This is a genomic window from Paenibacillus sp. J2L1-98 (genome assembly GCF_056269405.1).
Genome location: NZ_JBWDNW010000023.1, coordinates 1 through 57,671, shown reverse-complemented (window position 1 = coordinate 57,671; position 57,671 = coordinate 1). Strand labels below are relative to the sequence as shown.

Sequence of the window (57,671 nt, the reverse complement as noted above, 5' to 3'; positions counted from 1 at the left end):
GCCCGTCTGCTTATGATTGACGCGGACGACCGTTTTATCGCTGGCAGGCAGCAGATGAATATGGTCATGCGCTTCCAGCTCGGATGGCGTGTAAGGCAGTACATTCAGTTCAAAATGCGGCGCGCCCTTCAGCACGAGTCCTTCACCCTGCGCATTCGTAACCGCTGCATGACGAACGCCCATTTTGTTGCCGCATTCCTGAGGTCTGATGTACGACACCAGCTGATCCCGAACCTTGCCGGCGTAACGCCCCAGCTTGCCGCCGGTTTGACGGTCCCAATACGTCTCGTCCGGGCCTTTGCCGTACCAGCTTACTTGATCGAAATGCGCAGGCATTTGGAATAGAATGCCTACCTCCGGAATTTCCGGTAAGCCCTCTCCCGGCTGCAGCTCTTCATAAACGTTAATCTCTCCATCTCCGGTTACGGTATAAATAATGGAAAGCAGCGATACGGCCGTTGTCGGCAGGCTGTACTGTACGCGAACGCTGACGCTGCTTGCCTCTATCTCCCAGGTCATTGCGCGCAGCACACGTTCAGCACCTGCTTGCCGCCAAGTCGCACAGCGCACATGCTGCTGATTTCCGCGGTCATTATCCGTATACGCGCGCCAGAAGTTTGGCGTCAGCCCTTGCAACAGCCGTTCCGAGCCATTCCAGGTGTAGGATACAAGGCTTCCGCTCGACAAGTCGAACTGTGCCGTGAAGCTCACGCCGCTTACAAACAACGCTTGTGGAGTTTCCTCAACTTTAATGGCCGGCTTAGCCGCTGCGCGGCCGATGACAGGAAGAATCTGCGCAGGCAGCACAAATTGCTCGAATGCGATTTCATGCCCTGCTTCTGCCCATAGCGTCTGCTCCTTCAATAGCAGCTGCACCGTTAACACGGCCTCCTCCAACGCGCCCGACAGCTGCGGCAGCGTATATGGAATCGTCAGCGTTTCCTCTTCTTCCGGCGCTGCAGCCGCCTCTACCGTGCCCGCTTCCACCGTAATGCCGTCGACCGCCACTTGCCAGGCAAGCGTAAAGGAGTTCAGTGCGCTGAACAAATGCCGGTTTGTCACCTTCACTGTTCCGCTCTTCAAATCAACCGCTTCGAACTTGGCATTCTGATAAACCTTCTTCACCTCTTGCAGCTTAGGCGACACCGTGCGATCCGCAAAAATAATGCCGTTCCCGCAGAAATTGCCGTCATGCGGCGACTCGCCGAAGTCTCCGCCGTACAGCATCTTCGCTGCGCCGTCCTCGCCCGTTACCCGAATCGCCTGATCGATCCAATCCCAAATAAAGCCACCCTGCAAAATCGGATACTTCTCGAATAAGTCCCAATAAACATGCAAGCCACCGCAGGAATTGCCCATAGCATGGCTGTATTCGCATAGGATGAACGGCTTTTGCGGATTATTGCGGGCATATTGCTCCACCCCTTGCGGACTTGTGTACATATGGCTTTCAATATCGGAAGCCGCATCCGACTCGCGACAGTGAAAAACGCCTTCATAATGTACGACGCGCGATGGATCGGCTTCGCGCAGAAAATCATGCATTCGAATGAAGTTGTCTCCGCCAAACGATTCATTGCCCAGCGACCAAATGACGATAGACGCATGGTTTTTGTCGCGCTGGAACATCGAATTGCAGCGGTCCAGCACCGCACCCGTCCATTCCGGCCGGCTTCCCGGCACCGTCTCGCCAAGCTCCTTCTGTCCATAAGACCAGGAGCCATGCGTTTCCAGGTTCGTTTCATCGATAACGTATAGACCGTATTCGTCACAAAGCTTGTACCAAAGCGGGTTATTCGGATAATGCGAAGTCCGGACGGCATTAATGTTATACAGCTTCATCAGCTCTACATCCTTGCGCATATCCGCTTCGCTAATAGCTCTGCCTGTGTCGCAGGAGAACTCATGGCGGTTTACCCCTTTAAACATGATGCGCCGGCCGTTAATTTGCATTAAGCCATCCTTGATCACGAATTTGCGGAAGCCGACCTTGCAGCTGATTGCTTCGAGCAGCGTGCCATCCTCCGACTTCAAGCTAAGAATCAGCGTATACAAATTCGGCTGCTCCGCGCTCCATTTGAGCGGGTTCCGGACAACTCCGCCCAGCTGAACGTCTGTCAGTTCCTCGCCTAACACCTGCGTCCGGACGGATAATGGCGCCCCGAATACGTCAGCCCGGTCCGCATCGTATAGGGCAGCCTCCACCGTAATACCGCCCAGCGGCTTAACAAAATAATTAAGAAGCTTCGCTTCAATGATCAGCTCCGCGTCGCAGTACTGCTCATCAAGCTCCGTTTTAACAAAAAAGTCGTAAATATGCGCCTCCGGGGTTGTATACAAATAAACATCCCGGAATATTCCGCTCATCCGCCAAAAATCCTGATCCTCCAGCCAGCTCGCATCGCTCCAGCGGTACACCTCCACGGCCAGCTTGTTCTCGCCTGGTACGAGGTAAGGGGTCAGGTCAAACTCGGAAGGCGTAAACGTATCCTGGCTAAAGCCGACAAGCTCGCCATTCAGCCATACGTAGAACGCTGATTCCACGCCTTGAAAGCTGATGAAAACCGGCTTGCCCTCCCAACCTTCAGGAATTATAAAGGTACGGGCATACGAACCGACAGGGTTATAAGCAGTTGGCGCAAAGGGCGGCTTTATATCCTCGTTGCCGTCCCAAGGGTACCGCACATTCGTATATTGCGGATAATCATAGCCCTGCAGCTGCCAATGTGCCGGTACTGTAATGCTATCCCACTGGCTGTGGTCAAAATCTGTCTCATAAAAGTTGGCGATACGGGATTCGGCATTTTTGGCGAACGCAAACTTCCACTCGCCGTTCAGCGTCAAATAGTTGGAAGATTTGCTGTGGCTGCCCTCCCATGCCTCTTCGACCGTGTCGAAGGGCATTAACGATGCATGCGCTTCCATACGGTTCAACCGATAAATTTCCGGGTTGTTGTTCCACTCCGGATAGCCGTTAGCCGGCGGTGAATAAATTAGTTTTTTGCGCATACGCTCAAGCACCTCATCACTATTGAATTCATTATATTCACATTATAATGCATTCCGTTTTCTTGTTTAATGAAACAATATTCATATTATATATAAAAATATGAATATTCCTTTCAAGCGACTAGCCCTATAAAACGACACTTTACGGCGGGGGTACTTTCTGCAATAGGTCTAATTTCTAGACTTTTTTCTATGCATAGAGCTAAATTCGGGAAAATAGATCTAGTTTCTAGATCTATTTTTGAAGAAACGGCACTTTGACCGTCATTGGTGGGGGTATTTTCTGCAATAGGTCTAATTTCTAGACTTTTTTCTATGCATGGAGCTAAATTCGGGAAAATAGATCTAGTTTCTAGATCTATGGTCAATTTTCGAAGGAACGGCACATATACCGTCATTTGGTTGGGGAATCACAAGTTATATGTAAAGAAGGGGCATCCCTTAAAGGCCTATAGCCTTTTTGAGACACCCTTTCTCCCATTATTATAGCTGCAGCTGCTTCAGGTTATAGAATTCTCCCTTGCTCGCCATTAGCTCATCGAAGGTACCCACTTCCGCAATACGTCCGTGCTTCATCACGACGATGCGGTCGGCATCGCGGATTGTAGACAAGCGGTGAGCGACGATAAAGGTCGTACGGTTCTTAATAAGCTCCTGCATCGCCTTCTGGACATGAAATTCCGATTCATTATCTAGTGCCGAGGTCGCCTCGTCCAAAATAATAATTTTGGGCTCGCGCACAAGCGCACGCGCAATGGCGATACGCTGGCGTTGTCCGCCGGATAGCTTGCCGCCATGCTCCCCGACCATCGTCTCCAGGCCGTCCGGCAGCTGCTCGATAAATTCGGACAGATTTGCCATCTCCACGACGCGTTTTACCTGCTCATCGCTAATGTCGCGCAGACCATACGTAATGTTGTCACGAATCGTACCCGAGAACAAAATATTCGTTTGCGGCACGACCGCCAAATGCTTGCGGTAGCTGCGCAGATCGACATCCGCCAAATCGATGCCGTCCATCAGCACCTTGCCGCCGGTTGGCTGCAGAAAGCCGATAACCAGGTTGAGCACCGTTGATTTGCCTGCTCCGGAAGCGCCGACAAACGCGATGCATTCGCCCGCCTCTACATCGAGCGTAACATCCTCGAGCACATGGTGCTCGCTCCCCGGATACGACAGCTCAACGCTCTTGAAAGCAAACTCGCCGCGAACGTCTGCCAGCTTTCTTTTGCCGCTATTGTTTTCAATATCGGTCGATCCCAAAATTTCTTTGATCGAATGAATCGATTCGAAGCCCTTCGCAATTTGCGGATAAATGTTAATGAGACCGGTAACGGAAGCCAGAATCATAGAGAAGAAGCCTTGATACATGACCACGTCTCCGACTTGAATTTCCCCCTGATAGGCGAGATAAGCAGTGAAAATTAAGCACAGCACCTGAAAAATTTGAAACGTCACCCAGTTTGTCGAGCCAAAATACGCCTCCACCAAATCAAGCCGGTACCCTTTGCCTTGAATGTTGCGAAGCGTCGAATCGATCCGGGCTATCTCGACCTTCTCCAGCCCGTGCGCACGCGTAATCGGAATCATCTCGACCATCTCCGAAACGCGCGAGGACATTTGTTCAATCTCCTTGCGGAACTCCTTGTTCGACTTCCGAATTTTGCGGCGGAATATGGTGACAATCGTAATCGACATCGGAATCGTCAGCACAAAAAACAACGAGACGACCCAGCTGTTATTAAGCGTGATAATAAACGATACGATAATGTTCACGATTGCCGGCGCCAACGCGATCATAAACTGCTTGGACATCATCTCGACCGCTTCCACGTCGCGCAGCACCTTTGACTGCAGCTTGCCCGCCGGCAGCTCGCGGTGCTGGTTGATGGACAGCTGCTGCAGCTTGCGCACGAGCGCACTCCGCAGTCCCGCTTCTACGTATCTTACCGCACGGCTTAGAAAGGAAATATAAGCGGCATGCGTCGGTATATTTTGCAAAATGACGATCAAAATAACGATGAAATTAATCCAAATCCCGCTAATCGGATATTTGGCCGGGTTCGTCGCAATGTTTATAATATTTGCAGTAACGATCGGCAGCACATAGACCGGCGCGCTCTTGATCAGCAAAAACATTAAGGAAACGAACAGGTTTGCGAAATTGCCCTTATAGAGCGATAACAAAAACTTAAGCGGGCTGGCGTTTTCTTCAAGTATTGCATTTTCAAATGTGCCGGCCAGCCCCTTCGCAGCGCCAAGCTGTGATTTGATGACCCTCTCTGACATTGCCCTCTCCATCCTTCTGTAGCTCATCATGCCTGCAAGCCGCTTTCTACGCGGTCAACTACCGCACCAATCTTACGCTCAATTCAACCGCCTGTAAATGTGCATTTTTGCATTTCTTCTATCCGATTTGGCTGACGGACTAGCGGTGCTTGCCTTTGTAATCCTTCGGCGTCTCCCCCACCATCTTCTTGAACAGCTTGTTAAAATATACCGGATCGCTGTAGCCGACCAGCTGTGAAATTTCGTAGTTTTTCAGATTCGGATGATCGGTCAAAAACTGCTTGGCCTTCTCAATCCGAATGTCGATCAGATAGTCTGTCAGCGTTATGCCCGTCTCCTGCTTAAATAGACGGCTCAAATAATTGGCGCTCATGCCGACGGTTTCGGCCATACGTTCCATTTCGAAGTTTTTGTCGTACTCCTGCTCCAGAATCGCCTTCATTTGCTCTATCACATGATGCTCTTTTTCCTTCGTAATCGTCTCCTGCGGCTGATTAGGCATGCCCGCTTCGGGAACAGGCTCAGTCTCGCTGCGCTCCTGCTTAATCTTGACCAGCAGATCATACAAATTCGCTTTGTCGACCGGCTTTAACAAATAATCCCGCACGCCATGCCGCAGCGCCTTCCGCGCATATTCAAATTCACTAAAGCCGCTCAGCACGATAGTCGCAACCGGCCTGCCGCGCAGCTGCTCGATGAGCTTCAGCCCGTCCATCATCGGCATTTTGATATCGGTAATAAGCACATCAAGCTCGCCTTCGCCCAGCTTCGAAATATGCGCCCACGCATCCATTCCGTTGCTGTACGAGCCGATAACCGCAATGTCCAAATCCATTTTTGTCAATATTTTTTCGAGACCCAGTCTTATAAATTCCTCGTCATCCGCGATGATGATGTTCATTACCGCTTTACTCCTTTCGCATATGCCTCCTTTAGTTTGCGCTAAAATCGGAACCTCCGCAACGGAAGAAAGCGGGCGGCTTATTTCACCGCACCGCTTGTAACACCCGCGAATATATATTTTTGCAAAAAAACATAAAGAATAGCCGTCGGAATCATAATGATGAGAATCGCTGAGGATATCATTTGCCAATCGCCGCTATTGACCCCGAAGAAGCGCATGAGCGACGTGGATACGACGACATGCTCGGCCCTCGGCAAATAGAGGAGCGGGATGAACATATCGTTATAGATGCTGATCGTTTTCAAAATGACGATGGTCGCCGTAGCCGGCGCAAGCAGCGGGAATATGATGGAGCGGAAAATCCGGATCAGCGAAGCCCCCTCCAGCATCGCGCTTTCATCCAATTCATTAGGAATGTTCCGGATGAACTGCAGGTAAATGTAGATTTGCAAAATATCCGCGCCGACATAGATGAGCACAGGCCCCATAAGATGATTCGTCAAGCCGAGCGCTTGAATCGTTTTGTAGTTGACCACCTGGGTCGTAATAGCCGGAATGATCGTCGCGAACAGAAACAAGCCTAAAATCGGTCCCTTAAATTTGAAATCGAAACGCCCAACCGCATAACAAAATGCCGATCCGATCAAAATATTCAAAATAAGCGTTACTGCAATAATGAAAAATGTATTGCCGAAGGCGTTGATCATATCGGCCTGCTTGAACGCCTGACCGAAGTTTTTCACATACAGGAAGCTATCGGGCATCGAGATCGTCGATTTGGCATGAAATTCATCTTTCGTTTTAAAGGCATTGACGACAATTATATATGGCGGGAACAATATTGCAAATGCGGCCAATACGAGGCTGCAATATTTGATCGTATCCCAAAGCTTGCTCGATTTATTCATCCGCTATTCCCCCTTTCCTTTCAGCAAAAAGCGCTGAACCGACAATACGATCACGACGAAGACCAGCAGCACGACGCTCATCGCCGAAGCAAGGCCGTAATTGTTAAACTGGAAAGCCGTCTCGACGATTTTCATCACAAACGTTTCGCTCGAACCGGCCGGTCCGCCCTTCGTTAAAATATACGGCAGATCAAACACCTCTAAAGCGCCGGTAACGGTTAAAAATAAATTGAGCTCGATAATTTTGTACATGTTCGGCAGTGTGATGCTTATAAATTTTTGCCAGCCGTTCGCGCCGTCAATCGATGCCGCTTCATAGATGTCGGCCGGAATAGACTGAAGGGCGGCTAAATAAATAACCATATTGAAGCCCATAAACCGCCAAAAACCGATTGACGCCAGCGTGTAGTTTACAAATGACTCATTTCCGAGCCAGCTTGTTTGAGACAGCGTGTCAAAGCCGAATTGTCCAAGCAAATAATTCAATGATCCGTTTGTCGTATCGAATACATAACCGAACAAATATGCGACAGCAACGCCATTTAGAATGTACGGTAAAAACAGCAGCAGCCTGAAAAAGTTTTTCCCTTTAAGCTTGCTGTTCAGCACGACAGCGAAATAAATCGCAGCGATATTTTGTACAATTCCGACGGCGAAATAGGCAAAGTTATGTTTGAATACACCGAATATGGCCGGATTGGCAAATACCTCTTTGTAATTCGACCAGCCGATCCAAGGTTTTTCGGGACTTAATCCATCCCAGCTGGTAAAGCTTAAGTGAATGAGCTCAAGCGCCGGATAATAGGCGAAGGTAAGCAGCAGCATCAACGGCAGCGCGACAAATCCAACGATTACGAAATTTCTCTGAGTCTTAAACGGCAATCTGCTAAACATGTGACAATCCCATCCTCCCTGCATCTTTCTAAACGGAAGGCGCAGGATGGAGAACCGGCATGCGGTCATCCATCTCCATCCTGCACACGCCCCTTACTGACCTAGATCTTTTTTCGCTTTCGCCCAAGCGGTGTTCACTTTGTCTAACACCTTTTGCGGCTCCTTGGATAATACGAACTCTTGAACGACTGCAGCTTGGTCAAGCTGTGCTTTGTTTTGAATTTGCGTAGCAGCGTCTAGCGGCGAGACAGGCTCGAAAAATTTAGGGCTGAAGCTGTTGAACTCAGCGAGCTGCGGAAGCTTGGACTCTTTGGCCTTCAAGGTTGGAATGAAGCCTGCAAAGTCGTCATAGCCGGATTCCTCGATCATCCAATGTATGAATGCTTTGCCCGCTTCTACGTTGCCGTTTTTGTTAACGGCATAGAAGAAGTCCGGGTTAAGCGGTGCTTTGGCTTCGCCCGAATTGTCCGAAGGGAACGGGAAGAATCCGATATCCTCAGCCGCAGCGCCGTTCTCGATGACTTGGTTGATGACCCAGTTGCCTAGCAGATACATCCCGAATTTACCGGATGCGACGTCTTTTTTCGATTGCTCCCAGTTCGTAGAGTTCACGTCCGCCTCCAGGAAGCCTTTTGTATACAATTCACGAAGGATGCCCCATGATTTGCCGTACGCATTGTCAAACGTGTAAGGCGTATCGGATTCAGCGCGTTTGTTTTGGTGGTCGGAAACTACGCCGATAAGCGTCGGAATATCGTATACCCACGTATCGAGCGGCCATTTGTCTTTAAAGTTCGATGCAAGCGGCACGATGCCGGCGTCTTTAAGCTTTTGCGATGCTGCCAGAAACTCATCGTATGTTTTCGGAAGCGCCGTAATGCCCGCCTTCTCGAACGCTTTTTTGTTGTATACGATACCGACTGTCGAGCCGCCGGAGGATACGCCGTACATTTTGCCTTCCTGCGCCTTCAAATCCTTGAAGTGAATGTCGCCGGAGAACGCAATGTCATCGAGCGGAGCGAAGTAATTAGGCAGCTCGGCATTTGGGATCGTTGGTACGAACACAACATCGGGGAAATCGCCGGAAGCGATCCGGATTTTCAACGTTTTATCATAATCAGTAATCGCCTCGAACTTGAGATCTACGCCAGGGTATTTCGCTTCAAAGCGTTTTTCGTAATCCGCGTACTGCTTGTCGATCATATCCGTGCGGTTGGTTAAGAAAACGACATCGCCTGAAATTTTGGAGGCTCCCTCCGTTCCGCTGTTTTCCGGTTTGTTCGTTGCTGCTTCGTTGCCCGGCTTGTTAGCTGCCGAATTGGAGCTCGTATTCGTATTACCGGCACCACAAGCAGCTAACGTTGTTAGCATAACAACGGAAGTAATAGCTAACGAAATGACTTTTTTCATGATTCAAATCCCCCTCAGTTCTTTTTTGGCTCCGCTTACATTTCGATAATACCGCATTAAAAGCCGTTCTAAAATGGTTTAAAATATTATTTATAGTCTTCAACTGACATTCGCTGAAAACGCTATCTTTAGCTTAACCACCCGCTTTTCGTTAAAAAAAACTATTTTCCCGCTATAATAATGAAGCCGTTTTTTGAGCTTGAGCCATTTCGAAGAAAGGTATTGCAAATATGGGATGAATCATGTTTACTTGTTATATAACAAAAATAAAAGTTAGTAATAACAAAACAACCAACTCAAAGTGAGGCGACTCAAATGACTAGCAAATTTATAGGCGGAATGACATGGGGCTGGACCGGCGTGCGCGGAACATGGACCGGAGCGCAGGCAGAACGTTCCATGGAGCTTATGTGCGAACGTTTAAGCGTCAATTGGACAGCTATTGCTCTCGGCGCTCTTCAGGACCATCCGCAATCGACTGAAATTAAGTTTCGGGAGGAGCCTACCGTTACCGATGATGAAGTACGCCATGCGATTCGCAAAGCGAAGGAGCTGGGGCTTAAGGTTTGCTTGAAGCCTGTCGTCAATTGTGCGGACGGGACTTGGCGCGCGCATATTAATTTCTTCGATCTCGATGTTCCTTGTGAGCCGAAATGGTCCGATTGGTTCGCTTCCTATACCGCATTCATCCTGCACTATGCGCGAATTGCCGAAGAAACCGGCTGCGAAATGCTGTGCATCGGGTGCGAGATGGTTCAAACCGACCGCCGTGAGAGCGAGTGGCGCCAATTGATCGCCGAGATCCGTCAAGTTTACTCCGGCATCATTACTTACAATTGCGACAAATACCAAGAAGGTCAGATCAAATGGTGGGATGCTGTGGACGTGATCTCCTCCAGCGGCTACTACCCGATCGATACTTGGGAGGAACAGCTCATCCGGATCGGGAAGGTCGTGGCCAAGTATAACAAGCCATTTTTCTTCATGGAGGCTGGCTGCCCGAGCCGCGAAGGCTCGCAGCATATCCCGAATGATTGGGGTCTCCCGGGCGCGCCGAGCGAGGAGGTGCAGCGCCGCTATTACGAGACGATGTTCGCACACACCGATAAGCACGACTTTGTCGGCGGCTTCATGCTTTGGGATTGGCCGGCACGCCTTTATGAAGAGAGCGAAGCCGCTTCTAATGACGATTATTGTATGTACGGCAAGCAAGCCGAGCAAACCGTCCGGGACTATTATGCTGCCAAAATTGCTGAATCCGTCAAGGAGGGTTCTGCCAAATGAGCGACAATAACCAGCAATGGCTAGCCAGCATCAAACAAGAGCTCGAATCGAATATTCTCAGCTTCTGGATGGAGCATACGCTTGATGAGAAGAATGGCGGCTTCTACGGCTTTATTAGCAGAGATCTAACCGTTAATCAGGATGCCGGCAAAAGCTTAGTGCTTAATACGCGCATTTTGTGGACCTTCGCCTCCGCCTACCGGATTACCGGAAACGAATCGTATTTAAAAATAGCTGAGCGGGCTTACCGTTATGTGAACGAGTATTTTACGGATCAGCAATATGGCGGCTTATATTGGATGGTCGATGCAGAAGGCAAGCCAGCCGAAACGAAGAAGCAGGTTTACGGTCAAGCCTTCGCGATCTATGCGTTCTCCGAGTATCACCGGGCAACAGGCAATGAAGCCGCGCTTCAGCAGGCGATTGAGCTGTTCTATACGCTTGAACGCTATAGCTACGATCAGGAATATAAAGGTTATGTTGAAGCGCTGACGCGCGATTGGCAGGAAACGGGCGATAACAGCTTGAGCGAGAAGGATTTGAACGAGAAGAAGTCGATGAACACCCATCTTCACGTCATGGAGGGCTATACGAACCTATACCGTGTATGGAAGTCGGATGAGCTGCACGCCAAGCTGAAGGAATTAATTAAAATTACGATTAAGCACATCATTAATGAAGACAACGCGCACTTTATCCTTTTCTTTGACGAGCAATGGAACGGTAAATCGCAGCATATTTCATACGGTCATGACATCGAGGGCAGCTGGCTGCTCGTTGAGGCTGCCGAGGTGCTCGGCGATGAAGCGCTGCTCGCCTCAGCCAAAGAGATCGCGCTTCGCATGGCTGAAGCGACGCTTAACGAGGGCGTGGACGGCGACGGCGGACTGTTTAACGAGGCGGGTCCGGAGGGTTTGATCGATACAGACAAAGATTGGTGGCCGCAGGCTGAAGCGGTCGTCGGCTTCTTTAACGCCTATCAAATGACCGGCAATGAGAAATATCGCGAGGCTGCCGTGCGGTCATGGCAATTCATCGAGCGCTTTATCGTCGACAAAGTGCATGGCGAATGGCATTGGAGCGTAAAGCGCGACGGTTCCCCCAGCGGCAATATCGAAAAGGTCAGTCCTTGGAAATGCCCTTACCATAACGGACGCGCATGCTTTGAAATGATCGAGCGCCTGAGCGGCGCAGCGGCATCACACTAACATCACACTAACGGAGGTTAATCCCATGAGCAAATTTAATGAACGAAAGCAATTGTTGACCGAGCGCTACGAGGCGCTCGTACAACGAAAGAACGAGCCGGAGACGCTTGGCAACGGCGTATTCGACCGTTACGTCCACCCAGTATTAACGGCGGAGCATGCTCCGCTGGCTTGGAAGTATGATTTCAACCCTGAGACCAACCCTTATTTCATGGAGCGCCTTGGCGTGCACTGCGTTTTCAATCCCGGCGCGATTTTGTTGAACGGCAAATATCATCTTGTTGCGCGTGTCGAAGGCAATGACCGTAAATCGTTTTTCGCAATCGCCGAAAGCGAAAGCCCCGTAGACGGCTTCCGCTTCTGGGATCGCCCGATTCTGCTTCCGGAAACAAGCGAACCGGATGTAAACGTCTACGATATGCGCCTCGTATCGCATGAGGACGGCTGGATTTACGGCTTATTCTGCACAGAGAGAAAGGATTCTTCCGCTCCGAAGGGAGATCTGTCGAGCGCCGTCGCGCAATGCGGCATCGTAAGGACGAAGGATTTGAAACAGTGGGAACGTCTTGCCGATCTGAAGACGGCATCCAATCAACAGCGCAACGTCGTGCTTCATCCCGAATTCGTTGACGGCAAATACGCCTTCTACACGCGTCCGCAGGACGGCTTCATCGACACCGGCTCAGGCGGCGGCATCGGCTGGGGTCTTTCCGATACGATCGAGAATGCGGTTATCGAGCGCGAGGTCATCATCGACGAGCGTCATTATCATACGATTAAAGAAGTAAAGAACGGTCAAGGCCCGGCTCCAATCAAGACGGACAAAGGATGGATCCATATCGCCCACGGCGTTCGCAATACGGCGGCAGGCCTGCGTTATGTACTGTACGCTTTCCTCTCCGACCTGCAGGAGCCAAGCAAGGTTACCCATCGCCCAGGCGGCCACTTGCTCGCTCCCGAAGGCATCGAGCGCGTCGGCGACGTATCCAACGTAGCCTTCTGCAATGGCGTGATTGCTCAGGATAACGGCAATGTATACATCTACTATGCATCTTCCGACACACGCTGCCACGTTGCCGCTACTTCAGTCGGTCAGCTGCTCGACTATTGCCTAAACACACCGGAAGATCCGCTCCGCTCGCACGCTTGCGTGGAGCAGCGCATCGCTCTGATCGACCGCAATTTGCAGCTGCAGCCATAGAACCCGAGAGGGATTGTCTCTAAGGCCAAATGGCTGCTGCGGCACTTTTCACTACAAAGTCTAAGCATCATTCATTGGTGCGCAGCGAGTTAATTCGATTTTGGGAACCTATTTGCAGAGCGTTATCCAAAAAAGGCGATTTAGTTTGATTATGCGTAATTAAACAGCGTTTTGGGAGAGCCGCTTCTAAAAATGACCGATCACGTTTGCAAAATAGAACTAATCCGCAGAATTCGCACTTCGAGCGCGATTTAGTTTTGTGAAATCGAACTAATAAACGAAATATTGCTCAGTGAGCGCGGTAAAGCATTTGGTAGAACGGCTGCAATAAATAAATAGATAGATAGAATAAAGAAACGGCGGTTCAGGGCTAGTTTTCCTGTACCGCCATTTCTTTATTTTTTGCATCAACTTAGCTCTTTCAGCTTACATCAATCCTCTTACCACTCCACGTTAACGGCTATTCCTTCCGGCACGCCCGGATAGCGAATGAGCACCGTGCCTGACTCCGCGTCGTATTGAAAAGAAGCTGCCTTCGCTCCAGCCGTGACGCTGCGCGGCTCTGCCGGTACACGAAGGCGCGTACTGACGGTGATGTCCTTCGGACACTCCGACACAAAGGAAATCCGGCTCGCGGCCGCTTGCTCGTCGCGGATCCGCGACGAGCTGACGAGAATGAACGTTTCCTCCAGCTTGCCGCCTGTGTAATTTAAATCATAAAGCAAGCTGTCCTCGCCTGACATCATTTCAACGCTGCGCCGCACCGGCAAATCAGCTTCGAACAAATCAACGAACAACCCCCGAAGGATGACCACATTCTCCGCATTCTCCGCATTCTCCGCTTCCGTCTCATCCAGCACATGAGCGATGACATACGGTCCGCGTCTCATTTGCAGCGTGCCTCTCTCCTTGTAATCAACCGTTTCTCCACGGATTTCTAGCGACCGCCTTACGGCGCTCCTTACGAGCTCAGCCCCCATGCCGGTACGGGACAGCGATGCCGGATTTTCCCGAAAAAATAAAACAGCGCCGCTGCCTACCTCATATTCACCCGCCTCCGGATTTCGATTCAAGCCAAGCGATTCGAATAAATGCTCTTCAGGACGTTTGTAAGTACGGCTCCCGTTATCGCGGTTCCACCATTCCTGAACGTTATGGAAAGGATCCGAGCCGTCTCCGACATAGATTAGAACGCCGCCTTCCCTTACCCATTGCGAGATCGACTGGTGAATCCCCGGATGCTCCGGCTTCATAAATTCGTAGCTGAGCAGCAGCACCCGATAGCCGTCCAAGTAGCCCGGAAAGGTCAGTATATTGTCGAGCTGCACCGGCCTGAGCGGAATGCCCGCCTTGACGAGCGGAAGCGCCAAGCCATAGAAGGCGGACCAGTCGAGAAGCTCCTTCTGCTCTGCAGGCAGCTCATCGGTCGTGGTTGTTCCGTCATATTTGACGGCCTCGCCTTCCTTAGCGCCATCACGGATGACATCGCCCCGCTGATACATGGCGGAGTTGGATAAGCAAAGGCCTACTCCTGCCGTATAATCGTTTCCTTCAGAAGATTCCTCATGATTATGCATATCGCGCAGCACATTCATGACGGTCAGCAGCACAGTGGCATAGTCGCCGGGAATCGATTCTTTCCCTTTGCCGTCCTCGGTCGGATAGGCGCCCTCGAATACGCGCCTCGGCCAAGGACATACCTCATACTGTTTCACCTCAGGGTGCAGCAGGGAGGCAACAACAGTAGAACGGTAGTTTTTGCGGTAGTCGCTCCAGCTGTAGCCGGGGTTATCTTCAATAGGATCGTGAAGAAACCACATTTCGCGACCTGTGCCCCGCGTCAGCTCCTGCATGATGCCGTATTCCAAAAACGCCGTCTCGAAGGTCCGCTCCCGGCGCAGCCCCTTGTACACGTTAGGCGTTCGCGCCGTTCCCGTCCAGATTTGGGCGATGAAGCCATCGCAGCCGGGCATCGAGACGAGAAGCGCCTCGGGACTGATAATCCGCCACTGCGTGTAGTTGATCAAGCTGTGGGTAGGGACATAGAAGCGTACGGTCCGGCCGTAGGTAACGAGCGAATACTCCTTCATCTGGCTGCAAAGACGGTCAAGCGCACGGTAATACATAGCCGCCTTCAGCTTGGAGGCCCGGTACTGGGCATCCGGCGAGGAGTGAGGAGGAATCCAATCCTCCCCGTAATAATTCAGCCACTCCCGCTTGAAAGCATCCGAATACCCGGAGGCCGCCCAAAATTCCGGCTCTTCCAAATGAATCGCTTCCACGCCGTAGTCAATCGCAAGTTTAATATGAGACGCCAAATATTCGGCGAACGCTATCGTCGGAACCATATAAGGAACATCCTTGCCATGAAGCAGATGCTTGCCGCTGCGGTCCATCTGAGCCTCGTCCCAGTGCTCCCGTCCGTCGAAGCGGCCGTACAAGTAATCCTGATACTCGCCCCAGGATACGCCCGTCATCAGATGGATCGTATAGCCTGCCTTCTTCCAGCCCTCTATCCGCTGAGGCAGATCTTTCGAAATGCCGTATACCATCACAAAATCGGTTCGCAAATCGTACTTCGGCCCGTAAGGCCTCGATTCCTGAAAGCCGGTCCACTCCGGCCGTCCTTGCGATTTTCTGGTCAAATCGCGAAGCCTCCTTTAATTCGGCATTTGAAGCGTAACAACTTCCTTGCCCTGCAGGTTTTCATTCACATATTTTATCGCGTCGGGATATCCCGTTTTGTTCAGCTGATTGCGAAGATCATTTATGATTTTAAGCGCCGCTTCATCGGATTTGGCAAAAATCGCTTCCGTCCAGACGTCGCCCATTTTGTCCATGGACGGCTTCAGCATTTCCCACTGCGGGGCCTTCATCATGACATCGCCCGGATTGTAAGCGGATATCACGCTGATGCCGTTAGGACGGAGAATTTTGCGCGCATGATCCATAGCAGCCAGACGGTCCTGATCCGCCCAAATGTCTCCTCCGCCAACCGAGTTGATGCGGTCCTGGCCGGAGAGGTTCTCGAAGCCGACGCCGATCCCTTCGTTTTTCTTCAGCTTGCCCGTCGTATCGGCCGTAAACTTGTCGAACCACTCCTTCTTCGCGACCGGTTTGCCGTTCTCCATATCCCAATGCACGCCCTGCACGCCGTAGCGGATGAGGAGGAAGCCTTCGTCTGAAGCGAGGTAATCGAGCAGGCGCAGCGCTGCGTCTACGTTTTTGGATTTTTTCGGAATGACGGTTACGTTATTGCCCTGGATGCCAAGATCGACAGGACGGTCCGCTTCGGCGCCGGCCCGCTCCAGCGGACCGACCGGTACATAATCAGTTCCTGGATGCGCTTTCACATAATCTTTAGAAGCATCGAGAATTGCCGGGTAGTGCGCGGCAAGAACGGCGATGCGGCCCTGCTTGATTTTCTCGTTTGCAATCGGATCAGTCTGGGTGAACGCTTCCGGATCTAGAAGCCCTTCAGCCAGCAGCTTGCGGTAATAAAGGGTAAAATCCTCGTAACCTTTCGTGAAGAAGCTGTTCTCCAGCGTGCCGTCGCCTTTATCGATATAGCCGGAGCCGAAGAACATCGTATTTCCGATACCGACGGCCCAGCCGTTATGGAAGCCGCCAAGCGGGATGACCGGCATGCCGTTTTCTTTAAGGTCTGCGTCTTTGATTTTTTTCAAGAAGCTGTATAGATCGTCCTTTGTGTGAACGGATTGCGGGTCGACGCCGACCTTCTCGGCGATATCCTTCCGGACATAGAAGCCGTAGAGCCAGTCATTCGCATCTTCAGGCGCAGCCGGATGATTCTGGTAAAGCATAAACTGCTTGCCGCCGTAAGCATCGAACGCTTTCTCATAAAGCGCAGGCGGAACGTTCTCCTTCGCAACTGCTCTGGCGAGGTTCGGATACTTATCCAGCTTATCCGTCAGATCGACCAGCTGATCCTCCTTGGCCGCTTTAATAATGCCGTCTAATTCCCCGCCCCATGCCGGGCCTGTATAAATATCGGGCAAATCCTGCGTCGCGAAAATGGTGTTCACCTTCTCGACCTCGCTGCCTTTTGTGTATTCCCATTCTACGGTAACCCCGGTTTTTTCTTTAATCACTTTTGCGACAGCCGTCATATCTACATCGGCGCCGGTCGAGCCGTTCCAGTTGTTAAGCACTTTGAGCGTCACTTCTTTTTGCGCTGTTCCGCCGTTCGTGCTGCCCCCGCTTTCCGAAGGCGAATTGCCGGACCCGCCGTTGCCGTTGCTGCTGCAGCCAAACAACGTTGCCGCCATTAGAACGACTGCAAGCCATAACGAAGTGCTTCTTACCCGTTTGTTTTTCATAAAAACCCTCCCGTGAGCTTTTTATAAAATATGATAAAGTCCCGAATGCGGACGATTATCCCTTGACCGAGCCGATCATGACGCCCTTGACGAAATAACGCTGCAAAAATGGGTAGATGCACAAGATCGGGAACACCGTAATAACCAGCAGCGCCATCCGCAGCGACTCCGGCGTCGCTCCCGCCGTATTGACGTTGACCGTCTGTCCGCCCTGCTGCGCCGCTCTTTGCATGGAGGAAGACAGCGCCTCCGCTTCCGTCAGCATTTCCTGCAGCAGCGTCTGAACGGGAATCAGGTCTTTATTGGACACGTAATAAGCGCCGGCGAACCAGTCGTTCCAATGGGAAACCCCGATGAACAGCGCGATTGTCGCAAGCACCGGTCCTGACAGCGGTAAAATAATTTTCAGAAAAATTTGAAAGTCGCCGTATCCGTCTATGCGGGCCGACTCCTCCAGCTCCTCCGGAATGCCCTGCAGAAATGTGCGCAGAATGACAATATGCATGAAGTTGAACAGCATCGGAATGACATATACCCAGAAGCTGTTGATCAGATGCAGCTTCTGCAGAGTGATGAAGTACGGAATGAAGCCCGCGCTGAAGATCGTCGGCAAAAAGATGTAGTACGTAAAAAACGATCGTCCAGGCAGCGTTTTTTTGGAAAGGGCGTACGCCATCAGCGTACATAACGCTACGTGCAGAAACGTGCCGATCACCGTGCGCAGCAGCGTAATTTTGTAAGCCTGCCAAATGCGTGCGTTTTCGAAAACGTCGGCGTAATTGTCCAGCGTAAATTTGCGCGGGAAGAAATAAAGGGCGCCCATCATCGAGTCTTTTCCGTCGTTGAGCGAGTAGACGAGGATGTATATAAACGGATAGATCATCGACAAGCCGAACAACGTCAAAAAGATATAATTCAAGCAGTTGAACACGGAAAATTGGCGCTTCGCCATATCAAACCTCTCCTTAGAACAGGGATACGTCGCTCACTTTTCGGGCAATCCGGTTGACAGTCACAATGAGAATGAGCGCGATGACGCTTTGGAACAATCCGACGGCTGCCGCATAGCTTAATCGGCCCTCGCCGATGCCGGCGTTGATGACATGCACGTCGAGCACGCTGCCGATAGCCGCGGTAGCAGGTCCGTTAAGCAGCAGCAGCTGTTCGTAGCCTGCGCTCATCAGGCTGCCGGCCGAGAGTATGAACAAAATGACGGCGATATTGCGGATGCCGGGGAGTGTAACATGCCACATTTGGCTAAAACGCCCTGCGCCGTCGATCTTGGCCGCTTCGTACAGCTGTTGATCAATGCCCGCGATGGCAGCCATATAAATAATGGAGTTCCAGCCGATATTTTTCCAAATATCCGAGCCTACGATAATTTGATAGAACCACGTCGTATTGTTCAGAAATTGAATAGGCTCCATGCCGAAGGAACCGAGCAGATCGTTGAGCGGGCCTCCGTAAGGCGTCAGAAGCCGCTGCATCAGCGTAACTACGACGATCCAGGACACAAAGTAAGGTAAATACGAAAGCGTTTGCACGGTTTTCTTGAATCTGACGTTGCGAACCTCGTTGAGCAGAACCGCTAATATAATCGGCATCGTAAATCCGATCAGAAGCTTCATGAGACTGATAATAATCGTATTGCGGATCAATTCGAATGACTGATAATAGGAGAAAAACTGCTGGAAATACTTCCACCCTGCCCAGGGGCTTCCAGAGAAGCCCCCAGTGTACATAAAATCGCGAAACGCAACCTGTACGCCAAAGAGTGGAACGTAGGAGAATAGGAAAAACCAAATGATGCCGGGCAGCATGAACAAATAAAACAGCTTATGCCGCCATATTCGCTTCCATAGTAATGTTTCTGTCATAGACCCTGCCTCCTTGCCAAACGGATCGTTTTTATTTCGAACGGAGTGAAAGTCAGCCGGATGGCTCCGTTCTCTGCTTGAAGTCTATCGATTGGCGCTTCCATCAAATCGGCGAGCCACGCTTCCGATAGATTCAAGTCCGCAATCAATTTCGTCTTAAGATGAGTGCCGGCAGTCTCGTATAAACGGATGATCAGGTCATCGCTCTCTTCCGCCTGCTTTACCGCTTCCACCATAACGTTCGGATGATCCACGCTAATGAAGGATTTCGCCTCCGGCAGCGCAGGCGCCGCGCCGCCCCCGGTGACCCGCACCGAGCGCAGTGGCACGTTCAACTCGTAACCGCGCTTATATACCTCCGCCTGTACATGATCCCCTTGATGCGGGTACAACGAGTATGTGAAATGGTGCTCCGCCCGGTCCGCCTCGGGGTCCGGATACGTCGTGCTGCGCAAAAGGTTCAAATCCAGCACGTTTTGCCAAGCCCGATGCCCGTATTTGCAATCATTGAGCAGCGCAACTCCGTAATCCGGCTCCGAAAGATCGATCCACTGATGCGCGCAAATTTCATCCTTCGCATAATCCCACAGCGTATTGCGATGCGTAGGCCGCTTCACGTAGCCGAATTGGATTTCACAGCTTGCGCTGTCAGACCTGATATCGACCGGGAAGGACGTGCGCAGCATTTTGCCGGATTCCTGCCAATCGACCTTCGTCGTGAAATCGATGCGGCGGCTGCCATGCGTCAGCACGACCCTCTGGGTCAAGGTAGACTGGCCGAACCGGTATACGAGCAGCAGGCCTGCCGTCGGTCCGTCATGAAACGCTGCCGACTCGACGGGCGAAAGAGGAACTCCCCCCGTTTGCCGGTAATCTTGTTTAATATCCCATGCATCGCCCTCGTCATGATACAGGCTCAGCTCATTAGCCTTCTGCCCGCGCGGAACGACTTCCCTGCCTTGCTTCTTGTCTCTAATGGATACGATGGTAAAGTCCTCCGCGAACGTAACCGAAAGCAGGTCATTTTCCAGAATGCGGTCGATGGCCGACGCTCTCATCTCGGGAAAAACAGCATGGGCTCCGAAGGAGGTATCCGGCGTTTCAACAGTCTCCGCTTCAGCGGCTGCCGTCTCTGCCTTCGTCTTTGTAAGCTCATCCGCATTCACCAAGGCGTATCCCATCGCAGGAACCCGGACGCGCATCCAGCAGCCGTCCTTCTGAACCCATTCCTCCCGCTCCCATGACAAAGAGTTAAACCAGACATCGGAGTCCTTGCCAGCCGGGAGAGCTTCCGCTACTGCTCCGTATGCCTCCTCGATCATTTGCTCGACACGGCCGAGCAGCGATTCGTACCGCTCCAGCGACTCGTCGTACACACGCTTGATCGATGATCCCGGCAAAATATCATGAAACTGATAGAGCAGCACTTCCTTCCATATGCGCTCCAGCTCCCCGGAAGGATAAAGGCTGTCCTTCGTCAGTCCGGCCAATACAGCCGCATATTCGAGCTCGCGCAGCGATTTCTCCAGCTTCCGGTTATAGCGCTTGTTTCGGGCTTGGCTCGTAAGCGTTCCTTGATGCCGCTCCAAATAGAGTTCTCCCGACCAGATTTGGTAGCGCTCCGCCCCTTCAGCCAGCCTCTCGAAAAACCGTGAGGAAGGCTCTTGGATGACCGGGCTGAGGCCCTGCAAATTTTTCTCCCGCAGCAGCCGCTCGAGGTGCTCCTCGCCCGGACCGCCTCCGCCGTCGCCGATCCCAAACAGCATAAGGCAGTTTTCCGACACATTTTTATCCAAATATTCATTCTCCGCCTTCACGATCGAACGGGGAGCCGCCGGACTGTTATAGGTATCCTCAGGCGGCATGTGGGTTAACACGCGCGAGCCGTCGATCCCTTCCCAGTGGAAGGTGTGGTGGGGATGGCGGTTGTAAACACTCCACGACAGCTTCTGCGTCATCATGTAATCAACGCCCGATTTCCTCAAAATTTGAGGCAGGCTCGCTGTATATCCGAATACATCCGGCATCCAAAGCGACTTCATCTCCTGACCGAATTCCGCTTGAAAATACCGTTTCCCATATAAGATTTGGCGGATCAGCGATTCCCCGCCCGGCACGTTCGTATCCGATTCGACCCACATCGCGCCTTGCAGCTCCCAGCGCCCCTCCTGTACGCGCTCCTTGATGCGCGCATAGAGCTTCGGATAATGCGTCTTCATCCAATCATAAAGCTGCGGCTGGCTTGCTCCGAAAATATAATCAGGGTAACGCTCCATCATCTGCAATACAGTGGAAAATGTGCGAGCCCCTTTTCGAATCGTTTCCCGGATCGGCCACAGCCAAGCGAGGTCCAGATGCGCATGACCGACGGCGCTGATCGTAAGTGAAGGATCCCCGCCGCGCTTCGCCAGCTGCTCCTTCAGCATTCGCGTTGCTTCAGCGACTCGTTCCCCTTCAAACGAAATCAGCACATTCGATGCATCGTACAAGGACTGAAAAATGCGTTCCCTGCGCGCCGACCCTTCCGGCAAACGGTCCGCCGTCTCCAGCAGCACCTCCGCATCATAATACAGCTGACGGATGTCCTCGCGGCAGATTGCGATCCGAGCCTCCTTCAACGTGCCGCTCCGGAAGTGTCCAAACAGGTCATTGCAGCCTGCATCCCCCCACAGATCGATGGTTTCGTCCCCCGATGAGCTTTCGCTGATGTGAACGACGCGCTTGCCGGGAAGGCCTAAGGAATAATCGAACTCAGAATTAATATTCGTAAGTCCTTGTGCGGGGCTCCCCTCTTCATCAACGAGACAAATCTCTCCGTTCACGTCGATTAGGAGCACGATCTTAGAGCCCTTCGCCTCCTCCGTTACCTTCCCGCCAAAATGAAACCAGGCGCAATCCCACAGGTTCCCCCAGCGGTCTCCCGAAGCGAGGGCGATTCTTTCGCCTGACTCCCTTTCCTCATAAGGAACGGGCTCCCGCGTTACCCATGCCGTTACATTCAGCTCCGCGAGCGGCTTATATATTTGTCCCTTCAATCGTTCCAGCAGCGATTTCAATTGCTCCGTTCTCACCTTTTCATAAGGCATTTGCAGGTCTCCTTTTTCATCCGGTTATATGCTGCATACACAATTTCTTTTTTGCATGCCTAACGACATTGACGTGAAAGCGATTTCAAATCAATTTGATTGGATATATATTTTCAAAATTTGTATACCCGACTAGTTCGTCCAAGCCTCATCATCACAATCGGCTTATACATAATATAATATATACATTCAACATATTCAATATATAAATAAAAAAATCTTTTCCTTTTACGGAAAAGATTTTTAATAGGGTTGCTATTGGTTATTTTACAGGGTTGCCGCCAGTCGTCTGTCCGATAACGAGCTCGGGCTTGATTAAGGTTTTGCTGTATTTGCCGCTGCGCTCCGACCCGCCTTCAATAATTTCGATTAGCGTTTGAGCAGCGCGGTAGCCCATTTCATGCTCGAACTGCTTAATATGCGTGAAAATGCTGAGCTCTTCAACGATCGACGTCGGGTCGTCGAAGCTTACAATCGACAAATCGTCCGGCACACGGAGACCGGCTTTGCGCGCCATTTGGTAAATTTGAACGCCAAGCTTACCATTAAGCGTAATATAGGCCGTAGCCATCCGGTTGCGAATGTAGCGGTATAACGGATGCTTCTCCGCATCCTTCAGGCTGTTCACCTGAAATCCGGTAATCATATGGGCTGGATTAATGAGCGCGCCCTTGTTTTTCAAAGCGTTCATGTAGCCTTCGATCCGCTCCTGCACCGTTACCGTTTGCAAAGGGGAATCGGAGCAAATAGCGATTTCCCGGTGCCCCAGCTCCCACAAATAATCGACGGCGAGGCTAGTTCCCAGTCTTCCGTCCGCTGCGATATAGTTGGTCTCCACTCCCGGCAGAAACCGGTCGATCAGCACAAACGGATAGCCGCTGAATTTCATGCTTAATATTTCCTCGTTATAATTTTCTTCGTCTACTGGAAATACCAGCAAGCCTTCACTGCCCATTTCTTTAAGTGCTTTAAACGCCTCTTTTTCTTTTTCTACATCTCCATCGGACAGCAGAATCATGGTGCGGTAGCCTTTCTCGCCAAGCGCCCGCTGCACGCCCTCAATCAACCGAATGGCAAAATAATCATAAATAGACGGCATTACGAGGCCGATAATGCGCGTTCCGCCCTTGATAGGCGCCCGTTCTTCGCTGATTACCGGCGCTGACGGCGCCGCTTCTTCCGCTTCCGCAGGCTCCCCGCTGCTCACGAAGCTGCCTTTGCCGGGCACGCGGGTAATAATACTGTCATTCGCTAAGCCGACCATGGCATTCACAACCGTAATTTTACTGACGTTAAAGCGTTTCATTAGCTCTTTTTCAGTCGGTATGCGGTCCCCCGCCCTCAAGCCCTCCGTTGCAATCAATTCGCGGATATAATCCTGAATTTTCTGATAAAGCGGCGTACGGACTGTTGAATTCATTTGCAATCACCAAACTTCATATTAATATTTATAATATATATTATAATGTAAACCCCTATTTCGCAATAGCTTCACACTTGTCGAAAAAGTTTCGCATCCCTTAATGCACACTGCTAAATGTACAGAATTGCTGCTGTCCCTTACGATTCCGGGCGAATTGGATCAGCGGATTTGTCATTTTATATAATTAATATTATATATACAATATATTTAGTTGAGGCTAGTAAGATGATTGCTGCCAATTATCATCCTAAACGCAGCAGCCTGCGGGATAGATTTTTTTGTTGTTTGGATTTGTGTTAGCGGGTGTATGCGGCCGATTTGATGATGTAAAAAGTGATTTAGTTTCATTTCATAAAACTAAATTACGCTCGGGGCGGGAATACGGCGGATTAGCTCTATTTCGCAAACGTAATCGTTCATTTTTAGGAGCTGCTTTCCCAATACGCTGTTTAATTAGGCAAACTCAAACTAAAACGCCGTTTTCGGATAACGGTCTGCTATTAGTTTCATAAAATCGAATTAAACTGCCGGGCGGTGAACGATGCTTAGGCCTGGTAGTAAAAAGAGCCGCTGCGGCCAATTGTCATCCTAAACGCAGCAGCCTGCGGGATAGTTTTTTATTGTTGTTTGGATTTGTGTTAGCGGGTGTATGCGGCCGATTTGATGATGTAAAAAGTGATTTAGTTTCATTTCATAGAACTAAATTACGCTCGGGGAGGGAATACGGCAGATTAGCTCTATTTCGCAAACGTAATCGGTCATTTTTAGGAGCTGCTTTCCCAATACGCTGTTTAATTAGGCAAACTCAAACTAAAACGCCGTTTTCGGATAACGGTCTGCTATTAGTTTCATAAAATCGAACTAAGCTGCCGGGCGGTGAATGATGCCTAGGCCTGGTAGTAAAAAGAGCCGCTGCGGCCAATTGTCATCCTAAACGCAGCAGCCTGCGGGATAGTTTTTATTGTTGTTTGGATTTGTGTTAGCGGGTGTATGCGGCCGATTTGATGATGTAAAAAGTGATTTAGTTTCATTTCATAGAACTAAATTACGCTCGGGGAGGGAATACGGCAGATTAGCTCTATTTCGCAAACGTAATCGGTCATTTTTAGGAGCTGCTTTCCCAATACGCTGTTTAATTAGGCAAACTCAAACTAAAACGCCGTTTCCGGATAACGGTCTGCTATTAGTTTCATAAAATCGAATTAAGCTGCCGGGCGATGAACGATGCTTAGGCCTGGTAGTAAAAAGAGCCGCTGCAGCCATTTGTACTCTGAGATAGCACTATAGCCAATTTGTACTGAGACACAGCCCTCCCCAGCCATTTGGCCTCCGAGAAAGCACTCCAGCCAATTTGTACTCTGAGACACAGCCCTCCCCAGCCATTCGGCCTCCGAGACAGCACTCCAGCCATTTGTACTCTGAGACACAGCTCTCACTATCCATTTGGCCTCCGAGTCAGCCCTCGAATGGTTTGAATGAAAGTGAACGCCGGCGTTCCAACACTCATCTTTTTGCAAGGTTCAACTGCCAAGAAACGCCATATTTATCCTGCACCCAACCAAACTTTTCGCTCCTTGGCAAAGGCGATAACGGCATCAGCGCTGCGCCGCCTTCCGATAATTGCTCAAACAACCGGTTGATTTCTTCATCATTGTCACAATTGATAAATAAGGATATGGCCGGCGTAAAAGCGTGATCCTGCTTATTGCTGTTATCGATCGCCATAAACGACTGGCCTTTTAAAGTGAAAGCGGCATGCATAACCGTTCCGTCTTCCTGATGAAAAATGTGCTTGATTTCCGATTGATCAAAAAGAGAGGTATAGAAGTTAATGGCTTCCTCCGCTTTGCCGTTAAACATAAAAAATGTAGTGATTTTTTGATTTGACATTGAACATCATCTCCTATACGTTTTTTTACAATTCTAGCATTATTGACTTTCAATAACAGCTTTGCACTCTGCATGGAAGGGGTGCCATTACACTTTAGTAACTTTCGATTCATTCGAATAGTGTAACAACGCATAAAAGTAATAAGAGGCGCTAAATCATCTATTATTGCTTGATCGAATGTAATAGCGGAAATACTCTTGGCCTCCGCAGTCGAATCCCGATACAAAGCCAGCTGCCAGCAGCTACCAGCTCTTATTCTACTTATACAAACCCTTAACCTCCGCAGTCGAATCCCGATACAACAGCTCGCCCGCCACAAGCAGCTTCTCCATCGGCTCCTGCTTACCCGAGATCCGGCTGATCAGCCGCTCAACCGCACGCTTGCCGAGCGCTTCCTTCGGCACATGCACCGTCGTTAGTGCGGGCGTCATGCGGTAGGAATCGTCAATGTTGTCGAAGCCCGTCACCGACACCTCCTCCGGCACCGCTACCCCCAGCTCCTGCAGCGCATGAACCGCACCGATCGCTATCATATCATTTGCGCAAAGAAGCGCGGTAGGCACAGCTTTCGCTTTCAGCCGTTTGGCCGCCCACTGCTTAATCGGCTCTTTGAATTGCTCATGCTCGAATCCTTCAACGGACAGATAACGATCATCGCTAATACCAAAGCCCGGCTCATTCCCTGCCTGCTCCTCCAGCGCGCTGCGGAAGCCCAGGAAACGATCCTTAAAGCTGCGCGAATAGTTGATATCGCCGACAAAGCATAGCTGCGTATGTCCTTTGCCGATCAAATGCTTGGTCAGACGGTACATCGATTCATAATTGCTCGTAAACACCGTATCGCTTGGAATAAGCATATCCTCATGATCGACCAGCACCATCGGCATGCCGATCCGGTGCACCTCCAGCAGCAGCGGAGTCGATATTTCACCAACGCCAATGAGCCCTAATATGCCGTTCGGATTCAAGAAATGCAGGAAATGGTCGACGCTCTGCTCCGACACAATAACCATACCAAGGCCATCCTCTTTTAACCGCAAGGCTATGCCGTCCAAAATCCGCCCCCAATAATGCGACTCCTTGGTTTGAAAACGGATATTCGGCATAAGCACAAGCACGGATTGCTTGCCTGCGGCCGGCACCTTCGGAAGCTGCTCCAGCTTCATCGTCTTGACATATGCGTTCTTTTGCGAAAAATAGCCCAGCTGCGATGCCGCCTGAATAACCCGCTCCTGTGTCGCCTCGCTGACGCCGCCCTTACCGGAGAGCGCCTTCGAGACGACAAACTTTGAAACACCTAAATAATCGGCAATTTGCTGCATTGTGACTTTCTTAGACATCGGAGTACTCCACCTTAGCTTTCGGTAATAGTTCGCGCTTTTCTCCAGCGCTCATTGTATTGATTGAATAAGGTCCGCAAATCAGGCGCGGCAATCAAATCTTGGATGTAATCGCCTGACCAAAACGCAATTTGCGCTGTATTCGCGATCTCGAGCAATTGGTCGCTTGCAACGCGGCGCTCCAGAAACTCGCTGTTAAACGATAGAAACTGCTGGAACTGCGGCAAAGACGGCTGCTTATTCTCGATAACAGGTAGAAATCCCGAATCATCCACATAACCTGACTCGGTTACAAAAAATTTAATCCAAGCCTCTGCCAACTGCTTATTGTCACTAAATTTGCTAACGCCGACGAACCAATCCGGACTAAGCGGTGCGAAGCGCTTATTGTTGTTGTCATACGGGAACGGAAAAAATCCGATATCCTCCGATTTTGCCCCTGCCGCGATAACCTGATTAATAACCCAATTCCCCATTAAATTCATGCCGGCTCTGCCCGTTGCCAGCTCCGTCTTGGACGTTTCCCATTGATTCGTAAGCAGCTGCTTCTCCACATATCCCCGGGCAATTAACGTTTTGACGATTGTAATCGATTGCCCCCATGCGTTGTCAATCGTCCAGGGCTCATCCAGGTTCACCATATGATTCAAATAACCGGCGTCTCCGGTCATATAGCTGACTAAATCCTCGCCCCAGGTCATTAGAGGCCACTGTGCTCCATAGTTCAAGTAAACCGGCACGATGCCGGCTTGCTTCAACTGCTCGCAAGCGGCGTAAAACTGCTCCAGCGTCTGTGGGATTTCCTTAATCCCTGCTTTTTTGAAGGCTTGCTTGTTATAAACAATTCCCGTCGTTGAGGCGCCGGTAGCAATGCCGAACCGTTTTCCCGAGTAAGCTTTAAAATCAGCAAAGTGAATGTGCTCGAACAGACTGTCGCTAAGCGGCTCGAAATAATCGGGCAGGTTTTCATTTTTAATATTGTTTGGCAGCAGCAGCACGTCGCCCAAATTGCGGGTGGACAGCCGGATCATAATATCGCTGGCGTAGTTAGGTATGCCTTCAAACTTCACGGTAACACCGGGATTAAGCCGGGTGAATTGATCGGCATATTTTTGAAATACGCCGTTCTCAGCAAGATCGACACGGTTAGTAAGCACACGAAGAGTCACTTCCTTGCTAATCTGCTCCTCTTTGCCCGCAGGCCCCTTTTCCGCTGCGCTGCCGGCCGAATCCTTCTGACAGCCCGTGATGCATATGCCGCACAACAGAACAACAAGCACCAGCATCGACATGTATTTGTTCATTCTGCGTCTCTCCCTATTTCAATTGGAAGTGGAAGCTGTAAAACCACCTCGGTGCCCCGGCCCTTCTCACTCGTTACCTTCAGACCGTACGCGCTGCCGTAGTGGAGCCTGATCCGCTCATTTACATTTTTCAAGCCGATTCCGCCCGATTTCCGTTTCACGACCGCATTCTCCGCGCCTGCCAGCGAACGGTTTAAGCGGTCTAACGTCTCTTTGTCCATTCCCAGCCCGTCGTCTGTTATGCGCAGCCATACGGCTTGAGCCGTCCGCTCGCTGCTCATTTCAATTCGCATTGACGGTTTATTGTCATCCATGCCATGATAAATCGCATTTTCGACAATGGGCTGCAGCACGAGCTTAATGATTGGATATGCCCGCAGATCATCCGAAATTTTCGTCTCCAATTGGAACCGGTTCGGGTAACGGTAATTCAGCATTTCCACATAATTGCGCATATGCATAATCTCATTCTCCAGCGTCACTTCCTCATGCAAATCACTTATGCTGTAACGCAGCAGCTTCCCTAGTATCGCAATCATATCCGCCGCGACCTGATCATCGTTCAGCTCGGCAGCCATTCGAATCGACTCCAGCGTGTTATACATGAAATGCGGATTAATCTGGCTTTGCAGCGCATGCAGCTCCGCTTCCTTCTTCTTTGTCTCCATCACGTAAATATCTTGAATGAGGTGGTCGATCCGGACGATCATCCGGTTAAACTGGTTGCCAAGCTGGCCTACCTCGTCCCGGTACTTAACCTGGAACTGAACGTTAAAATCGCCCTCCTGCACGTTTTTCATCAAACGCATCATTTTGCGCAGCGGATTCGTTAAAGCAAGCGAAAAAACAACCGATATGAAGAGCGCCACGATAATCGTAACGATGGTAGCGATTAAGGTTACGTTGCGAATGACAACGGCATCCTTCGTCAGCTCGCTGTCAGGAATCGAGGTCATGACCTTCCAATTCGTATTTGGCGAGGTCGTATAAATATACAGCCGTTTCAAGCCGTCACGCTCCAAATAAAAGCTTCCTTTGGCCCCCGTTGCCCCGGCGACGGCAGGGTCGTTTTTAATATTTGTCGCCATTCGCTGCTTGTCGCTATCGTAAACGACATTGCCAAGCTCATCAATAATGACTGACTCTCCGCTTGTTACCTTGTCGAGCTCGCTCATTTGATCCTCAATCACGCTAATATTCGCATCCACCGCAATCATACCGATGGGTTTGAGCGATTTATCGATCACCTTGCGGACGACCGTAAACGCATATTTGACACTCTGCAAATTGCTCGTATATTTCTGCGTGCTGAACAGCATTGCTTCGCCGCTTGAGGTTTGTACGCGCCCGCGCCATTGTTCATAGCTTTCCTTCACGTTCAGCCGGATTCCGCCTCCAGCCGTCGAGTAGTAGCCATTCCCGTATTGATCGAATATATACACCGTGTTAGCGCCGCGCTTGATCGTATTAATGAACGAAATATTTCCTTCAATTCCTCGCTGAATCGAGAGCAGCAGGTTAAAATCGTCAGGCACCTGACTGCTGCTGCCGCCTGCCGCCATCTGCCGCTGCTCGTAATAGGCGTTCGAAAGAATCAAATTTTGTTTTATATCGTTCTGATATGCCGGAATGGAGGTAATGCGAACCATGTCCTCGATGTAATCGTCTACCCGTACCATCATGTTCTCAAGCATTTTGGTCGAATACACGATTGTCTTCTCCTCAATCGAGCGGGAGTAATTGCTGTATGAGATGTAGCCGATAAACGATAATGGAAGCGTGATAAGAAGCAAAAAAACGATAACCAGCTTCCGCTCCATTCTCATGCCGCCAAACCCCGCCCATATGCGCCACAATCGTTTTTTTAGACTCATTACCGCAGGCTCCCCTATCCTAAATGGCAGGCATAACGTTTCCGCCGTTTACTGGAATGTAAGCGCCAGTAATGAAGCTAGCCAAGTCCGATGCCAGAAAAGCGACCGTATTGGCGATCTCTTGATCCGTACCTCGCCGCTTCAGCGGAACGGTTTGCGCATATCCGTTGTTTTCCTCGGTGTTATTCGTACGGTCGCGATCACTGATCGTCCACCCCGGCGCAACCTGATTAACAGTAATCTGATGCTCCCCAGCCTCCTTGGCTAACACGCGGTAGACTCCGTCCATGCCGCGCTTGCCGGCCGTGTAAGCAGATTGGCCTGCAAAATTTTGCATCGAACACTCGGTATTAATGCCAATGACTCTTCCGCCTCCCCGTTCAATCATCGCCGGAACGAAGGCTTTGGCTAAATAGACGCTTTGCAGGACGCAGGACTCAAATTGGCTTACATAATCGGCAATAGGCTGCTCAAGTATGCTTGTCCATTGATACTGAATAACCGCATTGGCAACTACGATATCGACATGGCCCAGCTCCTCCGTCACCTTAGCTTTCATCTGATTGATGTGCTGCTCATTCGTCACGTCCGCCTGTACGGTCATTGCGCGTCTTCCGAGAGCCGTTATTTCCTGCTGCAGCTCTCTTGCCTTAGCTTCGTTATTATTATAGTGAAGCACGATGTTAGCGCCGCAGCTTGCAAGCGTGCGGGCCATAACGCGACCTAAATCGCCGGTAGCTCCTGTAATTAGCGCCGTTTTATTCGAAAGATCAATTTGCATCACTTGGGTCACCCTTCCTATCGGATCGAATTTGTTATATCATTTATTATTAATTATGCTACCAAAAAGTCAACTGTTTTATAAAACGCATTCAAAACAGCTGCGTTAATCGTACAAGTAAATGATACGACGAATTAATTTATAATTTTGTTACCTTTTTCAACTAAGATATCGGCTTACCCCTGCAATATTCCTTGTGATTTCGACTGTTTTCATGTATATTACAGACTATATACTTATACTAATCATTCACATATGTATTAACAATAACTCTCATTCGGAGGTTATCCATTGAAAATCGAGCTATCAGAGCAAAACCTGCCCATATTTGAGGCTATATCAAGTAACGTACGCATCCAAATTATTCATTTGCTCTCCAAAAAATCGATGAATATCCGTGAGCTGGCCGAGGCTTTGAGCTTAAGCAGCGCGATTATGACCATGCATGTCAAGAAGCTGGAGAAGGCGGGAATCATCCGTTCCGAAATGACCCCGGGTAAAGGCGGCGCCGCACAGAAGGTGTGCTCCCTTAGCATGGATGGACTTGAAATCGCTTTTCCGCGCAAGGATGTCGTTCATCGCGAATCAAGAAGAACCGAAGTATCCATCGGCCACTATACCGATCTAAGCATCGTGCCCACCTGCGGCATTTGCACGACCGAGAAAGTAATCGGTATTTTCGACGATCCGCGCTACTTTCTCGATCCGGACCGCGTCAACGCCAAAATATTATGGTTCTCTCAAGGTTATATCGAGTATAAAATTCCTAATTTCCTGTTAAGCAGCGAAAATCCGGAGGAGCTCGAAATTTCGATGGAAATTTCGTCGGAAGCTCCTCTTACCAATATGAACTGGCCTTCGGATCTTACATTCTTTTTTAATGGAGTAAATGTTGGCATGTGGACGAGCCCTGCCGATTACGGCGGAAAGGGCAAGCTGAATCCCTCGTGGTGGTTTGACGATGTCAACCAATTTGGATTGTTGAAGCGGCTTATCATCAAAAAGGACGGCACCTACATGGACGGCATTAAGCTCTCAAATGTTAGTCTCGAAGAGATTGATATCAGCAACAGCCACTGGACATTCCGTATCGCGATTCTTGAAGATGCAGAGCATATCGGTGGCTTCACGCTATTTGGATCAGGCTTCGGCAACTATAATCAGGATCTCATCTTTAAGCTTTATTATACGAAGCTGGCACAAGAGGAACGGACGCTGGCTTAACTGCAATCTGGCAGGGGGCTAGCTCCCGCCCACCGTATACCGTTCGTACCGTACGGTATACGGCGGGCGGTTCATGACTTCAACAATGACGCGAAAAGATGTAGAAACGGCGGTGCAGGGGTTAGTCCTGAACCGCCATTTCTTGATTTCGATCGATTGCCGCTTTCTTAAGCAAATTACGGGCAAGCGAAAGCCACCTGACCTCAAGGCGGCTGCACAAAGCTCATTTCGGGATGGTTGATCGCACTTCCATTTTACCGAAGAATCGTCTCTCTTTGTCAATTTCACGAAAGAACAGTGGCTGTCTCTCAGGCTTTTAGGCCTAATGAGACAGCCATTTTTTGTTTATTCGGATTGGAGGAACTGGGTGTATGCAGCCGAAATGATGATGGGAAAAGTGATTTAGTTTCATTTCATAAAGCTAAATTACGCTCGGGATGCGAATATGGCGGATTAGCTCTATTTTGCAAACGTAATCGGTCATTTTTAGAAGCTTCTCTCCAAAAACGCTGTTTAATTAGGCAAAATCAAACTAAATCGCCGTTTTCGGATGACGATCTGCAAATAGTTTCAGAAAATCGAATTAACTCACCGCGCACTAATGAACGGTGCTAAGGCCCGGAAGTGTTGCCCCTGCAGCCATTTGATTTCAGAAACATTCTATTAGTTCAATTTCATAAAGCTAAAACACGCTCGGGATGCGAATACGGCGGATTAGCTCTATTTTGCAAACATAATCGGCCATTTTTAGAAGCTGCTCTCCAAAAACGCTGTTTAATTAGGCAAAATCAAACTAAATCGCCGTTTTCAGATGACTATCTGCAAATAGTTTCAGAAAATCGAATTAAACTGCCGGGCGGTGATCGATGCTAAGGCCCGGAAGTGAAAGCGCCCCTGCAGCAGGCCTCTGAGACACTCCGTTTGATTGTTGCTTTAAGTTCTTCCTTTCTTCGAGGTGCCAGATCCATGACACACATAGAAAAATACCGGAATTGTCCAAAAAGTCACTTTACACGCTAAAGATTTTGGACGTCGAATCTTTTAATATATAGGTAATATCACTAGAATTCCTTTTCATCAAGAAAGTCGGAATTAGCTAAACATGGCAGCCAAATCAAAGGAGAGATGCTTCGATGAAAAAAGGAATAAACATTTGGTCGTTTAAAGAGGGCACCCCAATAGGAGAATGCATCCGGTTAGCTAAAAAGGCGGGGTTCGACGGCATTGAGCTGTCTCTGAACGAAACGGGAGAGCTCGGACTTCATGCAACCGATAAGGACGTGCGTGAAATCCAAGCGCAGCTGGAAGATGCGAATTTGGAAATCGCGGGATTAGCGACCGGCTTATACTGGTCTTATTCCATGACGAGTGAGAATGCGTCTAAGCGCAGCAAGGCGGTTGACGTATGCAAGAAACAGCTTGAGCTTGCGGCCGCTTTCGGAGTCGATGCGATCTTAGTCATACCGGGCGCCGTCGGCGTGGACTTCATTCCAGGCGCTGAAGTGACCGACTATGAGCGGGCTTACGATTACGCTTTGGAAGCGATAGCCGGGCTGGTGCCATTCGCAGAAAGCGCCGGCGTGGCGATCGCCATCGAGAACGTATGGAACAAGTTTTTGCTGTCGCCGCTTGAAATGCGTTCGTTTATCGATTCGCACGGATCGGAATTCGTAGGTTCCTACTTCGACGTAGGAAACGTCCTGCACAGCGGCTATCCCGAGCATTGGATTCGGATTCTGAACCGCCGAATCAAAAAGGTTCATTTCAAGGATTACCGCCGCCAAGCAGGCGGCCTACATGGATTCGTCGATCTGCTCGCGGGGGATGTCGATTACCCTGCTGTCATGAAAGCACTGGAATTAATCGGCTATAACAACTATGTCACAGCAGAGATGATCCCGCCGTATGCTCATCATGCCGATCAAATCATTTTGAATACGTCCAGCTCGATGGATGCGATACTCGGACGGAACGCTATCAAATAATACGGGAATAAAGGAGACTTTCACATGTTAAAAGTCGGCTTAATCGGATTCGGTTTTATGGGACGCATGCATTATGACAATTATATTCGCCTGGCAGCGGAAGGGGCGCCGGTACAGCTGGTTTCTATTTGCGACTTGCGAATAGAAGAGCTGAAGAACGGTGCAGCATGGGGCAATATTGCGACAAAGCGGGAAGTTTACGATTTATCGCCTTACCGGCTTTACGATAATATTCAAACGATGCTAGAAAACGAGCAGCTCGATATCGTCGACATCACGCTCCCGACTAATCTTCATGCAGATTTAGCCTGTTCCCTGCTTGAAAGAGGCATTCATGTCCTATGCGAGAAGCCGGTGGCCGGCACTTCGGCGGATGGCTGGCGGATGGCAAATACGGCGAAGCACACCGGCACCACGCTAATGGTCGCACAATGCCTGCGCTTCTGGCCGGCCTACGAATATTTGAAGTCTTGCGTGGAGGACGGCCGCTACGGCGCGGTAACGTCCGGAAGCTTCTTTCGCGGCGGCAGCTCGCCGCAGGGCTGGTTTCTCGATGGAAGCCAAAGCGGCGGCTGTATTCTTGACATGCACATTCATGATACGGATATCGTGAATTGGCTGTTTGGCAAGCCCGCTCAAGTTTCCACCATCGCGCGCAATGTCATTCCCGGCAGCGGCTACGACATCGTCTCGACAAACTATATTTATCCGGACGGCAAGGTGCTGAACGCGCAGGCTGATTGGACGCTGCAGGGCGATTTCGGCTTCGCGATGACTTACCGGGTAAATTTCGAAGGCGGGAACCTTATCTTCGAGAACAACCAGGTAAAGGTTAATCCGAATGAAGCTCCCGGCTTTATCGCCGAGCTGCCGGAGGATATGGGCTACTACCGCGAGCTTAACTACTTTATCGATTCGGTCAACAACGGCAAGCCGGTCACCGTATGCACGCCGGAAAGCGCGGTCGAATCGCTCGAGATCGTCGAAGCGGAGATCCGGTCCGCGAACGGCAAGGGCGCACTCGAAGCTTTATAATTGATAAAAAAAGAAATGATTATTAAACGAGTAAGCCCGGTACCTCTAAGGTATTGGGCTTATTTTCTGATATCCGCACAAATTATATATACCTTATAATACTCTATAAGACTAGTTATTTAGAGATCTTGCAATAATTCGAACGCTATCGATTCATGGAGACCAATAAGAATCAGATAGGAGAGTAAATGATGTACCATACAACAACCGGCTATCCTGAACTCAAAGCGTCACCGCTACGGGACTGGTCCCCGAGCATCCATTATGCGCAGGTTCAATTCTTGCCTCCAGGCAAGTTGGAGCGAAGGAGAATTTATGACTTTGAGCTTCTATATGTAAGCCAAGGCGAAGCGGCCACAACGATGAATGGGCAGCGTTATTCCCTTTCGGCCGGTCAATTGATTTTCCTGCCCTCGGGTGTATTTCACCAGAATGAGATCGTTTCGGAGCCTTATGCCAAGTTTATCGGCATTCATTTCGACTTTTTCGATGAGCTCGAAATCCTGACTGAAGCGGATATCGTCGTCGACGAGGAGGCGGTGCAACCGGATAAATTTGCTTCGGAAGCAATTGCCGAGGCGTTTATGCCGCTATCCGAAAGCCCCGTTTACACACCGACGCTTGCTTGCGTCAAGATGCTCGAAGAGCTTGTCCACGAATTTGCGATGCGGTATGCCGGTTATGAGCTGGTATGCAAAGCGCTGATGCTGAACATTCTGGCTCAGCTGCTTCGGGCGCAAATGACGCGCAGATTGGCGGAAGCTTCTGTACATGGAGCCAAAATCGCAGAAATGATGAATAACATTGAATCCTCGCCTGCTGATTCGTGGTCCAATAAAGAACTGGCATGCAGGATGAGCTTGAATGAGGACCATTTCGCTAAGCTGTTCAAAAAGCATTCCGGCATGCCCCCGGGCGAGTTTATCAGCGCCGTCCGGCACCGCGAAGCAAGAAAGCTGCTGCGTGAAACGGAATTATCGGTGGAAGAAGTCGGAAGCCGGGTCGGTTATCCGGACATTCATTACTTCAGCCGTATCTTCCGCCGGCACGAGGGCATCTCGCCGAGCGAGTACCGGAAGCTGTCAAACATCTTATAGGTTGATTACATGAACAGGATTGCCGGAAATACAGAAGAGGGCCCGGATTATCTCCAAGCCCTCTCATGACCTGCATCGTTTACCTGCAGTCAGCCTATTAATATAAAGATTTCAAAGCAAACGCATCATAGTCCAAAAGCTCATTTGTGCGATTATCGCGGATTTTGGCTGCCCATTCGGGATCAGCTAGCAGTGCTCTGCCAACGGCCACCAGATCAAACTCTCCATTTTCCAGCCTTTCAATCAATCTGGCAAGGGAAGCCGGCTTCGCGGCATCGCCCAGGCTGCTTCTAAATTCATTGTCAAGACCAACTGACCCTACCGTTATCGTCGGTTTTCCCGTCAGTTTTTTCGTCCAGCCTGCCAGATTCAAATCGGAATCATCGAACTCCGGCTCCCAGTAGCGGCGTGTCGAGCTGTGAAAAACATCGACTCCCGCATCTGCGAGCGGCGTCAAAAATTGCAAAAGCTGTTGAGGCGACTCGGCTAATTTGGCTGTGTATTGACCTGCTTTCCATTGGGAGAACCTGAGAACGATCGGAAAATCAGCTCCAACAGCACGTCGGCATGCCTGAACAACCTCGACAGCGAAACGGGTCCGGGCTGCGAGATCTCCGCCATAGCGATCGGTGCGCTGGTTTGTTTTGTCCCAAAAAAACTGATCAATTAAATAACCATGCGCACCATGAAGCTCTATCCCGTCAAAGCCGGCTTTAGCTGCGTCTGCCGCAGCCTGCGCGTAAGCCGCAATCACTTCCCCGATCTCATTTTCCGTTAACGGCTCTGTTATTTTCTCGCCGGAAAGATTCAGCCCCGAGGGACCGATCGGCAAAGCATCCGGATTAGGCAGATCCCCGATTTTGCGGGTTAATCCGATATGCCATAACTGAGGAATGATCTTTCCTCCCGCCTCGTGTACGGCATCCACAACCTTTGACCACTGAAGGAGCGCAGCCTCGCCATGAAAGTTCGGCCAATTCGGATTGGCCGCTGCTGCGGGATGGTTGATCAGCGTTCCTTCGGTGATGATAAGGCCAACCCCATTTTCCGCCCGGCGGCGATAGTAAGCGGCAACGTCCTCTCCCGGTACTCCATCCGGGGAATATCCTCTGGTCATCGGCGCCATTACAATTCGATTTGATAGCTCTAGATTTTTGGATGCAAAGGGCTTAAACAGCGCTTCAACCGAAGCTTCGCTTCTGGCATTAGACATTTAGATTCCTCCCATATATGTGGTATGGATAATCATTTCCTTCTACACTACTCCATCCTACCATTTATTCCCTTGTAATCCCAGTACTTTAATTGAGATAAATAATCATCGTTTTCGAAGCTCCCCAAATGACGAAAGGGCTGCGCCCAACGTCTTACCGACCTGGCGCAGCCCTGCTTGCTTACTCTGCCTTCTCCTCCGGAGGGAGGAGCACGATTCTGCCTTCTCCAAGCTCCACGCGAAGCTTATTGGAGTTTCGGATGCCGATGGATTCCAAATAGCCCGATGGTACCTGCAGGCGGCCAGCTTTATCAAGCACGGCATACTCCACATGCGTGCCTTCTTCATCCTCAGCTTCCGCAAGCTCCAACAACTCTTCGGCGTAAGAGCGCTTGCGCAGCATCTCTGATGAAATTTTGCCGTCGCGGATAGCCGCGACGCGATCCACCTTCTTTGCAAGCTCAGGATCATGCGTAACAATAACGACCGTAATCCCAATCGTCCGATTCAGCTCGCGGAACAAGTCCAGTATCTGATTCGCCATACGCGAATCTACCGAGCCAGTCGGCTCATCCGCAAGCAGCAGCTTCGGATGATTCGCAAGCGCAATGGCGATCGCCACCCGCTGCTGTTCGCCTCCGGACAGCTCATAAAGCTTGTTCGAGGCGCGGTGGCTAAGCCCGACGGCATCCAGCAGCTCCTTCGCCCGCCAGCGCTTGCGGCTGCCGGTAAGCAGAATCGGCAGCTCGACATTTTCAAGCGCTGTCAAATACGGGATAAGATTCCTCGCATTATTTTGCCAGACGAAGCCGACGCTTTCCCGTTTGTAGCGGACAAAATCACGTTCCTTAAACTTCAGCATGTCTCTGCCGTCAACCGTAAGCTTGCCCGCCGTAGGACGGTCCAAGCCGCCCAGCATATTAAGCAGCGTCGATTTGCCGCTGCCGCTGTTGCCGATTATCGCCATAAGCTCGCCGCTTTCGATATGAAGATCAAGGCCTTGCAGCGCGAATACCTCCAGGTCGGCAGTTTTGTATATTTTGACTAGCCCCTCGCAATGAATCATCCGTCAATCCTCCCCTAGCTTTATCGCTTGATGGATGCGCAGCCGCGACAGCATATAGGCCAGTATGCCAAGTCCGAAGATCAGCATGAAGCCGACGAGCACATAAATGCGCATTAAATCCGAGGATTCGAACATCACCTTGAACGGCGGAACGAGACTGCTTGGATTAAAGGCAATTTGAAAATTAGGCACATACAGCAAGCTTGCCAAGTTGCCGACACCGATTCCGATTAGTACGGCAACGCCGGATGTAAGCAACTGCTCAACCGCCAGCATGCCGATAAGCTGCTTAAGCGACAAGCCAATAGCTCGTAAAATACCGTTTTGAAGCGTCCGGCCCCGCAAGGACAATACCCAGTACAATAAAAATCCGATAAAGCTAACGAGAATCGAGAGAACGAAGCCAAGCGTCAAAATTCCGTTTAGCGCCATGAGGAACGGATCATTCTTGGCATCCACAAGCTCCTCTCTCGTATTGACAATGCTTGTTATCGGAAGCTTCGATTCCGTGAGCCCTTCATAGAACTCTGCGGTACTGGCCTCTGGCTTCAGCTTGATCCAGACATCATACGGCTCAAGCGCAAGCTGCACCTGAATGCGCGGTAAATGACCTACGATCAGCATAGGAGCGCGGCCTGACGCTGAATCTTCGCTGACATCAACGCTGCCTATGGCAGGATTCGGGTTAAATGTCGGGAAATAATCGATGATGCCGTACACCTTGAACGGCTGCTGCGGCACGTCGCTCCAGCCTACCCAAATCGTATCGCCCGGCTTAACCTTATTCTGCTCCGCCAAAGTCTTCGAAATGAGCACGGCCTGCGAGTCGCCGGCAAGCAAGTTTAAATAGTCGTTGATCGGATAATCGAGCAGGCTGTCCCGGAACCAGGCCGTTTCTCCGAACTCGTCCGTATCGATGCCAATCAGCGTTGCGGCTCCGCTGCCTTCATTTACGCTGAAGGCTGCCTCTTTATTGAATACTTTAGCCGCATGCTCCACGCCCTTGATCGTCTTAAAGGGCTCGAACGCCGGCTCCAAATAATGTACAGGAGCTTCCGTTACAGGCGTCTCCGGCTGCGGCTGACCCGGAGCTGGAGGCGGCGGCGCATCATTTACCCACTGTGCGGTCAGCACGATCTCCGCACCATTGCCATACCTGATCCGATCCTCCGTATTATTGTTGATCGTTCTTGCGGCCGAAGCGCTGAATACTCCTGTAGCAATGGTCATTATGAGAAAAATCATCAAAAATTGATATTGCGTGCTGGAGCGGCCGACCTGTATCAATGTCGCATATACGGAAGGCGGCCACCATTTCTTGAAGGTCCAGTATACGAGTCTGAGCACCCATGGATACAAACGAAGCAGCAGCAAGCCCGCACCCATAATAAACAAGGCGGGAATAACGAACTGCAGCGGATCGATATTCAGATCGCCGGCGTTCAGTCCCAAGCTTTGCAAATCGGCCAACCGCTTTCTAAACGTGTATAAGCCGTAAATCGCGAGCGCCAGCGCAATGACATCAAGAAACATTTTGTGCCATAGCGGCGATTTTAATAGTCTTGCCAGCTGCTGCTTATGTCCGACAATCGAGACGCGGGTTGCCATAATAATTGGGATAAGCATAATGACAAAGCAGACGGCGGAAGCGATTGCTCCATAGCGGTAGGCTTCCTCTGTAATTCTGACCGGCAGTCTTACGCGCTGCACAAATTCCAGAAAGCCGTTTGATGCTCCGAGCAAGTCGGTCAGCACAACTCCCAGCAAAGGGCCAACGCCAAATGCAATGCCGCATAAAATAATGCCTTCCACCGCATAGGAGGTGATCACCTGCCAGCGTGCTGCACCTCTGCTGCGCAGCACCGCGATTTCATTCTTTTGCCTATCGGCGATGAGATTCGAAACCATAAACATATAAAAACCAAGCATAATGAAAACGGGAACATTAAGCGACCACATTAGCGTTCTTAGCTGCTTCGCCCGATCCATGTATTTGGCGATCGTATCGAGCGCAGGCGTCTCCGACACGGTCTGATACATCGTTACGTTATTAAGCATGACGTTGCGTATCTTATTGGTCGTCTGAATGAAATCGTCTACGAATCTTAGCTCAAGCTTGGAATAATCAAGCACGAAGAACCAGCCTACGGACGCAACGGGAATCCGGCTTTCCTGCAAGAAATGCTGCTTAGCCAGTTTGTCGCTAATGACAAAGCTGCCGCTAAGCTCGCTCAGGTCCGTATCTCTAAAATACGGGTCGTCATCCTGCTTCTTCTCAAATACGCCTACCGGCTTAAACTTTATTTCCCCGGCAATTTTATCGTCGTCTACAAAAAACTCCGAATCGAGCACCGTTTTGAATTGAATGAGCCCCCGCTCCGTAACGAGCACTTCATATACGCCATCTACCGGCTGCTGCTCTGCAGGCATTCTGCCGTCGGTCAGCTTTATGTGCTCCTCAAGATCGGAGAAGGAGCGCAGCGACATCGTCTTGACCGATTTTTTCGTGTTAGGCTCAGGATCATTTGTCGGCCTAATCTTTATCGATTTCGATTGAAAATCGACAACCAGCTCCTGCACCGGTATTTGAAAGCCGGCTGACGCTTGCTCACGTATGTAACGGTCCACTTTCGTATAGATCTTATTCATCTGATCCGGCGTTTCTTTCGTATAGAACAATTTATTATACTGATTCCCGGGATAAACGCTCTTCTTCGTTTGCATCGTTTCCAAATCTTTGACCAGCATCCTCGATAGAACCGCTTCCGAATATATCGGCATGCTGCTGACCAAAGCAACAGACATCACTAGACCAATAAACAGGCTGGCAACCAACCACTTATTTTGCACCATTTTGCGAACAATCATGACAAACAAAGCCACCCGAAAACCTCCCAAGCCTAAACGGCTGAAGCCAAGTATGCGTCAAAAGCTCGTTTCCGGAGAAATATAAGTCGAGAATAGCCAGAAAGCGTATACATTCTTATATTTCAAGCGTAAACGGCTGATAACCCCCGTCGTTAGAACGGACTCATGCAGATATTATTGCAGCACGACGACCGCGCCTTCTTCCAAACCCTTCGTGATTTCAATTTCAGTCGAGCCCTTAATCCCCGTTTCCACATCGATTTCACGGATTTTATTGCCATCCTCCAGCGTTCTTACGAACGTTCTGCCAAGGAAGCTGCGAACGCCGCTGCGAGGAATTTTCAAGATGTCATCACGCTGCTGCAAAATAATCCTCACGTCTGCGAACGCTCCGATCGAAGCGTCACCCGGTATTTTCGGCAGTTCGATGAACAGCGTTTTGGAGTATCGATCCTGCAGTTGTTCGTTCAACGTTGTTGGAGCGGAAGACGGCGTCTGCACCACTTTGCCCTGCAGCTCCTGATCTCCAAAGGTTACCAGAGCCGGAAAGCCGACGTCCACGCTGTTTATTTCTGCACCTGCTTCAACCCGAAGCGCTACCCGCAGCTTAGATGGATCGGAAATAATAACAAGCGTCTGATAGGCCTCGACAAAATCACCTTCCTCTAAATCCTCGACGAACGTGACTTGGCCGTCCATTCCGGCAACGAGCTGCTTACTGTTGAAGGTCGTCATCAACCGCTCCAGCTTTAGGCTCTCAATTTCCAGCTGCAGCTTTGCAATGTCGATCGCATCGCTGTCTCCACCCGATTTAGCTTGCTTGAGCGCCAGCTTTGCTCTTGCAACCGACAGCTCCTGCTCCTTCAGCTGAATATCTAATCCGTCTACATTAAGCTGGACAAGCACATCGCCCTTTTTCACCTTAGCGCCGGAGGCAACCATCATCTTCGCGATGCGGCCGCCTTGGCCTGTAAACTGCGCAATCTCCGACTTCGTCGATTCCAGGCTGCCGCTTCCTTTAATCTCCTGCGTGATCATGCCTTTCTCGACCGTAACCGTCCGGTAATTTTCTTGGGCCGGCTTGATGAGCGGCGGCTTTAACGCCTGCTCCTCGGCTGGGAGCAAGGAGCACCCTGTAAGTGAAGCGCCAATGAGAAGCGCGGCTGACCAGCTAAGCAGCGGTTTAAGCTTTTGCGACAATTTGTCCATCCTCCAATTCGTACACTTGGTCAACGATTTCCATAATGGCAGGATCATGTGTCGTCATAATGATCGTCATTCCTGCCGTCTCTACCAAATCGCGAAACACCTTCATAATTTGCAGACCGGTACGGCTGTCCAGCTCCGCCGTAGGCTCGTCGGCAAGCAGCAGCTTCGGCTTATGGGCGATTGCCCGCGCAATTGCCGTCCGCTGCTGCTCCCCTCCCGACAGCTCAAAAGGCCGATGATGCATGCGTCCCTTCAAGCCGACCTGCTCCAATGCTTCAATCGCCGTTTCCTTACGGCCGTTAGCTGGCGCACCCGAAACTCTTAATATAAACTCCACGTTCTCATAGGCAGACATTAAAGGGATCAAGGCGAAGGATTGAAAAATAAGCCCCATTTCCTTGCGGCGCACCTGATCTCTCTCCTGATTCGACATCGCCGTCAAATCGCGTCCGCCAAACGTAATTTGTCCTTCTGTCGGCCGATCCAGCGCGCTCAGCAAATTAATAAGCGTCGTTTTCCCAGAGCCGGATCTTCCTTTAAAAGCGATTAGCTTGCCGGAAGGGATCGATAAATCTACTCCCTTCAATACAGTAACCGCGCTGCTTCCGTGTCCAAATGTTCTTTTTAAAGCGCTTGCATGAATCATATCATGCGTTGTTGGCTGCATCTAATGTCAAGCCTCCGTTTTCAATAATTCTCTTCCAATAAACCGTTTACATTTATATCTTTTTCCATTCTACTCCTAGTAATCTCTGCGTACAAGAATAATAAAAAAACAGAGCTTGTACGGATTTGGAATTGGTAGAATCGGCAGCTTTATCCTTTTATAACACGTAGCGTATTCAGAAAAAACTAAACAGCCTTAGTCCGGTTTAATACCGAACTAAGGCTGCTTCATGGGCGCTTCTTTAGTAATTGTCTAATTGACGGGGATAAATTCAATTCGCCGGCATCTTTTAGATTAATTAGCTCTCGTTTCCTGTTATACTAAAGATAACTTTTGTAATTTGATTTCGCTAGGGGCCGGGTTTAGCCCCCGTTCTCATGGATCGTTTCCAGCCCTGCATTGACGGTCTTCATGATTTCGACCATTTCCGTATAAGGCTGATCCTGCTGGTTTAGCAAGCCTGCATTGAAATTCTCGCCGTCTTTACGCCCGGGAACCGCTTGATCATAGTACTCAAACCAGCCCGAGCCGACAAACAGCGGATGTGCCGTTTGGCTTTCGACAAAAGCTTTAAATTTCATGCCTCTGTCCGCAATACTTGCCGCTCTTGTAGAAGCATTGATGGGCGATAATCCTCGCTCGCTAGTGCTGAAAGTAAATTCCAGGTTCAACAGCGGTTTTCCGAAAGCTTCATATCTGGAAATCCAGCCCGGATCATTCGTATAAAAGTCTACGGAAAAAGCATCCACATATTCCATGGCTGCCGAATCCCAATCCAGACTGGTCCGCCAGGTCGGAACGATGGAAGTACCCAAGAACAAATGGTTCTTATCATATTTTTCGATAATATTACGGATCGTCGAGAAGTACGTTTTGGATGCCAGCTTGATATAGTCCGATACATCCGCAGCCGGAACCTTCGCGATTGCGATCGGCGTATTTTTTAATGCGTCAAACGATTCGGCGTTCGTGCCAAGAAGCTGGTTAACGGCGGCAATGTCATTGTTATATCTTGGCGCAATAAAATCCACAAAGGCGTTCTTCGCCGCAGAGGTTGAATCATACAGCAAAACCTCTTTTACAATATCGGCCGACCATCCGGCTTCGTTATCGTAAGTGTAGCCGATCAGCCACCGGTCATTCCTCTGCGCATGAAGCTTTTCTTTCAAGGCGCTGTCGATAATGGATTCAGCCTGCGGATCGAACACATCGTAAGTCCATTGAATCCTTTTCAAAGTTGACGGATCTTGCAGAACGTCTATATAAGGAAATCTGACATCATTAGGTCTGCTCCACTTGCTGAAAGCATTAAAGCCCCAATTGATCAACCGCTTCTTGGTGATTCCCTCCCACTTCTCCTCATAGTCGCTGCCGTATTTTTTCATGACGTTGGAGACGACGAAGCTGACTCTTTCGCCATTCGAGTCATTGGTGTAAGCGGGAGCATAGATGGTCGGATCGGGAAGCTCCTCGAATACCTTCTTCAGAGTGCCGTCCGTTCTCTTATACGGCGTTCCGTATCCCCATTCCCATATGCTTGTCGTATCCACGCCCTTTAAAATGAATTTATAGCCGTCCGGCGTAATAAACCACCATTTATTATCGATTTGTTCAAGCCGGAAAAATCCGCTGCATGGATAATAGCCCCCGCTTTTAATCCCGCCGTACTGATCATATTTGCGCCGGTCCAGTGAAACTTTCGCCAGCGCTCTCGCCTCATTCACATATTCCTGCTGCATTTGCGCGTCAGTTTCAACCTTTCCCGGCCACGTTTCATAAACCCACTGTCCGTATTTATCCACCATCAAAGCGTCTTTCTTAAGTTCAACCTGCATCTGCTCTACGGTATAAGCAGGAGCCGGATTCTGCCCTTCATCGCCTGTGCCTTTAAAAATTTGCACTTCCGAAAGCGGGATATGCTGATAGGGGTGAGACCGCTTAATATCGATGACAATAAACCTGGCCGTCTTGTTGTTCATCGGGATATTGACCGAATAGTCCAAGGCGGTTCCCGATTTTACATGCTTGCCGGCAATATAGTAATATTCCGATACAGCCTCGGGGCGGTATTTGACCGTAAGTTGATTAAACGACCAATAGATGTTGGGAGATTTCAATACGAGGTTTATGTTATCCAACGGGTAGTCCTTCAGCAGGTCAATCACCACCTGCACCGTCCCTTTGGCGGTCGCGTTTCCCATAAATCCGGCATAGGTCGTCGTTATGCCGTCAAAAAGTGCGCCGTTAGCTGACGATACCAGGCCGGTCGCCCCTTTGTCGGGTAAAGTGCCTGCATCCGGGGTAGGGCTGAAAAAATAGTTACCGGTTTTAAGCAGCGTACCTCCCGCTTGAGCTCCTCCGACAGGGATAAACGACGATACCATCAGGATTGCTAGAAACAGTCTAAAAGAACTACCTCGATACCATCTATACCATTTGCTCATAATTGGCCTCCAAGTCATTAGTCATCGGGATTGTTGAGTCTTTTCTCCACCTTCCGGCCTTCTTCATCAAATTGCTTGATATACTCCACCAGCCCGGCGAAATTCACCCAAGAAATGCCTGCTTTCTGATCGGCTGCTCCATAAGACATAATCAGATCATCTCCTGTAACTATTCCTCCCGTTGTAAATAAGCAAGGCGTAGGATAATCGCTCGGCATCTCCCATTCCTGGCTGGCGTACATCAATCGCTCGGAGCATCGATGCGCCACAACCGGGAAATCGTTATCCTGCTCGCGCAAAATCATAAAGGATTGCGTATAGCCGAAGCTGGCATCTTTCTTGCCATGATAAGAAACCAGCCATTCGCCAGCCGAAATTTGGAGCGGAGCCCAGCTTGCCCCGATCCGATTCTCTTCCCAGTGGAATTTACACGTCGCCAGCAGACGGTGGGTTGCCCGGCCGCTCGCGAAATCCTCCAACCTTTCCGCAGCGGCGAGGTAGATCGACGGTTTCTCCACCCCGGCTCCTTGCGGGAATAAGGCAGGCGTCATCGGGCGATGCAGCATCACATATTGCAGCTTCCCGTTAATCAGCATCTTGTTCGGGAACAGGAAGACGTCGCGGTTATCGCTGACATGGCCCTCCGTCAACGGGCATACATAGGCAAAGGCTTCCTCATAGCGGCCTGCTTTCAACTTATCCAGGTCCAGCTTATACAGCACGGTTACGGTCGGGTTGGAGCGGGCGGTCACGCGGAAAGGATCGTCGCCCTCATGCACCCATTCCGGCACATAGTCGTTGCGCGTATCGACCGGCGGCTCCCGATCGATAAGCCAATACGGGCCTGGCGGAAACAGTCGGCATGCTGCGGACAGATAAAGCTCCCCTTCTACCGGAAAAATACGCGGGTCTTCGATGCAGCCATTCGAATAATCGCGTACGCGGTTGCCGTGTATATCCGTAATAAAAATGTCTTCATATCGCTCATTCAGAGCAGGAGCAATGGCAGGCCGGGAGAAATCGGCAGTCCACGTTCTCCCCAGGTCGCTGCTCTTGGCATATCCGAGAAAGATCGGATACGGGTCATGCTTTCCTTCCTTGCGCTTCCGGGACCATGGGCCCGTCGCCCGGAAGAGCATATGCAGCCGATCGGAAGCCGGGTCCTTAACAATAGCCGGGTTCAGCACCATTTTGCTTGCCCACTCGCAGCCCGGAACCGGCTCCAGCACCGGCTCCGGGGTATACCGGAAATGAGGTTTCATACCATTCGTTACCTCCGTCTAATGGAATCTAATATGATGTTCAGAAGAAAGAGCGCAAGCCCTTGGCCGTTCAAAGTCGGCCGAATCTCGAAGGCATTATAAGCCTCTTCGGTCTGCAGCGGTAAGCTGCTTCACCCGTACCGTTTGATCTCCGATGACGACTGCGGCATCGTAACCGAGCCTGCCGGCGGAGAGCGGTCGTCAATCTCTTCGACAGCGCCTCCGATTTCGATGCGGCTTCGAAGATCACCCCCTTATCCCTTAATGGCTCCGATCGTCATCCCTTTGATAAAATAGCGCTGCAGAAACGGATACAAGAAAATGATCGGCCCGATCGTAATAATAACCGTCGAAAGCTGAATGCCTGTCGCCGAGACGGGAATATTGATATTCGCATTCAAATAATCTAGATTCTCCGAATTGGAAACGATTCTACGCAGCATCATCTGCAGCGGATGATTATGCGGATCGTCGATAAACATCAGCGCGTTAAACCAGTCGTTCCAATAAGAAAGGGCATAGAACAGGGCGATCGTCGCGATAACCGGCATGGAAATCGGCCAGATGATCCGGAAGAAGATATACAGCTCATGCGCACCGTCCACGGTTGCCGCCTCATTCAATTCAAAGGGAAGCGTGCGGAAATACGATGTCATCAAGAAAGCATTGAAGGCAGAGAACAAGAGCGGCAGCAGCAGTGCGAGCAGTGAATCCCGCAGGTTCAGCCAGTTGGAAATGAGCAAATAATAGCCGACCAGACCTGGCGGAAACAGCATCGTGAAATAAATGTAGAAGGAAAGGACATGCCGGTATTTTACCTTCGGATGGGCCGCAACATAGGAGAACATAGAAGTCATAAGCACGGCTGCAACGGTGCCGGCCACCGTAATAAAAACAGAAACGAAACTGCTGTGATATACCTGACTGCCCTGGAACAAAAAGCGGTAGGAATCAAGGGTAAATTCCGTAGGGAACATACGAAAGCCCTTGACAATCTGGCTCTCCGCCGTGAACGACCCGATATACATAAGCCAGAAGGGAATAAAGCAAATCAGGGCGAAAATGCCGATGAATAGATAAGCTGCTGCGGACACGGCGAGTTGCGAAGTATCCCGCTGTTTCATGCTCTTACAATCCCTCCCTTTCTAGAACAGCTTCGAATCGTTATCTACCCGGCGGACAATCCAATTGAAGAACAGAATGGTAATCAGCCCCATAACCGACTGGAATAAGGCGACTGCCGCGGCATTGCTGTAGCTGTTCATATTCGTGGACCTCAAGGACCGGTACGTATACGTATCGATCACATCCGTGGAATTGAAGAGCAGCGAATTGTCTCCGATGATACCGTAAATCAAGCCGAAATCACCGTAAAAGATGCGTCCCAGTGAGAGAAGCGTCAGCACGATAATGGTCGGCCGCAGCAGCGGCAGCGTAATATACCAAATCTGCTGCCAACGCTTGGCTCCGTCGATTTTAGCGCTTTCATAATATTCCTCGGAGAAACCCGTCAAGGTTGCAAGATAAATAATCGATCCCCACCCTGCTCCCTTCCATACGAATATGATCGTGAGCAGCCAAGGCCAAACCTCCGGCGTTTGAAACCAGGAGATCATCTGAAAACCGAATTCCTTTAGCAAGCGGTTAATCATGCCGTCCTGCCCGTTAAAGAAATTCATGACCATCAGATTAACGACGATAATGGAAATAAAATGCGGCAGAATGACGAGCGATTGCGTCACCTTTTTGAATAAGGAATGATGGATTTCATTCAGCAGCAGCGCAATGCATAAGGAACTTACAGTACCCGAAACAATGAACAGAAGATTCAAGTAAATTGTATTCAACGTAACACCCAGCCAATCCGGACCGGTGAAAAAAAACGTCAGATTGTCGAGGCCCACCCATTCGCTCCCCCAGAGCCCCTTTACCGGTGTAAACTGCTTGAAAGCCAATATATGAGCGGACATCGGCAAATAAGAAAAAATAAACACATACACAATGACGGGAAGCGACATCGCGTAAAGCCATTTGTTTTTCCTAAGCTCATGCAGAAGCCCCATCTCAAGCTCTCCTTTCCTTTCTTCTGTATCTGCATATTACGCATTCGCGATGGCGTACGTATAGTCTTGAATTTCCCAATAGGTATGAACGGCAACACCCTGTGAAGGTTCGATTTCTATCACTCGCGAAAAGTACGTATTTTACCGATACTTAAGTAAACTCACCAACTAGATGATGCGTGCCACCGGGCACGCAATTCTAAAAAAAGCCGGCGGCCTTGTTTCAAGGCCGCCGGCTTTTTTGATGTCTTACTTGTTCTTGCCAGCCAGATATTCATCCAGCTGCTTCTGATACTCCGCTTGGACTTTCTTCACATTGTCATAGGCCTTTTCCTTAAACTTGGCCAGACCCTCGTTCGGTTCCACCAGCCCCATCACGATCGGATTATAAAACTCCACGCCCGTATTGCTGAGTTGTGCCACTTCATTGGCTACCGGGCTAGGATTGAAGGTGAAGCCCGTCAGAATATCCGCTGTGAAGTTACCGGGATCCCTCTGCCACTTATTCAGCGCAATGACATCTTCAGGAAGGCTGGCATCAATTCGATCCAGCTTCGGATTCCAGCCCCATGCGAAAGGAACGCCCGCATAAGGGTTATCTTGGATCGGTTTATAAAGACCCTCGCCCGCATCTTCCCAGTTTTTCCCTTTTATACCGTAGGCAAGCAGATCGTAATTATCCTTCTGGTTCAGCCAATTAAGGAATTGAATGGCGCGTTCTTTGTTTTTACTGACGACCGGAACGGCAATAAAATTACCCGCTTTGTAGGTCGAGTTCAGCTTCATGCTGGTGTCGTATAAGGAGAAGGCTTCTGCAGAAGCTCCCGGAACCGACTTTTCAAGCGCCGTGCGGGTATTCAGATTGACGCCGAAATCGAAAAACGTGGAAACAGCCGCCTTTCCTTTGGCAAATTCCGCATTTTTAAGCGTAAGGGCATCTCTGGCCAAAATTCCATCCTGATACAGCTTGTGATATTGCTCGAAATTTTTCATAATCATGGGGTCCATGTTATCGAAAATATTATAGACCTTCCCGTCGTTCCCTTTGGTGTACAGTCCGGGATAGTTCAGTACGGCTGCAAGGTTGGCCGTCGGATCAAGCATGTTTGCAAGCCTCAAGCCGATATGTTCCGTACCGTTAGGAATGAACGGAGTGATTTCCGGAACCTTTTCCTTCACCAAATACATAAATTCGATCAGCTCGTCATAGCTCTTGATCGGTTCGACACCCAGCCGCTCCCGAATGTCCTTGCGGATGACAAACGTCCATGGGCGTATAAAATTCACTTCAAGCGGAACCGCATACATTTTACCGTTTACCTTATTGGCTTCCATCAGCTCCGCAGAGCGATTGGCCTTGATATCCGGCCCATATTTCTCGATCAATTCATCCAGCGGTTCATAGAGGCCGGCGGCTATATTTTGCACCGGATTATTGTCCCAGATCAGATCGTAGTCTTCCGCGGAGGATAATGCAACTTGACGCTTCTGAAGAACGTCCGTCCATGGGATAAACACCACGTTCAGCTTCACATTAAGCGTACCCGCCAGACGGTTCTCCATCTCCGCCTTGACTTCATCCCAGTCCGCCGGCGGATCTCCGGGGAACATGATCTTCAGGGTAACCAGATTTAATTTTCCGTCCTCGGAAGCCTGCGGCGATTCTCCTGTTTCGGAAGGGGCCGGTACATTCGAACTGCAGCCGGCCAATATTCCTGTCAGGATTAGCGATACGACCATTAACAAGAACCCTCTTCTTCTTAGCTTCATGGCTAAATCCCTCCTGCTTGATGATTATCCGGGAGGCGTCCTCGAAGATTTCTGTTTTGACCCGCGCGTCCCGCTTCTGTCTGATCATACTCGGGTTGTACTGCATCCGAACAGTCCGGTATCTATCAATCGGTACGAAAGTTAATAAACGGCAAGTATTCATTTTCCAACCGGCTGAAGTACGGATTTCTACTCATTGACATGCGTATTTTCATTACGGTATTGGTTCGGCGTCATTCCGGTTACCCGTTTGAACAGGGAATAGAAGGTGCTCTTGGTTTGAAATCCGGACTGTTCCGATATATCGGCTACCGTCCAATCAGTCGTTGTAAGCAGCTTGATCGCGTACTCGATCCGTTGGTTTGTAATATAGTCGGATAATGAGCACTCAAAACGCTCCTTGAAGATTTGCCGGGCATAGTTTACGGATATGGACACATGAGCGGCAATGTCGTCAACGGAAAGCATCGGATTGTGAAGATGGTTGCGCACATATTCGATCATCTCAGCGGCGACCTCGTCCTTTCGGCTTGAGGTACTCTTCCTGCGGTGCTGATCCATGATCTGCAGCAGCTCCCCGTACATCCACGAGTTCACTTCTCCAATGGTTGCAAATTGCTCCAGGAAAGTATGGATGCTCTTCATTCCTTGGAACGTCTTATAGTTCTTGAAGCTTTTCATAATCGAATAAATAATATGAGTCAGCTGCAGCTTACATTCCTCATAGCTTAGCGCCTGCATATGCAAGGTAAGTTCATCCAGGTAACTCTTTAGAGCCTTATCGTTCTTAAGGTGAACGGAATAAATCACCTGCTTCAGCAAGTCTTCATCCAGCTTGCTGTCTTCGCCCAGCTGATACCGCTCCAGATCTTCAGAGGTGAATACCCGGTCCTCGTTATAAATGAATCCGATCAAAGTCAGTTCGTACATCCGGGTATAAACGGTGTGCACATTGTCTTCCATATGAAGCACGGAGCTGACAGCCGCATGCAATTCCAGCTTCAGCCACCGTCTGATCTGAGCTCTTACCTCCTCCATCGCTGCGATGACCGGCGCCGTGTCTTCCCCCGAAGCGGACGAAGAAATAAGCGCCACGATGTGATCCGAGCTGAAATCGGCCGTTTCCGCGGTAAACCTGTGATTCGCGAGGACTTCGACCATAATATTGCCCAGTGCATAGCGAAGCAATTTTCGTGAAGCGAAATCGTAATATTCCTTAAACCGCCCGTATGACTCCAGCCGTACGACCGCCATGTGGAAAGAGCCCGTCTGGAGGATTTTCGTTTCACTTCTAATAAACGCTTCAACTGGTCCGGAAGCTTTCGAATTGAGAATCCATTGACGCAAGAAATCCTCCTTCACCAAAGCTTTGCTGCTCTTGATCGACAAGTCCAATTGCTCGATCTGCTCGACCAGCAGATGGAAGCCGGAATGAATCCACTCAATCTCATTATTGGCATTCGCTGTCTGCGCCATCGGATGCTTCTTGCCGAGCTTGCTTTGTAGTTGAAAGGCCAAGTCGCTAATGGGCTTCAAGCTGCGGTAGGATTGCCAGAACAAGAATAACAGCAATGCGAACAGCAGAATGATCGAGGAACCGATAATTTCCGTCCGGATCTTGGTTATTTTCGCTTGCCACAGAGAGATCGGTGACAAATGATAAACCTTCCATCCTTCAATAGGAAGCTGTGCCGCCTGAATGGACCAGGTTTCATTGCCGAACTCCCATTTCCAGCCCTGTTCTGCCGCCTCCGGCTTCTCCGTCCCCATGAGAGCTTCCGTCAATGCGGCATCTGTATTGCCCAGAATATACTCCTTATTTGTGCCTTCAATAAAAATTTTGTAATGATCTTCCTCCGATATTTGCAGCATGTGCTCATTTAGCAGCGGCTTGCTGAACAGAATCGCAACGAATCCATGATAGTTCTGATTAGGTCCGGCTGCAGGCACGACAAGCGCTAAATGCGATTCGCCCTTCACCTCATGGTTGACAAACTGCAGATACGGCGTTTTCTGATTCTTAATGTAATTCAGCATGGCCTGGTCATAGAAATCCTGTATCGTATAAATGCTTGAGTCTGAGGTATAGATTTGGCCGAGATTAAAGTTGAATAAATAAATACCGTCTATGAAAGGCTCGCTGCTCATAAACTCCCTTACGCTTTCGCCCGCTTTATTTAACGACAGTGGAGAATAATCCTGTTCACTCATGTTGATCCACAGTGCGATATTTTCATCCGAATAAATTCTGAGCGCAAACTGACGCAATTTCTGCAAAGTAAATTCCGAGGTTTTCATGACCTGGTTCATTTTCTCTTGGTTGGACATATTGATTTCATCCATTGCGCTTTGAGCGAACTGCCGGCTCAGGAACATTGTGAACACCAGGGTGAGCAAGCTTACAGCTATGCAAGAGTAAAGAAAAATGCTGGAATACGTCTTCTTCGGCTTTATCCAGCTCCACATTGGCATCCCCCCAGCTATTCCCGTAAAAAACAATAGGATAGTATACCCAACTTGTCCAGTATGAAATTTATTAAAGAAGTCTGGATTTTATTACATGATAGTGCTTTCATATCAATTGAAAAGGTTCATGTATTAATACCAACTGACAAGCAACCGATTGCGGGCCTCGGTTAGGACTAGGAATTAGCCAATATGCAAACTAAAGGCCTGCGGTTTCTCCAGCATTAGCTTGGACGATGGACATCGAAAAAAAAAGCTGCCGATTTGCCGGTAGCTGCTTGTTTTTTAATCTATTTTTGTTATTCTTTCGCTTCAAATATTCCTCCTGACGATATTCCCATTAAAACACTTTCTTATGCTGCCGGTATGCTCATTATTGAGAATTAATAACCATACTCCCAGCTCTTTAGGTGTATTGTATTGCTCCATTTGTTCTATGAGAGAATGCTCAAAGTTTCGAATTCGTATTCCACTCATAAGTTTCAACCTCAAAAACAGTTTCATTCATATTCAATTTTACCACAATACGGTATAGATGGGTTATATAATACTAAAGATTACTTCTCTTCAATAGGAAAGAGGAACTGCTGCATAGCAAGCTCCTCCACTATTGTCCCCGTTAGATTTCCTGAACCCCCAGAAATCATATCCCGATTCCGTATTGTTTAAATACAGCTGCAGCTAAAACAATTACATGAGGGTGGTAATCGGAATGAATCATAAACGAATAACGGTACCAAAAAGAAATACTTTCTTTGCAAAGAGCGCTTTAATTAGCATGCTTGTATTCTGCGTTGGGACAGGCAGTGCGTTTGCTTCCGGGGAGGCGGCGGATCCGATATCCACTCCTACGATAACAACGAATGTATCGGCTGAGGCGGCCGTTTCGGAAAACAAAGAGAAAACTCCAAACCTTTTGCCGGGGGATTTCTTCTATTTTATTAAAGTCGTCTATGAAAATATCAGACTATCGATTACGGCTGACGATTTGAAGGAGGCCGGATTGCTCGCTAAATTCGCTCAGGAGCGTCTTTCCGAAGCGACTGCCTTGTATACTAAGGGGGAAACGGAAAAGTCGGAACAAGTCCTCCAGAAGTCTTTTGAAAACCAGCAGCTTGCAATAGAATTAGTAGCTGCAGAAGCGGAAGAGGAGAATGATGATAAGGATCTAAAACAGGCAGTTGAGGTTAAATCCGATCTGCAGCATAATATTCTATCACTAACCGCCGCGCTGGAAAAGGTGAAAAACCCTCAAGCCCAGAAATCGCTCTTGAAAAATATTATAAAGTCTTTCGGTCATTTGGAGAAAAAGCTTGCCAAGCTCGAAAATAAGGCTCAAAAAGAGCAAGCTTCCGAACCATCGGCTGACCAGGTGGTAGTTCCTGCCGACGCAAATAAGAATACCGTTGTTTCCAGTGACACTATTGCAGCCTCTTCAATTAAAACGGAGACGGAGCAAAAAACGGTGTTGAACAAAAAAACGAAACTGGAGAAGGAAGTAAAGACTAAGGAAACAAAGACTAAGGAAACAAAGACTAAGGAAGCAAAGACCAACAAGGAAGCTAGGATTGAAAAGGAAACTAAAAATGAAAAGCAAGCTAAAAATGAAAAGCAAGAAATGCACATTAAGCAGAAGAATGATCATGAAAATAAACATAATGAAATAAATCAAAAAAATCATAATGACAAATAAGACATACCAAGACCTGGATGTGTCCGCTTAATTGGTCTCGCGTTAGTATTTAAATCGGTTAAAGAAGGTTGGGTCATTTCAAATAGTGTCAGCTTAAGCACCCTGCATGGGTGCTTTTTAGTTATTACTTCTAAGTATTAGTTTTTGCGTAACGCGCAGTGTACCGTCGAAGCAACAGAATGCTTCAATGACCAAATAAACTATCGAGATTGAATTTGTCTTATGTTTGGATTTCGTAATAATTTCCTCCGCTTTAATGGTGTATCAACCAAGTATTTGCAACATTATCTTGCTTGGTTCCGTTACTTGGATAGCAAGGAATATGAAAATACAACGCCAATTAAGAAATATATTTTGGTCGCCTCTAGTCTATTTACTGTAAAAGTGACAAATTCTGCTCTTCAGCAAACCTCATTTTTCTCAGGGAATAACGAAATTTTAATAAAGGAGTATTTTCATGATCCGTATTACTAAACGAACAATGCTTATCACAGTATCACTTTTGTTAATGTATGCCCTTTTTTTCCCACTTCCTATTCCCGAATTAGCAATAAGGCGAGATATGTTAATTACGTCACCGTTAATTGCACTATCTGGGGAAGTAATAGAGGGTGAAATTAAGAATGACCCCAAATATGGGGATTTATATATTGTGCCTAAAGTTGAGTTATCTTTCGTATATGTAGAAAGGAATAATTTAGGTTGGTATGTTACCTCTCGTGGTACTGCACCGTAAGTTTCACTACTCTTTTCCGATATTACTTTTTAAATTTGACAGGTTTCTATCAGTAAAGATCAAACTGCTCAAAAACCAGCGGCAGTCACGGATCAGAAAGTAAGGTCCTACTGCTACTGTTTTATTGAGCTAACCTGTTAGTTGAACAACAGTTGTCCGTCTTATCCGATGTTATCCCTTTATTTATTCATGATAAAATGATTAAAAATCCCACTTCAGCCAAACGGCCAAAGCGGGATATAGTCTTACTCTATATTACCGGAGCCGGTGCACCATACTCGGCCCACTGCTCTTTCGTAGGGCCGTAAAGATCCGGCACTCGAAGGCCGGCCTGACGCATCAGAACCGTCATTTGACCGCGATGATGAATCTCATGCTTTACGAGGATATCCAACGTCAAGCCGTTCGGCCATTGATCGCCGTACATGTCACTCATGATGAGCAGATTCTCATCCTTCCAACTGGACTGTACAGCATTAAGGAGCGCTTGCGAGGTCCGCTTATAGGCCGCCGCAATGTCCGTTGCCGAAGCTGGCACCGACACATCTTCGCCCGGTCCTTCGAAAGACAATCCAGTCCGCGAGGGCATTTCGTGCAACGTCTGTACAAGGTGCCATGCAAGACGTCCAAGCGTTCGATGGTCGCTCGTTATCTGTTGGCCAAGAGACTCGTCCGTGAGCGCCTCCAGCGTCCGCATCGTTGCTGCCGTTTCATTCCGCCAAGTTGCGGCAAAATCCTCGATGTGTTTATACATATCTAACATCTCCCTTTTATAATGGAATAACACCATTATATCATTGTTTGATTCCAATATTTGCAAGCGTGCAAGTAACGCACCCTCTAACCCATTCTCCACGATGCATGAATTCAAGTTATGGCAACCGGTATAATTTCTTGTCTTATTTCGGCAATCGGTATATATTCTTGTGAATAAAAACGGCCGCCGAAGACGGTATTTGTCCTAATTGGCAGGAACTGTTGACATACTAGTGTTTGATTCATCCTGGTACATAAAAAGTCCATATTCCGTCATAACAGAGGAGTGGCCCAGTTGACGAAGCATAGCAGACAGATTACCTCGGTGGTACGTACCATGATTCACAACTTGTATAATAAATTCTGAATATCTGGTGTTCAAAATTCCAGCGTAAGGATTATCCAAGACAACCTCTTTCTCAAGATCCGCATGCCCACTAATGCATGCTTTGAATCTCACGGACAAATCATCATACATAGCTTCCAGTTCCTCAAGGCTTCTAGCTTCTGCATCCGCCTCGATTTGAAAAGAAGCTTCCATAGCTTCACTCATACTTTTACCCATCAGGATGTCCAGCCAACCGCAATCAACCTTGTATATATGTGCCATGACCTTCGACACCGAAGAAAACACGCTTTGAATTTCTTGATTGTATAGGTGATGCGGAAGCACCTTTAATCGATTAAAGATTATTTTATTTGCCCATACATGATAATCGTAAAATCTCAAACTATGATTTGTCATTTCAATTACCTCCGGTTTTTGTAGTTTACTTATGTATTCATCATACAATGGCAACCCTGACAACTGTATGTCAGTGTTATATTAATGAGCAGCTTCTCCACAGAAGCTGCTTTGTAATTTATCACGTTTTTCGGCTTTCTGATTTTTGTATCACTATAGTGTTCCGATGTTCAAGGAAAATAAAGTATTAGACTGCCCCCAATAATAGAAACAGCGGCTGCCAGGGACGTGAAAATAAGTCTGATATGCTCCCCATACGGTAGACAGGTGAAATAATAAAAAGCCTGCTACTGTGAGGGGAGCTTTTTCATGTCTAGAGGAAAATATACTGCTTTGGAGAAACTCGCCA

The 57,671-nt window shown here is 49.3% G+C and carries 40 protein-coding genes and 1 pseudogene (1 of these 41 running past the window's edge); 11 read left to right on the top strand and 30 right to left on the bottom strand.

The genetic code is table 11. The annotated features are described in order from the left end of the window. The 6 genes from lacZ to AC0YNZ_RS26115 all read right to left on the bottom strand — a co-directional run. Positions 1-3,009 carry the 5' portion of a beta-galactosidase, LacZ type gene (gene lacZ, locus AC0YNZ_RS26140; RefSeq protein ID WP_475829397.1) on the bottom strand. The gene continues 99 nt to the left of window position 1, outside the view, so 3,009 of the gene's 3,108 nt are visible here — the first part of the coding sequence; it begins with the start codon at positions 3,007-3,009; the stop codon falls past the left edge of the window. A 483-nt stretch (positions 3,010-3,492) separates the two neighbouring features. Continuing rightward, positions 3,493-5,298: an ABC transporter ATP-binding protein gene (locus AC0YNZ_RS26135; RefSeq protein ID WP_475829396.1), complete on the bottom strand. Its 1,806-nt coding sequence runs from the start codon at positions 5,296-5,298 to the stop codon at positions 3,493-3,495. A 139-nt stretch (positions 5,299-5,437) separates the two neighbouring features. Next, a complete protein-coding gene (locus AC0YNZ_RS26130) occupies positions 5,438-6,199 on the bottom strand; it encodes a response regulator transcription factor (RefSeq protein ID WP_475829395.1) in 762 nt (253 codons plus the stop codon). An 80-nt stretch (positions 6,200-6,279) separates the two neighbouring features. Then, the gene (locus AC0YNZ_RS26125) at positions 6,280-7,110 is read right to left on the bottom strand and encodes a carbohydrate ABC transporter permease (protein ID WP_475829394.1); all 831 of its coding nucleotides are present in this window, start codon (positions 7,108-7,110) and stop codon (positions 6,280-6,282) included. Between the two features lie 3 nt (positions 7,111-7,113). Next, on the bottom strand, positions 7,114-8,004 hold the full coding sequence (locus tag AC0YNZ_RS26120; RefSeq protein ID WP_475829393.1) for a carbohydrate ABC transporter permease: 891 nt from the start codon (positions 8,002-8,004) through the stop codon (positions 7,114-7,116). A 93-nt stretch (positions 8,005-8,097) separates the two neighbouring features. After that, on the bottom strand, positions 8,098-9,414 hold the full coding sequence (locus AC0YNZ_RS26115) for an ABC transporter substrate-binding protein (RefSeq protein WP_475829392.1): 1,317 nt from the start codon (positions 9,412-9,414) through the stop codon (positions 8,098-8,100). Between the two features lie 315 nt (positions 9,415-9,729). Here AC0YNZ_RS26115 and AC0YNZ_RS26110 point away from each other — a divergent pair, with 315 nt between their 5' ends. From AC0YNZ_RS26110 to AC0YNZ_RS26100, 3 genes are read left to right on the top strand one after another with little or no spacing between them, the layout of a single operon-like run. After that, entirely contained in the window at positions 9,730-10,698 is a 969-nt protein-coding gene (locus tag AC0YNZ_RS26110) for a glycoside hydrolase family 113 (RefSeq protein WP_475829391.1), read from the top strand. Then, positions 10,695-11,906 (top strand): AGE family epimerase/isomerase, encoded by a 1,212-nt coding sequence (locus tag AC0YNZ_RS26105; protein WP_475829390.1) that lies wholly within the window; start codon positions 10,695-10,697, stop codon positions 11,904-11,906. The genes AC0YNZ_RS26110 and AC0YNZ_RS26105 overlap by 4 nt, the downstream gene beginning before the upstream one ends. Positions 11,907-11,931: 25 nt before the next feature. Continuing rightward, on the top strand, positions 11,932-13,107 hold the full coding sequence (locus AC0YNZ_RS26100; RefSeq protein WP_475829389.1) for a glycoside hydrolase family 130 protein: 1,176 nt from the start codon (positions 11,932-11,934) through the stop codon (positions 13,105-13,107). Between the two features lie 440 nt (positions 13,108-13,547). Here AC0YNZ_RS26100 and AC0YNZ_RS26095 read toward each other — a convergent pair whose 3' ends face one another. From AC0YNZ_RS26095 to AC0YNZ_RS26045, 11 genes are all read right to left on the bottom strand, one after another. Next, a complete protein-coding gene (locus tag AC0YNZ_RS26095; protein WP_475829388.1) occupies positions 13,548-15,752 on the bottom strand; it encodes a hypothetical protein in 2,205 nt (734 codons plus the stop codon). Positions 15,753-15,767: 15 nt separating this feature from the next. Beyond that, entirely contained in the window at positions 15,768-17,447 is a 1,680-nt protein-coding gene (locus AC0YNZ_RS26090; RefSeq protein WP_475829387.1) for an extracellular solute-binding protein, read from the bottom strand. Positions 17,448-17,502: 55 nt separating this feature from the next. Next, positions 17,503-18,399: a carbohydrate ABC transporter permease gene (locus AC0YNZ_RS26085; RefSeq protein WP_475829386.1), complete on the bottom strand. Its 897-nt coding sequence runs from the start codon at positions 18,397-18,399 to the stop codon at positions 17,503-17,505. A 13-nt stretch (positions 18,400-18,412) separates the two neighbouring features. Further along, entirely contained in the window at positions 18,413-19,324 is a 912-nt protein-coding gene (locus AC0YNZ_RS26080) for an ABC transporter permease (protein WP_475829385.1), read from the bottom strand. Then, positions 19,321-22,410 carry an alpha-mannosidase gene (locus AC0YNZ_RS26075; RefSeq protein ID WP_475829384.1) on the bottom strand — a complete coding sequence of 1,030 codons (3,090 nt, stop codon included), beginning with the start codon at positions 22,408-22,410 and terminating at the stop codon, positions 19,321-19,323. Before AC0YNZ_RS26075 ends, AC0YNZ_RS26080 begins: the two co-directional genes overlap by 4 nt. A gap of 262 nt (positions 22,411-22,672) precedes the next feature. After that, the gene (locus AC0YNZ_RS26070) at positions 22,673-23,830 is read right to left on the bottom strand and encodes a GntR family transcriptional regulator (RefSeq protein ID WP_475829383.1); all 1,158 of its coding nucleotides are present in this window, start codon (positions 23,828-23,830) and stop codon (positions 22,673-22,675) included. A 1,506-nt stretch (positions 23,831-25,336) separates the two neighbouring features. Continuing rightward, on the bottom strand, positions 25,337-25,723 hold the full coding sequence (locus AC0YNZ_RS26065) for a VOC family protein (RefSeq protein WP_475829382.1): 387 nt from the start codon (positions 25,721-25,723) through the stop codon (positions 25,337-25,339). Between the two features lie 258 nt (positions 25,724-25,981). Then, positions 25,982-27,064, bottom strand: coding sequence for a LacI family DNA-binding transcriptional regulator (locus AC0YNZ_RS26060; RefSeq protein WP_475829381.1), 1,083 nt, complete (start codon positions 27,062-27,064; stop codon positions 25,982-25,984). Positions 27,065-27,078: 14 nt separating this feature from the next. Further along, positions 27,079-28,368 carry an ABC transporter substrate-binding protein gene (locus AC0YNZ_RS26055; RefSeq protein ID WP_475829380.1) on the bottom strand — a complete coding sequence of 430 codons (1,290 nt, stop codon included), beginning with the start codon at positions 28,366-28,368 and terminating at the stop codon, positions 27,079-27,081. Further along, the gene (locus AC0YNZ_RS26050) at positions 28,365-30,242 is read right to left on the bottom strand and encodes a cache domain-containing sensor histidine kinase (RefSeq protein WP_475829379.1); all 1,878 of its coding nucleotides are present in this window, start codon (positions 30,240-30,242) and stop codon (positions 28,365-28,367) included. The genes AC0YNZ_RS26055 and AC0YNZ_RS26050 overlap by 4 nt, the downstream gene beginning before the upstream one ends. 19 nt (positions 30,243-30,261) lie before the next feature. Then, complete coding sequence (locus tag AC0YNZ_RS26045; protein ID WP_475829378.1) at positions 30,262-31,023, bottom strand: SDR family NAD(P)-dependent oxidoreductase; 762 nt, start codon at positions 31,021-31,023, stop codon at positions 30,262-30,264. 291 nt (positions 31,024-31,314) lie between these two features. Between AC0YNZ_RS26045 and AC0YNZ_RS26040 the strand changes: the two genes are divergently transcribed. From AC0YNZ_RS26040 to AC0YNZ_RS26020, 5 genes are all read left to right on the top strand, one after another. After that, entirely contained in the window at positions 31,315-32,247 is a 933-nt protein-coding gene (locus tag AC0YNZ_RS26040) for an ArsR/SmtB family transcription factor (RefSeq protein WP_475829377.1), read from the top strand. A 73-nt stretch (positions 32,248-32,320) separates the two neighbouring features. Then, positions 32,321-32,488 (top strand): hypothetical protein, encoded by a 168-nt coding sequence (locus AC0YNZ_RS26035; RefSeq protein ID WP_475829376.1) that lies wholly within the window; start codon positions 32,321-32,323, stop codon positions 32,486-32,488. An 892-nt stretch (positions 32,489-33,380) separates the two neighbouring features. Next, entirely contained in the window at positions 33,381-34,232 is an 852-nt protein-coding gene (locus AC0YNZ_RS26030) for a sugar phosphate isomerase/epimerase family protein (protein ID WP_475829375.1), read from the top strand. Between the two features lie 24 nt (positions 34,233-34,256). Beyond that, positions 34,257-35,267, top strand: coding sequence for a Gfo/Idh/MocA family protein (locus tag AC0YNZ_RS26025; RefSeq protein ID WP_475829374.1), 1,011 nt, complete (start codon positions 34,257-34,259; stop codon positions 35,265-35,267). 188 nt (positions 35,268-35,455) lie between these two features. Further along, a complete protein-coding gene (locus AC0YNZ_RS26020; RefSeq protein ID WP_475829373.1) occupies positions 35,456-36,364 on the top strand; it encodes a helix-turn-helix domain-containing protein in 909 nt (302 codons plus the stop codon). A gap of 97 nt (positions 36,365-36,461) precedes the next feature. Here AC0YNZ_RS26020 and AC0YNZ_RS26015 read toward each other — a convergent pair whose 3' ends face one another. From AC0YNZ_RS26015 to AC0YNZ_RS25965, 11 genes are all read right to left on the bottom strand, one after another. Continuing rightward, positions 36,462-37,577: an NADH:flavin oxidoreductase gene (locus AC0YNZ_RS26015; protein ID WP_475829372.1), complete on the bottom strand. Its 1,116-nt coding sequence runs from the start codon at positions 37,575-37,577 to the stop codon at positions 36,462-36,464. Between the two features lie 181 nt (positions 37,578-37,758). Further along, positions 37,759-38,643 (bottom strand): ABC transporter ATP-binding protein, encoded by an 885-nt coding sequence (locus AC0YNZ_RS26010; RefSeq protein ID WP_475829371.1) that lies wholly within the window; start codon positions 38,641-38,643, stop codon positions 37,759-37,761. 3 nt (positions 38,644-38,646) lie between these two features. Further along, positions 38,647-41,526, bottom strand: coding sequence for an ABC transporter permease (locus tag AC0YNZ_RS26005; RefSeq protein ID WP_475829370.1), 2,880 nt, complete (start codon positions 41,524-41,526; stop codon positions 38,647-38,649). A 159-nt stretch (positions 41,527-41,685) separates the two neighbouring features. Continuing rightward, positions 41,686-42,711: an efflux RND transporter periplasmic adaptor subunit gene (locus tag AC0YNZ_RS26000; RefSeq protein ID WP_475829369.1), complete on the bottom strand. Its 1,026-nt coding sequence runs from the start codon at positions 42,709-42,711 to the stop codon at positions 41,686-41,688. After that, complete coding sequence (locus AC0YNZ_RS25995) at positions 42,695-43,387, bottom strand: ABC transporter ATP-binding protein (RefSeq protein ID WP_475829368.1); 693 nt, start codon at positions 43,385-43,387, stop codon at positions 42,695-42,697. Before AC0YNZ_RS25995 ends, AC0YNZ_RS26000 begins: the two co-directional genes overlap by 17 nt. Positions 43,388-43,749: 362 nt before the next feature. Continuing rightward, positions 43,750-45,831 carry a hypothetical protein gene (locus AC0YNZ_RS25990; protein ID WP_475829367.1) on the bottom strand — a complete coding sequence of 694 codons (2,082 nt, stop codon included), beginning with the start codon at positions 45,829-45,831 and terminating at the stop codon, positions 43,750-43,752. Positions 45,832-45,848: 17 nt separating this feature from the next. Then, the gene (locus tag AC0YNZ_RS25985; RefSeq protein ID WP_475829366.1) at positions 45,849-47,093 is read right to left on the bottom strand and encodes a glycoside hydrolase family 130 protein; all 1,245 of its coding nucleotides are present in this window, start codon (positions 47,091-47,093) and stop codon (positions 45,849-45,851) included. Positions 47,094-47,347: 254 nt separating this feature from the next. After that, positions 47,348-48,217, bottom strand: coding sequence for a carbohydrate ABC transporter permease (locus tag AC0YNZ_RS25980; protein WP_475829365.1), 870 nt, complete (start codon positions 48,215-48,217; stop codon positions 47,348-47,350). Between the two features lie 21 nt (positions 48,218-48,238). Then, entirely contained in the window at positions 48,239-49,156 is a 918-nt protein-coding gene (locus AC0YNZ_RS25975; RefSeq protein WP_110769556.1) for an ABC transporter permease subunit, read from the bottom strand. A gap of 249 nt (positions 49,157-49,405) precedes the next feature. Beyond that, positions 49,406-50,926 (bottom strand): extracellular solute-binding protein, encoded by a 1,521-nt coding sequence (locus tag AC0YNZ_RS25970; protein WP_475829364.1) that lies wholly within the window; start codon positions 50,924-50,926, stop codon positions 49,406-49,408. A 189-nt stretch (positions 50,927-51,115) separates the two neighbouring features. Further along, positions 51,116-53,392, bottom strand: coding sequence for an AraC family transcriptional regulator (locus AC0YNZ_RS25965; RefSeq protein ID WP_475829363.1), 2,277 nt, complete (start codon positions 53,390-53,392; stop codon positions 51,116-51,118). A 712-nt stretch (positions 53,393-54,104) separates the two neighbouring features. Here AC0YNZ_RS25965 and AC0YNZ_RS25960 point away from each other — a divergent pair. The 3 genes and pseudogenes from AC0YNZ_RS25960 (at position 54,105) to AC0YNZ_RS25950 (ending at position 55,821) form a co-directional block, all read left to right on the top strand. Beyond that, a complete protein-coding gene (locus AC0YNZ_RS25960; RefSeq protein ID WP_475829362.1) occupies positions 54,105-55,085 on the top strand; it encodes a DUF5667 domain-containing protein in 981 nt (326 codons plus the stop codon). A gap of 249 nt (positions 55,086-55,334) precedes the next feature. Further along, positions 55,335-55,467: pseudogene (locus AC0YNZ_RS25955) on the top strand (IS1595 family transposase); the annotation flags it as partial. A 75-nt stretch (positions 55,468-55,542) separates the two neighbouring features. Further along, entirely contained in the window at positions 55,543-55,821 is a 279-nt protein-coding gene (locus AC0YNZ_RS25950; protein WP_475829361.1) for a hypothetical protein, read from the top strand. Between the two features lie 250 nt (positions 55,822-56,071). Here the strand turns inward: AC0YNZ_RS25950 and AC0YNZ_RS25945 are convergent, their stop codons facing one another. Continuing rightward, positions 56,072-56,575, bottom strand: a complete 504-nt coding sequence (locus AC0YNZ_RS25945; RefSeq protein ID WP_475829360.1) for a DinB family protein — start codon at positions 56,573-56,575, stop codon at positions 56,072-56,074. 207 nt (positions 56,576-56,782) lie between these two features. Further along, positions 56,783-57,322, bottom strand: a complete 540-nt coding sequence (locus AC0YNZ_RS25940) for a DinB family protein (protein ID WP_475829359.1) — start codon at positions 57,320-57,322, stop codon at positions 56,783-56,785. Positions 57,323-57,671 lie beyond the last annotated feature (349 nt).

Bases quoted from the DNA above. Each gene is read 5' to 3' on its own strand.
- AC0YNZ_RS26135 (WP_475829396.1), bottom strand. From the start codon at position 5,298: ATGTCAGAGAGGGTCATCAAATCACAGCTTGGCGCTGCGAAGGGGCTG.
- AC0YNZ_RS26130 (WP_475829395.1), bottom strand. From the start codon at position 6,199: ATGAACATCATCATCGCGGATGACGAGGAATTTATAAGACTGGGTCTC.
- AC0YNZ_RS26125 (WP_475829394.1), bottom strand. From the start codon at position 7,110: ATGAATAAATCGAGCAAGCTTTGGGATACGATCAAATATTGCAGCCTC.
- AC0YNZ_RS26120 (WP_475829393.1), bottom strand. From the start codon at position 8,004: ATGTTTAGCAGATTGCCGTTTAAGACTCAGAGAAATTTCGTAATCGTT.
- AC0YNZ_RS26115 (WP_475829392.1), bottom strand. From the start codon at position 9,414: ATGAAAAAAGTCATTTCGTTAGCTATTACTTCCGTTGTTATGCTAACA.
- AC0YNZ_RS26110 (WP_475829391.1), top strand. From the start codon at position 9,730: ATGACTAGCAAATTTATAGGCGGAATGACATGGGGCTGGACCGGCGTG.
- AC0YNZ_RS26105 (WP_475829390.1), top strand. From the start codon at position 10,695: ATGAGCGACAATAACCAGCAATGGCTAGCCAGCATCAAACAAGAGCTC.
- AC0YNZ_RS26100 (WP_475829389.1), top strand. From the start codon at position 11,932: ATGAGCAAATTTAATGAACGAAAGCAATTGTTGACCGAGCGCTACGAG.
- AC0YNZ_RS26090 (WP_475829387.1), bottom strand. From the start codon at position 17,447: ATGAAAAACAAACGGGTAAGAAGCACTTCGTTATGGCTTGCAGTCGTT.
- AC0YNZ_RS26085 (WP_475829386.1), bottom strand. From the start codon at position 18,399: ATGGCGAAGCGCCAATTTTCCGTGTTCAACTGCTTGAATTATATCTTT.
- AC0YNZ_RS26080 (WP_475829385.1), bottom strand. From the start codon at position 19,324: ATGACAGAAACATTACTATGGAAGCGAATATGGCGGCATAAGCTGTTT.
- AC0YNZ_RS26075 (WP_475829384.1), bottom strand. From the start codon at position 22,410: ATGCCTTATGAAAAGGTGAGAACGGAGCAATTGAAATCGCTGCTGGAA.
- AC0YNZ_RS26070 (WP_475829383.1), bottom strand. From the start codon at position 23,830: ATGAATTCAACAGTCCGTACGCCGCTTTATCAGAAAATTCAGGATTAT.
- AC0YNZ_RS26065 (WP_475829382.1), bottom strand. From the start codon at position 25,723: ATGTCAAATCAAAAAATCACTACATTTTTTATGTTTAACGGCAAAGCG.
- AC0YNZ_RS26060 (WP_475829381.1), bottom strand. From the start codon at position 27,064: ATGTCTAAGAAAGTCACAATGCAGCAAATTGCCGATTATTTAGGTGTT.
- AC0YNZ_RS26055 (WP_475829380.1), bottom strand. From the start codon at position 28,368: ATGAACAAATACATGTCGATGCTGGTGCTTGTTGTTCTGTTGTGCGGC.
- AC0YNZ_RS26050 (WP_475829379.1), bottom strand. From the start codon at position 30,242: ATGAGTCTAAAAAAACGATTGTGGCGCATATGGGCGGGGTTTGGCGGC.
- AC0YNZ_RS26045 (WP_475829378.1), bottom strand. From the start codon at position 31,023: ATGCAAATTGATCTTTCGAATAAAACGGCGCTAATTACAGGAGCTACC.
- AC0YNZ_RS26035 (WP_475829376.1), top strand. From the start codon at position 32,321: ATGACTTCAACAATGACGCGAAAAGATGTAGAAACGGCGGTGCAGGGG.
- AC0YNZ_RS26030 (WP_475829375.1), top strand. From the start codon at position 33,381: ATGAAAAAAGGAATAAACATTTGGTCGTTTAAAGAGGGCACCCCAATA.
- AC0YNZ_RS26025 (WP_475829374.1), top strand. From the start codon at position 34,257: ATGTTAAAAGTCGGCTTAATCGGATTCGGTTTTATGGGACGCATGCAT.
- AC0YNZ_RS26020 (WP_475829373.1), top strand. From the start codon at position 35,456: ATGATGTACCATACAACAACCGGCTATCCTGAACTCAAAGCGTCACCG.
- AC0YNZ_RS26015 (WP_475829372.1), bottom strand. From the start codon at position 37,577: ATGTCTAATGCCAGAAGCGAAGCTTCGGTTGAAGCGCTGTTTAAGCCC.
- AC0YNZ_RS26010 (WP_475829371.1), bottom strand. From the start codon at position 38,643: ATGATTCATTGCGAGGGGCTAGTCAAAATATACAAAACTGCCGACCTG.
- AC0YNZ_RS25995 (WP_475829368.1), bottom strand. From the start codon at position 43,387: ATGCAGCCAACAACGCATGATATGATTCATGCAAGCGCTTTAAAAAGA.
- AC0YNZ_RS25990 (WP_475829367.1), bottom strand. From the start codon at position 45,831: ATGAGCAAATGGTATAGATGGTATCGAGGTAGTTCTTTTAGACTGTTT.
- AC0YNZ_RS25985 (WP_475829366.1), bottom strand. From the start codon at position 47,093: ATGAAACCTCATTTCCGGTATACCCCGGAGCCGGTGCTGGAGCCGGTT.
- AC0YNZ_RS25980 (WP_475829365.1), bottom strand. From the start codon at position 48,217: ATGAAACAGCGGGATACTTCGCAACTCGCCGTGTCCGCAGCAGCTTAT.
- AC0YNZ_RS25975 (WP_110769556.1), bottom strand. From the start codon at position 49,156: ATGGGGCTTCTGCATGAGCTTAGGAAAAACAAATGGCTTTACGCGATG.
- AC0YNZ_RS25970 (WP_475829364.1), bottom strand. From the start codon at position 50,926: ATGAAGCTAAGAAGAAGAGGGTTCTTGTTAATGGTCGTATCGCTAATC.
- AC0YNZ_RS25965 (WP_475829363.1), bottom strand. From the start codon at position 53,392: ATGTGGAGCTGGATAAAGCCGAAGAAGACGTATTCCAGCATTTTTCTT.
- AC0YNZ_RS25960 (WP_475829362.1), top strand. From the start codon at position 54,105: ATGAATCATAAACGAATAACGGTACCAAAAAGAAATACTTTCTTTGCA.
- AC0YNZ_RS25950 (WP_475829361.1), top strand. From the start codon at position 55,543: ATGATCCGTATTACTAAACGAACAATGCTTATCACAGTATCACTTTTG.
- AC0YNZ_RS25945 (WP_475829360.1), bottom strand. From the start codon at position 56,575: ATGTATAAACACATCGAGGATTTTGCCGCAACTTGGCGGAATGAAACG.
- AC0YNZ_RS25940 (WP_475829359.1), bottom strand. From the start codon at position 57,322: ATGACAAATCATAGTTTGAGATTTTACGATTATCATGTATGGGCAAAT.